We start from the raw sequence: 57298 nt of genomic DNA, 5'->3' as shown, positions 1-57298 counted from the left end.
CCGCGTGCCCGTGACCACGGCGTACAACCAGTGGACCCAGTTCGAATCCTTCCCGGCGTTCATGGACGGCGTCGAGAAGATCGACCAGGTCACGCCGACGAGGACGCACTGGACCACGAAGATCGGCGGGGTCGTCCGCGAGTTCGACGCGGAGATCACCGAGCAGCACCCCGACGAGCGCGTCGCGTGGACCACGGTCGACGGACCGCCGCAGGGTGGCGTGGTCACCTTCCACCGGCTCGACAACGAAACGACTCGGGTGCACCTCCAGATGGAGTACGACCCCGAGACCATCACCGAGAAGGCCGGTGCGGCGCTGGGCGTCGTCGGCCACCGGGTCGAAGGCGACCTGAAGCGGTTCAAGGAGTTCATCGAGAACCGCGGCGTCGAGACAGGCGCTTGGCGTGGCGATGTCACGCCGCCGCCCCAGGTCTGATCGCGGTGCGCGTTGACGCCCGACCAGCACTCGGCGTTCGAGGAACTCGGACGCACCTCACGTGACTCGTCGCGCTATTACGCGTTGCGGGACCGGTTGGTGCGCGAGTACCTCCCGCTTGCCCGGCACATCGCCCGCCGCTTCAGCGAACGCGGCGAGCCGATGGAAGACCTCGCCCAGGTGGCGGCCGTAGGGCTGATCAACGCCATCGACCGGTTCGACGTGGGCCGGCAGACGGACTTCCTGTCGTTTGCCGTGCCCACGATCACCGGCGAGGTCCGGCGGCACTTCCGCGACCAGTGCTGGGCCGTGCGGGTGCCGCGCAGGTTGAAAGAGCTGTGTGACTCCATCGACGGCGCGACCGCCGAGCTGTCGCACAAGACCGGGCGATCTCCCACTCCCTCCGAGATCGCCCGGCACCTGGGGGTGGGCCTGCAGGAGGTGTACGAAGGCCTGCGGGTGGAGAAGAACGTGGCGTTCGCATCCCTCGACTCCCTGGAGAGTTCGACGGTCGACGACCCCGCCCTGGAAGGTGTCGAGATCCACGAGGCCCTTCAGCCGATGCTGAAGGGCCTCCCTCGGCGTGAGCGGACCATCGTGGTGCTGCGGTTCTTCGGCCGGCTGACCCAGACGGAGATCGCGCGCCGCGTCGGGATCTCCCAGATGCACGTCTCGCGGTTGTTGACCAAGTCGCTGGAGCAGTTGCGACACGATCTGCTGGCGGAAGACTGAAATGAGCGAGCGGGAATGTCCGGTTTTCGTGATACTGGCCGCATGAACCGGTTGCGGTGGCCCCAGAAGCTGGCGATCAGCACTGGCGCCCTGCTCGTGCTCTGGGGGCTCGCGGGGTTTCTCGTGACCGGTTTCTCGTCCTTCGCCGGTGAGTCCGACACCTGGGTGCTCGGGTTGCGCGTCAACCCGTTGCAGAACACGCTGCACCTGGTGTTCGGTGCCGCGTTGTTGCTCGCGGTCCCGCGCTTGAAGGCGTTGAGCGGCGTCGGCCTGCTGACCGCGGTGGCCTTCCTGGTGATCTTCGGACTGGGCCTGGCCCGGTACGACGATCAGGTCGTCAACTTCCTGAACGTGAACCCCGGGAGCAACGCGCTGCACCTGTTCACCGGGTTCGCCGCACTGGCGGCGGCCCAGGGTGCCGCCTGGTGCCGCCAGTGCGACAAAGCCGCGCTCAGGACCGTGTGAGCAGCTTCCGCACCGCCCGTTCCGGGTCGCCGTTGCCGATGACCTCACCGCGTTCGAACGCTTCCGTCAGGCGAGGGTCCACGTAGGACTTCCGCGCGACGGACGGCGTGTTGCCCAGGTCTTCCGCCACCTCCTTCATCACCGCGCTGATCGCTCGTTTCGAGGGCTTGCCGCGTTCGGCGAGGGCGTGGGCGAACGCCTGGGCGGCGCGGACCGTGGCGTGCCAGGTTCGCAGGTCCTTCGCGCTGAACTGGTCGCCCACCAGCTCGCGGAACCGTTCGTTGATGTCGTCGGCGGTGAGGTCTTCGTAGAGCCGGCAGTCCGGCGTCCGGTTCTTGATCAGCGTCCTGACGGCTCGTGCGAGTTTCGCGTCGGTGATCTCCTCGTCGACCTCGACGCCGTGCTTGGCGGGGAAGCGGAACCTGACCCGGTCGCCGCGCACGCTGAGGTGTTCGCAGAGCAGCGTGGCGACGCCGTGGGTGCCGTTGTCCTCGGCGTACTCCTCGTGGCCGACGCGGAAGACGCCCAGGTCGAGCATGCGCAGGGCGATGGCGAGCATGCGCTTGCGGCCGCGTGACCTCATGTCCGCCTCGATCCGCGCGCGGAACTTCCCCAGCCGCGGGGCGAGCTCGAGCACGCGGTCGAACTTCTCCGCGTCCCGGTTGGTGCGCCACTGCTCGTGGTAGAGGTACTGGCGTCGGCCGGCCTCGTCGTACCCGACCGCCTGGATGTGCCCGTTGGGGTGCGGGGAGATCCAGACTTCGCGCCACGCAGGTGGTATGACCAGGGCTTTCACCCGTTCGACGTCTTTGGCCGTGAGGGCCCGGCCGTCGGCGTCCAGGTACCGGAAGCCCTTGCCGTGCCTCACCCGCGTCCAGCCGGGCGAGGTCGTGGAACTGCGGCGGAGTCTCATCTGGCCACCTCGTGGTTGATCAGCACGAAAGGCGGGTACCCGCTCGCCGATGAATGACTACACGGTCGGTGTGGAACAGGAGTTCCTCCTCGTTGACCCCGAGTCGCGGCGGCCGGTAGCGCTGGCGCCCCGAGTCCGGGAGCTCTCCCACGCCCCTGGTGACCTCGACGTCCAGGGCGAGCTGACCCCGTTCCAGATCGAGATAGCCACCGGCGTCACCTCTTCCTTCGAGGAACTGTCCGAGCAGGTCCGGCGCGGCCGGCAGGTGCTCGTCGAGGCCGCGGATTCCGCCGGGTGCCGGCTCGTGGCGACGGGCATGCCACCGATCGGCGAGGCAGGCCCTCCCCCCGGATCGGATGACCCCAGATATCACCAGATCGAGTACTCCCACCGCAGACTCGTGATCGGGCAGGGTGCCTGCGGGCTGCACGTGCACGTGGGTGTTTCGTCGAAAGCGGAAGCCTTGCTGGCGTCCAACAAACTGCGCGCGTGGCTGCCGACGTTGCTCGCGATCAGCGCGAACTCCCCGATCTACGGCGGAGAGGACACCGGTTACGCGAGCTGGCGGTCGATGGTGTGGTCGCGCTGGCCGGTGAGCGGACCGCCGCCGTCGTGGGACGGCCCAGAGCACTACGACCGGACCGTCGAGTCGATCATCGCGACGCAGGCGTTGCTGGACAGGGCGATGGTGTACTGGGACGTACGACCGTCGGCCGATCATCCGACGGTTGAGGTGCGTGTCGCGGACATTCCGCAACTGGCAACGGAAGTCGCGGTTCTCGCCGAGCTGATCCGAGCCCTCGTCGTGACGGAACCCTCCGAACAGCGGGTGGACGATTCCGTGCTGCGAGCGGCATATTGGCGGGCGTCGCGCGACGGGGTCGACGGACTGGCCGCCGATCCACACACCGGAAAACTCTCCCCCGCGTTCGACCGGGCAATGACGTTGGTCGAGCACGTCGAGGTCGCCCTGCGCGATCGCGGCACTCTGTCTACTGTGGAGCAGCACATGGACTGGTTGCGCCACAACGGCTGTGGCGCCGCTCGGCAACGACGCTGCCCGGACCCCGAGTCCCTTGTGGACATGCTGATCGCCCGAACGCGTGAGGAAACCTGACTGATGCGCCTCCCTGCACCCCGCGGCCACATGAGCGCCGCTCTGGTCGCCGCACTCCGTCTGCCACCGCAGCCGCGACCGGCGCTGCTCGCCAGTGGAGGCACCAGGGACGCGTGGCTGGACGACGACCTGCAGCTGTCGTTGTGGATCTGCTACGAACTCCGGACGCGCGGCTTCGAGGACGCCGACGCGGCCTGGGAGGACAACTCGTTCCTGGCCCAGTTCCACCTGGCCCTGGAAGCACGCTGGGAGGCGGACCTGCGGTCGCTGACCGAGTCGACGCACCCCGCCACGCTGTCCGACGAGGGCCGCGCCGAACTGCGCAAGCACCACGCCTTCTGGCAGCCGCGCCGCGAGATGCGCTCAGTGCTGCGCGACATCCACGGCGACGCTTACGGCGCCCGGTCCGAACGCACCCACTCGGTGCTGTTCACCGTGACGTTGCGCGACCTGGACTGCTCCAGCGTCGACGAGATGCCCGCCCCCACCCTGGCCCTGGCGAACGCGCTGTCGTTGTTCGGCATGCACCAGCGCCTGGTGGGAGCCCTGGTCGGCTTCCTGACCGCCGTGGACACCATCGGCGGCGACCCGTTCGCGCAGCTGCTGCCGGTCCAATGCCCACCAGACGACATCCGCCTGGGTTTCACCGTGTGCCACGAACTCCACGCCCGCCTCACCCACCACGTCCACGCGGCGATCGCACAGGGCCGCACCTCGCTGAGGGGCCGCTGGCTCGTCTCGCAGGGCGGACGGGTTAACGTGGGGTGCTGAAGCTTTGAAGGGAGACAGCGTGCCTGACCCCACCGCTCTGGCATCCGTGGTCGTAGACCGGATCGCACCCGACGTCGTCGTGCTGCACGTGTCCGGCGAGCTGGACACGACCTCCAGCAGCGAGCTGACCACGCCGCTGGACAGCCACGTGGTGCCGGAGAACCGTGCTGTCGTCGTCGACCTCGCCGGCGTGAAGTTCCTGGGCTCCGCCGGGCTGGAGGCCCTCGTGCTCGGGCAGCAGCGTGCTTCGAAGTCCGAGGTCGAGTTCGTCGTGGTCGCTTCTACTCGGGCTGCGTTGCGGCCGATCGAGGCGACCGGGCTGGACTCGGTGTTCACGATTCTGGGTTCGGTGGACGAGGCGGTGCGGCGCTACTCGTCCTGACCAGCTGGAACCACTCGCCGTCGTGGTCCGGTCGCGAAACCGGGGTGGCGCTCAGTTCCCAGCCATCAGGCCAGGTCCAGCGCGAAGTGTCCTTGTTCCGCTCGACCCACACGTCGTCACAGGTGACTTCGCCGTTGAACGTCACATCACTGAACCAGGTCATCTCGGCGAACGACGCACCTGCGAACGACGCGCTCGCACCGAAGGACGTGCCCGTGAACATCGCGGGCAACCCGCTGAACGAGGCGTCTCGGAACGACACCTCGCCACCGAACGACGTTTCACCGAACGCGGCGCCTGATTCGAACGACGACATGCCGAAGTCAGCGCGGTCCTCGAACGAAGCTCCGTAGAACGAGGCGAGGCCGGTGAAACCCGCGCTGACGGTGGTGTCGCCGCGGAACGACGTCCCGTTGAACTTGCCCGCGCCAAGCCGGCACTTGTACATGAAGAAGTTGATGAGAACCGCGCCGGTGAGATCGATGTCGTGTTCGCCCCAGTACTCGGGATCTCCCTGCTCCAGGTGAGCGATCAGGATTCGCTGCGCGGTGAGTCGTACGTCCAGCTCCAGCCGTGCCTCGACGAGCGCGGCGACCGCGCTCGGGCCGTCGGGTTGACGAATGCCCGCGCGACGCTGTGGACTGCGCACGAGAGGCCGGAACACGCCGTTCGCCAGACCTTCGGCCTTCTCTGACGGCTGGGTGTAAGGCATGCGCAAGTAGGCGCACAGAACGTTGACGATGGTCCGCCGCGTCTCCGGTTCCTGCTGCCCGAGGCGTTCCAACGCGTACAGGCCACCCAGCCGAACCGGGACCTTCGCGTCACCGAGCTGCTGCACCGCTTTCGAGTAGAGCTCGGTGATCCGGCGAGCCTCGGCGTCCGCGTTGACGTCAGCTTGAGCCTCCTCCTGGGTGCGTTGCCGCCGCGCCGCCAGGTAGAGCGTGAACAGGCCACCGCCGCCCAGCGCGATGCCGGACGCCACCTTCACCACGTCGAGCTGCGCCGCCGTCCGCTTCTCCGGATCGGTCCACGTCTGCCGGTTCACCCACAGCCACAACGCCACCAGCACCGCGCCCGTGAGCAGCAGGATCGCCGCCGAGACCAACGGCATGGTCCAGGGCGACATCGGCTTCTTGGCCTTCATGCCCTACAGGTCGCACGGCACGCCGAGATTGCTACCAGGACAGTGTTACCAAGGCAGGGGGCCGTCGGCGTCGAAATACCCACCGGTCGGCCCGTCCGGACCGATCTGCGCCATCCGCACGATGATCTCCGCACCCTGCTCCACGGTCTGCCGCCCGCTCCCCCGGTTCAGATCAGTAGCCGTGAACCCAGGCTCGACCGCGTTGATCCGCATCCCAGGAAACGCCTTCGCGTACTGCAGGGTGACCATGTTGACCGCTGCCTTCGACACCGGATAGGCAACCCCGGGATACCCGCTACCAGCCGCGGCAGTGGCCAACGACGCCAGGCGGCTGCTGACGTTCACCACAACCGGCGCAGCCGACCGCTCCAACAGCGGCAGAAAAGCGTGCAGAACGCGGACCATCCCGAACAGGTTGACCTCGAACGTCTCCCGCATCAGGTCTGCGGTGACCTCACCGGCCCCGACCACGCCCTGGTCAGTCCACTCCGGAGCGATGCCGGCGTTGTTGACCAGCACGTCCAACGACCCGACGGCCTCAGCCGCCGCGGCCACCGACGAGTCGGACGTGACGTCGAGCTGGACGGGCCGCGCGCCGATCGAAGCCGCGGCCGCCTCTCCGAGCGAGAGGTCGCGGCTGCCCAGCCACACGGTGTGGCCGGCGAGCACGAGCCGGCGGGCGGTCTCCAGGCCGAGGCCCTTGTTCGCGCCGGTGATCAGCACAGAAGCCATGCGTCCACGCTACGACCTGGAGCGCGCTTCAGTGCAAAGCATTAATCCTGGCCGATGTCCTCGTACCAGAGTTCGGGGTGCTCCGAGATGAACGACGTCATCAGCTGGACCAGCGCGGGATCGTCCACGACCGTGATGCCCACGCCGTGTTCGGCGAGCCAGTCGTGGCCGCCGTGGAACGTCGTCGCCTCGCCGATCAGCACGTTCGAGATGCCGAACTGCCGGACCAGGCCGCTGCAGTACCAGCACGGCGACAGGGTCGTGACCATCGTGGTGCCGCGGTAGCTGCGCTGGCGGCCGGCGTTGCGGAAGGCCGAGGTCTCCGCGTGCATGGAGGCGTCGCCGTCCTGCACGCGGCGGTTGTGGCCCCGGCCCAGCAGACGGCCGTCGCCGTCGAAGAGTGCCGCGCCGATGGGGATCCCGCCCTCGGCGAGTCCCATCCGCGCCTCTTCGACGGCGACGGCCAGCATGTCTGAAGCAGAGGTCATGTTGCTCAAACTACTTCGTCTTGAACAACTTCACCGTCATCGACGTGCCGGACTGCCGGACGACCTTCAGCCCGACACCGACAGAAGGCAGCTTCACGCCCGCGTTGGGCTGTTCCGCGTACCAGTACTGCTTGGTGTCGTCGAACGTCGGCTGGGCCGCCGCGCCGCGGACGTAGGAAGCCTTGCCGTTGACGTGCAACGTGAAGGAGTCCGACTTCTGCAGCGAGAACGGCGCGTCGTAGCCGCCGACGGTCGCCGACCAGCGCTGGCCCTCGATGTTGTAGAGGGGTGCGGGGTTGGCGTCGATCGGCAGGATCAGGCCCTCACCGGGGTGTTCGCTGACGTTGTTGTCGAGGAACGAGGTGTTCCACAGCGACACGAGCAAGCCGTCCTGGTACGGGAAGTGCTCCACGTAGTCGGGCTTGTCCGGGAAGCTGTAGCGGTACGGGCCGGTCTTGTTGTACTTGCCGTAGGACTCGTAGGTCCGGTTCGACGCGATGTAGAACTGGTCGAACGCCTTCGTTTCCTTGCCCTCGGTCGTGCGGAACCCACGCGTGGTCCACACGCCGGCGGTCTCGCCGCCGTCCGTCAGCACCGGTACGCCATCGGCGGTCACGGTGATCGAGTCGGCGAAGAAGCCTTGCAGCGCAAGGGCACCGTCGGTGCGGTAGGCGAGACGCAGCTTGGTGTTCTTGCCGGCGTAGGCGTCCAGCGGAACGGTCAGGTCGACCCACTGGCCACCGGACGACGCGCTCAGAGCGGGCGCGTTGGCCGAGTCGCGCTGGAAGGGTGCGCCGTTCGCCACGCCGTCGAGCTGGGTCCAGCTGCCGTCCTCATTGGACGCTTCGACGTAGAGGTAGTCGTAGTCGACCTCGATGTCGTAGCGGGCCTTCAACGACAGCGACGCCGACGTCTTGCCGCGCAGGTCCAGCGGGACCGTCATGGAGTTGTCGAGGTCGTTGCCCTTCTCGCTCCACCACATCTTGCTGCCGGCGAAGGGGGTGCCGTAGTCGAACGACTTGGAGATGTCCGGCAGCACCACGACGAGGCCCTGGGCCTTCGCCGAGTTGTACTCGTGCGGGCCGAGTTCGAAGACGCGTTCCTGGCCGGCGACCGCGATCTCGTAGTCGAGCCAGCCGAGCTGCAGCTTGTCCCACGCGGAGAACTCGTTGGCGCGCTCGCCCGGCGCCTCGCCGGGCGCGTTCACCCGGTTCTGGGCCATGATCGACCACCAGTTGACGCCGTTCGTGCCGCCCGCGGTGTCGTAGTGGTCCGGCAGACCGAGGTCGTGACCGAACTCGTGCGCGAACACGCTGACGCCGCCGTTCTCGGGCTGCACGGTGTAGTCGCCGACCCAGATGCCGGTGTCACCGATCTGCGCGCCACCGAGCTTGTTGGTGCCGGGGCCGGTCGAGTAGTTCTTGAACGCGTACCCGCGGTGGCTCCAGAGCGCGTCCTCGCCCTGCAACGGGTCGCCGTCGGCCTGGTCACCACCGGCGTGCACGATCTGGAAGTGGTCGATGTAGCCGTCGGCCTCGTTGAAGTCGCCGTCGGCGTCGTAGTCGTAGCGGTCCCACTGGTCGTACTCGGCCAGCGCCGCCTTGATCTGCGCGGTGGTCTTGCCCGCGGCCTTCTGGTCCGCGACCCACTGCGTGACCGCGTCCTTGATCAGCTCACGCGAGTTGTTGCAGATGTTGTCGCCGCACGGGTAACCGTTGCTGCGGCCGTAGCGGGCCTCGTTGTACTGGACCTTGACCCAGTCCGTGACGAGGCCGTTGACCGTGTAGCGCCCGGAGGACTGCTTGTCGTAGAAGTTCGCGACGGAGTTGGCGTCCTTCTTGCGGGAGAAGTACAGGTCCTGGAAGTACTGCCGGCTGAAGTCCGGGTGCCAGATCGTCGTGTTGTCGACCGCGCGGTTGGGCTCGGGGATCTGGTTGTGCACCGGCCCGTCGAACCGCTGCGGGCCCGGCGTGTTCGGGTTCGTGTCGCGGTCCGGGTAGTCGGGGTGCCGCTCGTTGCCGAACTCCGCGAGGATCACGAAGATCTTGTCGGTCTTCTCGCGCTTGAGCTCGACGTACTGGTCCTTGTTCTGCTTCTTGCCGACCTTCGCGACGGTGCTGGTGCCGCGCTTCTCGGTCGTCGCCTCGCCGGTGAGCACCTCGGCCAACGCCTGCTGCTTCAACGCACGGCGCTTGATCTCCAGCTCGTGGGGCTGCTCGTCGGACTGCTGCTTCACCTGCGGATCCGGCTGCTGGGCCGGCACCGCGACAGCGGGCGTGACCAGCCCCGCCGTGATGAGCGCGAGCGCCGCTGCTCCCGCCAATGCTCTTCGCACGTTCGTTCCCCTCTCGGAATACCGAGCGGACGCTACGTAGCTGACCCGCGGATCGACACGTCCGAAAGTCGGTTGTCGGCGCAAGTGGTTGACCGATTGCCCGGAACGTCGGGAAAGTGGTGGATTCCTTTCCCCGACGCGTCGGGAGGTCGACAGTGTCGTCGATGCAAATCGGAGTGAGCAGGCCGCCGCTGGACGTGGCCGACCTGCCAGAACCCGAGGACGTCTTCAAAGTTCGCAGGCTGGGCCCGCTGCAGGTGGTCCAGTTCGTCATCGGCCCGAGCCTGATCGCGCTCGGCATCTCGATCGGCAGCGGCGAGTGGCTGCTCGGCCCGCAGGCGGTCGGCAAGTTCGGTTTCGTCGGCATCGGCTGGGTGATCACCGTGTCGGCGTTGCTGCAGACGTTCTACAACGTGGAGATCGCCCGCTACGTCGTGGCGACGGGCGAGTCCCCGGTCGTCGGCTGGGGCCGCGTGCCACCCGGCTGGAAGTTCTGGGTCCCGGTCTCGCTGGCGGTCTTCTACTTCGCGTTCATCTTCGGCGGCTGGGCGGCGGGTGCCGGGCAGGGACTGTTCGCGTTGATCGCGGGCCGCGGCTACCGGCCGGACGAGATCGAGTACGTGCGGCTGCTCGCGATCGGCCTGCTCGTCGTGGTCTTCCTGATCACCGCGGGCGCCCGCAAGGTGTCCCGTGCCCTGGAACTGACGAACTGGGTGCTCGTCGGCTCGCTGCTGCTGGTCCTGATCGTCGTGACGGTCGCGATCGTGCCGTTCTCCGTGTGGTCGGAGGGAATTCGCGGTCTCGTGACCCCGGCCGCGCCACCCGCGGGCATCACGGCGACGCAACTGGGCGGCCTCGCCGGGTTCACCGCGCTGGCGTCCGGGCTGAACTGGTACGCGATGAGCCACTACCGCGACAAGGGTTACGGCATGGGGCACCGCGTCGGGTTCATCGCGGGCATGCGCGGCGGCAAGCAGGAACTGCGCCCGGTCGGCGTGACCTTTGTGGACACTCCGGCGAACGCGTCGCTGTGGAAGCGCTGGTACCGGCTGCTGCTGATCGACCAGTGGGCGGTGTTCTTCGTGGGCGCGATGCTCGGCATGCTGCTGCCCACCGTGCTGATGGCGCACATCGTCGCGGTGACCGGCCAGCAGCCGACCTCCGCCAACGTGCCGACGTTCTCGGCCGAGCAGCTGGGGTTGTTGTACGGCCAGGGCATGTTCTACCTGATGCTGGTGGTGGGTGTGCTGGTGCTGTTCTCGACGCAGCTCGGCATCTTCGAGGCGTTGGTGCGCAACTTCACCGACGCCGCGCACGCTGTCTCACCCCGGCTGCGCAAGCGGATCGAGGACGACCCGCGCCGCTTCTACTACCCGTTCATGCTGCTGGTGCTGGTGATCATCGCCGGCGCGCTGCACCTGGCGCTGCCCGTGGAACTCGTGCAGATCTCGGCGAACATGTCGAACCTGGGCGCGCTGATGTTCCCGTTCGCGTTGATGTACCTGAACTCCCGGCTGCCGCGACCGGCCCGGCCGTCTTGGTGGCACTACGTGATTCTGTCGTTGAACGTGGTGTTCTTCGGGTTCTTCTTCGTGAACTTCGTCTACGAGTTCTTCACGGGAGGTCCGCTGGTGCGGTTCTGACCCACACCTCGGCGGACGCGATGTCGTAGCCGTCGGCGGTGACGCTGTTGAAGCCGTCCGCCAGGAACAGATCCATCACCGGTTGGCTGACGACGAGATCAGTGCCGTTGTTGGCGAGCCCGAGGTCGTCCACCCCGGGCTCGCCGTTCACCTTGAGCCACACCAGGTCCGGCAGCACGCCGTCCGGGTTGAAGATGTGGTGCTGATCGCCCGCCGTCACGAGCGCCTCATCCAGTGCGAAGCCGGTGAAGCCGGCCTCGTTCATGCGGCCGGCGGTGTCACGCAGCACGAGGTACACCGGGTGCGTGGTGACGATGCAGTCACCGAGCCAGTCGGCCACCTCGTAGTGCACCCGCGTGACGACGTTCGTCGCGCGATCGATCTTGAACTCATCGCCCCAGCCACCCGCGACCTCGGGCTCGATCAGGTAAAACGTCATGCCGCACCCTAGAACGCGGCGAACCCGGGCGCGCAGGTGCGGTTCTGACGGTTCTGACGTCAGCGGCGGCTGAAGTCCTCGATGTCCCCGAGCGCGTCCTCGGCGGTTCCGCCGAGCTCGGGGTCGTCGAGCAGCTCCCGCAGGCGTGGGACGACCTCGGGCAGCACCTCGCCGTCGAGCCGGCCGACGTGGCCCAGGCAGGTGACGGCGAGCTGACGCAGTTCGGGGTGGCGCGTGTGGTCGAGCAGAAGCCGTTGCAGCTGCTCGCGGTCCGGCTCGTGGTGGACCAGGCCGAGCATGGCCTGCGACGCCGCGATGCCTCCCGCGGGCAGCTCCTCGTGCCAGCGCACGACGCATTCCGCGACGACCACTTCGGACGAGCGTTCGATCGACTCGGCGAGGTCCCCGGTCACGACGGCCCAACCGCCACCCTCCGCGCGGACGATCACTTCGTCGTTCACCACGCCCACGAGCGGATCACCGCCCCACTCGAACACCACGCCGCCCAGCGCCGAGGTCTCGGTGACGTACCGGTAGCCGTCCAGCGCCTCCCGGACCCGCTCCAGGAACGTCATTTCGGCGGCAGCGCTTCCACGAACTCGCGGCACCGCGCGATCCAGTCGTCCAGCGCCGTGTCCTCCGACACGGCCTCGCCGTCGACGACCACCCAGCCGTTCATCGGCCGGCCGGTGAAGTCGAAGACGCGGGCGCCCGGCTGGGACAGCGCGTCGGCCTGCGCCTCGGGGCCCACCCGCGCGATCAGATCCTCGCCCAGCACTCCTACCAGCATGTTTCCCCGCCACATGAACACCAGGCTGCCGAACATCTTCTTCGTGGCCAGGTCCGGGAGGTCGCCCAGCGACTCGCCCAGACGATGCGCCAAGCCCTCGTCGTACGCCATGCGCTGAATACTGTCTCAGCGAGTTGACAGCCGCCTCTCAGTTTCATGTGGCTTCATGGACATACAGGACATAGGGAGGCCATCTTGTTCGGCTTGGTCGGCTGGGTGCTCGGTTGGCTCTTGACGCTGTTCATCCTCGTGATGATCGGCCGGATGATCGTGGACTGGGCGGTCACGTTCCAGGCGCGCGGTGACTGGGTGTGGAAGGTGCGCCGGGTGACCCACGGCATCACCGAGCCGGTGCTGGCGCCGGTGCGCAAGGTGCTGCCGCCGCTGCGGTTCGGCGGGTTCGGGCTGGACCTGGCGTTCACGGTCGTGTTCATCGCGGCGCTGATCCTCAGGTCGATCGTGTGGTGAGGACACCCGGGTTGAGCAGGCCCTGAGGGTCCAGCGCGGCCTTGGCGCCGGACAGCGCCGCGCCGAAGACGTCCGTACGCTGGCGCGTGTACCAGGGCATGTGGTCGCGGCCGACGGCGTGGTGGTGGGTGATGGTGCCGCCCGAGGAGATCAACGCCTCGGACACCGCGGCCTTGATCTCGTCCCACTGCGCGGTGAGACTGCCCCACCGGCCGGGCGCGTAGATGCCGTAGTAGGGCGCGGGGCCGTCCGGGTAGACGTGGGTGAAGCGGCACGTGACGACGCCGATGCCGCACACCTCCCGCAACGCCTTGGTCGCCGCCTCCACAACGGACGCGTGCAACTCGGCGAACCGGTCCCAGGTGCACGCCGTCTCGAACGTCTCGGTGATCATCCCGTGCCGGGCCATCGCGTCACGCTGGTAAGGCATGCGCAGGAACGACTTCCGCCACTGCTGCGCCGCACCCTCCACGACCTCGCCCGCGCCGCAGAACTCCAACGCCCGCGCGAGCTTCCCGTCGACCGGGTGATCGGCGGACTCGAACGCCAGCACCAGCACCGCCTGCGCCGAGCCGGCGTTGAGGAACGCCTCCGCCGGGTCCAGCAAACGGCAGTTCGCCGGATACAACCCCGACTGCGCGATCAACCGGGTCGCCTCAACGGCCCGTTCCCACGACGCGAACCGCACCGAGGCCCCAGCGCGATGAACCGGCGGCGCCTGCAACCTCATCCACGCCTCGGTGATCACGCCCAAAGTGCCTTCAGAACCCAGGAAAAGCCGATCCGGCGACGGCCCCGCCCCGGAGCCCGGCAACCTGCGCGACTCGGAAATCCCTTGTGGCGTAACGACCCTGAGCGACTCGGTCAGGTCGTCGATGTGCGTGTAGAGCGTGGCGTAGTGGCCGCCGGCACGGGTCGCGAGCCAACCTCCGAGCGTCGAGAACTCGAACGACTGCGGGAAATGCCGCAACGTCAGGTCGTGCTGCTTCAACTGAGCTTCCAGCGACGGCCCCAGCACGCCGGCCTGGATGCGCGCGGCACGACCGACCGGGTCGACCTCCAGCACCTGGTCCAGCGCCGAGAGGTCCAGCGTCACCACCCGCTCGAGGTCACGCGGCTCCACCCCGCCCACGACAGAAGTGCCGCCGCCGAACGGAATCACCGCGACGTCGTGCGATCCGCACCAGTCCAGCACGTCGACCACGTCCTGCTCGGTGCGCGGCCGGGCAACGGCATCCGGCAACGGCCCGACGTCCCCGGCGAGGTTGCGCGTGACATCGCGGTAGGCCTGACCGCGGGCGTGCCCGAGCCGGTCGATCAGGTCGGTCGAGTAGAGCTCGCCAGGCGGCTGGACGCGGGACTCCGGCACCTCCAGCGAGGCGGGGTCCGGCGGCGAGTGGAACGTCAGGTCCGCGTCCGGCAGCACCGCCCGGACCCGGTCGACCAGCGCACGGCGTTCATCAGGGGTGACGGCGTCCTCGACGTTGCCCCAGCCCCACCACGACCTCGTTGTCATGACGAGCAACCATAAGCGAAACGCCGACGTTCCGGTATGCCTCTCGGTAACGTCGCGCGCATGAAGCCATGGGGGATGGCGGCCTTGCAGGTGGCCGGCCTGGCAGCGGGCGTGATCGCGCGGGCAACAACGCCGACGACTACGTCCGAGCCGCGTTCGAAGAGCCGCGACAGCGGGACGTCACGTGCTACCGCGCCGACTTCAACCGCCACGGCGTGATGAACGACGGCCCGAAACGCGTCGACTGCCCCGAACACGCCATCCCGGTCACACCGCCGCCCCCGCCGACGAACCCGTTCACGCAGGCGCCGGGCATCACGCCCGACTTCGAGGTGCAGTTGAGGAACGCCACCATGTGGTGGGGGAACGCCGAACCTCGGCGGGCGGGCACCGTGGAGTGCACGCCCCAACACGCGCTGGACTACGCGCGACCGAACTGATCTCCCTTGGTGGCGTCGAGGAACGCCTCCCAGCCCGACGGCGACACCGGGATGTGCGGCGCGGTGGGAGCCTTGCTGTCCCGGACACCCACTCCCGCACCGATCTCCACGCAGTTGCTGCCGTCCGGGCTGTAGCTGCTCTTCCGCCACACGGTGGCCTCCTCAGGAGACGATGTCGGTGATCAACCTCCTCGATTGTTCCTCATCCAACGCCGCCCCATCCAGCGACTTGAGGATCTCCGTGTGGAGGTCCACGGACCCCTTGTCCTCCATGAAGAGACATGAGTTCATCGTCTCGACGTAGACGACCGGCGACAGCTTGTTGAACTTCAACAAGCTGAACTCGCCCATGGTTCCGGCATGCGCACCAATTCGCGTCGGCACGACTCGGACGGAGATGTAGGGCCGCACCAACATTCGCAACATGTGGTGCAGCTGATCCCTCCAGACGTCCATACCGCCAACAGGCAGCCACAACGCCTGTTCATGCACGTAAAAGACGAACGTTCGCCGCCGCTCCAGAATCTGCTGCCGGGCGACTCGCGCCTCCACTCGTAGCTCGACGTCCTCGGGCTTGATCTTCGGCCACACCCTGAGCAACGCCCGCATGTAGTCGGGAGTCTGCAAAAGGCCAGGTATCAGTGTCAGGTGCCAGCTGGTGAGCTCGGCACAGGCGTCCTCGTGCTCGAAGAGTGTGCGCAGCTGAATCGGGATGAGGCCGTCGTACAGCTGCCACCAACCCTTCTCTCTCGACACCTTCAACAGCGCCATGAGGTGGTCGAACTCCTCCTCCGACACCCGACACAGTCCCAGCAGCCGGGCGAAGTCGATCTCGTCGACCCCGCCCTTCCCCGTCAACAGGTCCGAGAGCTTCTGCGGATCCCATCCCAACAGTTCCGCAATGGCGCGGTGCGACATACCGGTCGCGTCGACAACAGCGCGAACACCCGCACCGAACTCGCGGCCGCGCACAGTGGAAGTTCTAGCTGGCATGCGCACGAACGTAAGCCGCATTCCGCCGTGACCAACACAGTTTTGGCCCAGTTCCAACCGAAAAGGCGGTCGTTGGACGGCCTCCACCACTTTCGTAGGGCCCGTGTGTGCGCAACGGCCGTGCGGTAGAACGTTGCTCATGCACAACGAGGTCCAGCGCAGTACCGTGCACGGCCACGTATTCCAGGCGAACGAGCTGCACCTGCACGGCGACGAGGTGGCCCACCCACCGCTGACCTCGTGGCAGGACCGCCCGGACCTCACCGCGGACCTCGAAGACCTCCTCCACGTGCAGCGCGACGCGGCGGAAGCGCTCCCCTACCGCCTCCTGGGTGTGAAGCAGCCCGAACTCACCAAGGTCTACGTGCAGCAAAGCGTGCGAGCGGACAAGCCGGAACCCGAACGCAAGCCCGGCGAACGCAAGCAGGAACCGGTGGAACGGGTCGTCCCGATCGAGGAAGCGCTCGCCACCGGCAAGCACCTGCTGATCACCGGCGAGCCGGGGGCCGGCAAGTCGACGCTCGGTCAGATGTACGTGCGGCTCCTGGCGACCGAGTGGCTCGACCCGAGCAGCAACCCACCGCTGCCGGAACCGGTGATGCCGCTGCGGATCCCGGCGAAAGCGCTGGCGGAAGAACTGACGTGGAGCGAGCTTCTGGCCGGCGCCGTGCGTGACCGCAGGCTGAACGCCCCGCTCAAGCCGGAGATGTTCGCGAGACGCGCGCTCGGCGCCAGGTGGCTGGTGTTCGTCGACGGCCTCGACGAGATCGCCGAACCCGAACGCCGCGAACGCGTCATCGACGCGATCGCCTCCCGCATCCGGCGCGGCACCGACCACCGGCTGGTGATCACCACTCGGCCGCTGCCGCCGGACGAGCTGCGCAAGGTGCACGGGCCGCAGGTCGACCTCTACACGATCCAGCCGTTCGGGCCGGTCGAACTGCAGGCGTTCGCGTCGGGCTGGTTCCGCGCCCAGGACCCAACCCGCGCCATCGCCCGCACCGAGGAGTTCGTCCGCCAGGTCCACGACGGCAGGCTGCGGGAGCTGGTCAGCAACCCGTTGCTCGCCACCATCGCGGCCATCGCGAACACCCTGGAACCCCAGCGCAAGCTGCCGCACAACCGGGTCGACCTGTACGAGCGGTTCATGAGCTACCTGCTGGAGGACACGGCCAGCGGTCGCGACACCCTCGCAGATCTCCGCCACTCGGTGCCCAACAACCCAGCACGGCTGAACCAGTTCGAGAAGCTGCACGCCAACCGCCGCTCTCTCATCGAACACATGGCACACCAACGCCTGGAGTCGGAACGGCCGCTGCTGGACATCGCCGTGGAATGGTCCGAGTGCCAGCGAGGCGACGTGCTGACCGTCCTGGCGGGCACCGGGTTGTTCGTGCAGGTCGCGGAAGGGCTGCGGTTCCTGCACCACTCGTTCGCCGAGTTCCTGGCGGCACGGCATCGGGCCGCCGAGATCCCCGCGGACTTCCCCGACCTCGACGACTGGGTGCGCCAGGGCACGTTGCCCGCCCTCGAGACCTCGGTGCTGTTCACGTTCGCGTTGTGGGGAAGGGAATCCGGCAACGATCTCGACCTCGTGTTCCGGAGGCTGATCAGCGGCGGTCTCGACCACGCGCTGCTGGCGGGCAAACTGCTCGCCGAAGAGGTCGTGCTGGACGAAGACCTCGCCAAACACGTGGTGAGCCGATTGGTGTCGCTCGTGCTGAGCGTCGGCACCTACGACGACCCGTGGGAACCAGCGCTCAAGATCGGCCGGGTGCTGGCAGGGCTGGCGGGCGAGCCCACCGGTCAGTTGGCCGAGTCGCTGCACGCGTTGCGCGACAAGCCCCAGCTGCCTCCGGCGACGCGGATCTGCTGTGCGGTCGCACTCGGGCACCTCGGATTCCAGGACGAGTCCGCTCAGTGGCTGCAGGACTTCGCCGACCTCCACGACCCGTTGGCTCTGCGGGCGATCGCCAACGGACTCGCGGAGATCCTGCCGAACGGCGCAGAACTCGCGGAGAACATCCTGCTCCGGGCGGAGCAGGAGAGCTACGTGATCGTCATGGCCGCGGTGCAGATCCTGTTGAAAGAGCTGGAACGCCGGCAGCCGGCCGCCCGTCTGCTGCGCGGACTGGTCGCGCGGATGCGAGCGGACACCTCGATCTCACCGAACAGCCCGCACGTGCCCCAACTGCACGGCAACCCCGACGAGAACCCGCCCAGCTGGGGCGTGCTCGCGGAACAGGCGGCGCGCGCGGGTTGCGCGGAGGAAGCCGTGTGGGCCGCCGGCCGGGTCCTGGCCCTGCCGCACGCGGACGTCGACGACTTCACGAAGGCCGTCGAGGCGCTGATCGTCTGTGGTGGGGAAGATGCCGTGGTCACGGTGGTCGACCGAGTGAAATCCGGCTCGCTGGACCAGGTGCTGGTGGTCGGCAAAGCGCTGAAGGCCGTGAACGGCGAACTCGCCACCAAGCTCACGCGGCTCGTCGCGACGAACCCGGCGGTCGACGACGTCGACTTCGTCGAGGCGTGCCAGGCGCTCGCGGCCACAGACCCCTCGCTGGTGGCCGAACTCGTGGCGAAGCGCGCCACGCTGGACTCCAGAAACATCGTCCTGATCGCCGGCGAACTGGCCGAGGCAGGTGTTCGTGTCGATCACCTCGTCCAGCTAGCGCTGGCGCGAATGACGGCCGGCAGCTGGACGTTCGGCCGCACCGCTCGCCAGGTGCTGACTCTCGGCGCGTTCGACGAGGAGGTGTACGCCGCAGCCGTGGCCGGACCGTCCTCGTACTGGGCGGAGGCGGCACCGCTGATGAACCGCGACCGGACTGTCGAGCTGCTCGAACGCATGGTCAGCACTCCCGTGGACGTGGAGATGCTGGCGAAATGCCTCGATCAGATGGTCTCCAAGGAAGTGCCGGACGTGGCCGAACGCCTGTTGGAGGTCGTGCTCGGACTCGTGGACCAGAGCGACACCGCCGCCGCACGGGAACTCGTGCCGGTCCTGCACCGCATCGGGCGCACGGAAGAAGCGATCGAGCTCGCGAAGCGGGCCTTCCTGCGGTCCCTCGGCGGCCTCTACGTCGAGGAGTGCGCGGAAACCCTGCTCAAGGTGGGCGGCATCGGGGTCGGGACGTTCATCGCGGAACACGTGCTGGCGGCGAAGGTCAGCGTGTGGCGGCAGATGCAGGTCGCGAATCATCTCGCCGAACAAGGACTGCTCCAGCAAGCGACCGCACTGTGGTGCAATGTCCTGCGCCGACACGGGGACATGGTGGCGAAGGGCGTCGAGGCCGCGACCAAACTGGTGAGGTGCCTGCACGGCTGGCAAGCGATCGACACCGTGCGCAAGGCTCTGGCAGAGGACCGGCTCACCGTGACCGCCAGGGCCAACCTCAAGGCGTTGGAAGCCTGGCTCGTCGCGATCGAGGCTGGCTGATCACCCCGCACCGAAGCACACAAAGCCAACGGCCGCAGCGTAAGCAGCGTCGTCAGTCGCAGCCCGTTGCACCGCCGCCAGGGCCTCAGCCGGAGCCATCCCCGCCGCAAGCTTCTGGTGCAGCTCCACCATCACCGGCGCCGTCCCATCGGTAGGCACCGGCACCACGGGCGCGATCAACGTACGAGTCCCCAGCCCGAGCAGCGCCGCCGTGAAGCCCATCAACTCGTCGCCGGGCCGGACCGCGGACTGGCCCGTGTCGCACGCCGACAGCACCACGACGGTCGGTGGCGTGTGCAGGCGTTCGATGTCGTAGACGGTCAGCGGACCGTCGGCCAGCTCGAGAGCCGAGAACAGCGGGTTGTCGACGCGGAACGAGCCGTGGGCGGCGATGTGGGCCAGTGCGGCACCGTCCATTGCGGACGCCACGGCGCTCACGGTTGCTTCCGCGTCAACGAGAACGCGGCCGGGCACGTGTGCGCTGATGGCCTTGATCTCGGCGGGGGCGGCGGCCATGCGCGGTCCGGCGGCCAGCACCGACTCGCCGGAGGCGTCGGCGACGGAACACGCGCGCAGCCAGACGGAAGCAGAGGGCGCGACGGTCACCTGGCGGTTCAGCACCGCCCACGGCAGGCCGTTCAAAGCGCCCGTCGGCACCACCACGAGCGGGCGGCCGTCGATGCGTGCGGCCAGCGGGTCCAGCAGGCGTCGAGCCAGCAGCGACGCGGCGTGTGCGGCGGAGGAGCGGGCCACGGCGAGGTTCGGCAGCTGCGGCGGCAAAGTCACGAGCCGGTGCAGGGCGAAGCGGAGCAGGCGGATCTCGCGGACCACGCCTTCCACGGCGCCCAGGGAATGCAGCGAGGCGCGGCCGCCGGCCAGTACGACGGCCATCAGCTCGCCGTCGTACTCGACGAACTCGATGAGCGCCGCGGTGCCCAGCGCGGCGGCCAGGGACGCGACCGGCGGTGGCTTGAACACCGCCACCTCGCCGGACGTCTGCCGGGTGAGGTCGCGGACGCGTTGTTCGGCGCGGACCAGTTGGACGCGCAGGGCACCCGCCGGTTTTCCGGCCAGCACAGCGGATTCGACGTCGGCGGACATCGCGCGCAACGACGCCAGCGCGTCCTCCAGGCGAGGGTCGTCCGGCGGCGAGACGGACTTCATCCGCAACGCGCCCGCCCGCCAGCTCTCGGTCCACGACAGCACGCGCGCCGCGTTCCCCGAGGCGACGGCCAGTCGCAGACCCTCCAGGGCCAGGGCCTGGCCCTGCACGCCGGTCGACGCCCGCAGCTCGGCCGCCCCCAGCGACACCCGGTACTCGTCCAGCAGCCCGATACCGCGACGAAGAGCGGAAGAAGTCCCGCGCACATCGCCGGAAAGCTTGCGCCGCAACGCTTCCGCGTACCAGCCGCGCACCCGCAGGCCAGCCGGGCCGCGCAGCCGCGAAGCAGCGGCGGCGGACAGCTCGGCAACCGCACGAGCACGATGGCCGAGGTCGGCGGCGACCAGACCGGCGTCGATCCGGGCTTCCAGAGCGGGCAGCCGCCAGTCCATCGCGTCCAACTCGGAAGCCACCCGAGACAACGCCAGCCGCAACGGGCGGGTGCGGTCACCGCGCAGGACAGCGGCGTGCAGCTCGAGGTATCGGGCGCCGGCCGCCCACAGCAGGCGTTGCTCGCGGCGGAACCGGCGGCGCGCCTCGGCGGCAAAGGAATTGGCCGCGTCGGGATCGTCGTCCAGCAGGGCGATCCGCGCGCGGAAGTACAGGGCCTCCGAGACGCCCAGCGGGTTCTTCAGCGCCTTCAGCTCGATGATCGCCCGGTCGGCCGCCGCGCGGGCCTCGTCCAGCAGCGGCACCGAGACGAGCAGCTCCAAGCGGTTCACCAGCAGCACCGGGCGCATCACGTCGAGGCGCCGGTGCACCTCTTCAGCCTTGTCGAACAGGGTCAGCGCGGCCGGCACGTCACCGGAGCGGGTCGCCATGATCCCCGCGTTCCAGTGCACGTCGGCGACGCCGAGCTCCTGGCCGAGCTCCCCCAGCAACGTGGCGGCGAGCGCGAAGTCCGCCGACGCCTCACGCATGTTGCCCACGTACGCGCGCACGAGGCCCCGGTTGTTCAACGCCCGTGCCTCCACGAGCTTGTCACCGACGCGGCGGGCACCGGCGATGGCGGCGGTGTAGTCGCGCTCGGCGTCGTCATGACGCGTCAGGTAGTGGAAGACGACGCCGCGCTGCATCAACGCGGCCACCGCGTCGGCGCCGGAGAGTTCCGGCATCGCGTCGTCGAGCGCCTTCAACGCCTGCTTGTGCTTACCGGTGTAGACGAGCACCCACGCCAGACTCATTTGCGCCAATGCGGACAACCGGGGGAGCGTTGCGTCGCCCGCGATCTTGATCGAGCGACGCAGATGCCGAGCCGCACCGGGGAAGTCGTGCATCTCGCGCAACGCGAGGCCGATCGCACGCTCGGCGATCGACCATTCCGCGCGGTCTTCCGTCGTGCGGAGCACCTCGCGGGCCATCTCCACGGCCGCGCGCGGGTTGCGCTGGCGGGCCTCCAGCGCGTCCTCCGCAGAAAAGTCGGTCACAGCACCACTTTATCCGCTGTGGTAGCTTGATCAAGCTCGGTCGGGGTGCCCGTCAACGCTGCTTTAGTGAGGCCGTGGTGTCGAAAACGCCAGAAAGCGCGGAGCTTTACCAAAGAGCTTTTCTGCAGCTCATCGCCGACGACAAGAACATCAGCTTCCACGCCGAACGCGGGCGTGAATTCCTTTATCGACCCGGTCAGCTGCTCGTCGGTACCGACGATCAACAACGTGTGGTCGAAAAGCTTCGTGAAAACAACATCATCGCCCGGCCCGGCGAAGGTTTCGCCGGATTGGCGCGATTGACGTTGCCGAACAACGCCGAGGACATTCCCCGGATTGTCCGCCTGTTGCGCGACCAGCGGAACTGGCCGAACGAGCGCGTGCCGCTCGTGCAGCCGCACCACGTGATCGTCGGCCACGGCGGCCTCATCATGGGCAACCCCGGCGACCGGCCGTACCCCGCCGAACCGATCTCCGCGCCCAAGTCCGACGACCGCCTCAGGGACGTCAGGGTCGGCATCATCGACACCGGCATCTCCTCCGGCGCCGACAGCGACCACTCCGACTGGTTCGCCGAGCGCTACGCCAAGGAGGCGGACGACGTCGACCCCGCCTACAGCAGCGGCGACCAGTTCGCGTTGCAGGGCGGGCACGGCACGTTCGTCGCGGGCGTGATCCAGAACGCGGCGCCCGGCGTCTCGTTCGACCCGGAGGTCGCGCTCGACCAGAACGGGTTCGGCGACGAGGAACGGCTCGTGCGCAAGATCGCGGAGCTGGGCAAGAAGAAGATCAACGTGCTCAACCTGTCGCTGGGCTGCTTCACCGAGGACGACGTCGCGTCCGAACCGCTGCGGCGCGCGATCGAGGGCCTGCCCGCGGACGTCGTCGTGGTCGCCTCGGCCGGCAACCAGGGCACGCAACGGCCGAGCTGGCCCGCCGCGCTGTGCGGGGTCACCGCCGTCGCCGCCGCCCAGCAGGAGCGCGACGGTTCGATCGGGCCCGCGTTCTACTCGAACTGGGGCCACTGGGTGGACGCCTGCGCGATCGGCAACCGCGCCTCGACCTACCTCAAGGGCGAGTGGCACCTGCCGGGCGAGGCCGCCGCTACGCCGTTCGCGCTGTGGGCGTACTGGTACGGCACGTCCTTCGCTGCTCCCCTGGTCACCGGCCGGATCGCCGCCACCATGGCCGCGGAGGGCATCACCGCAGCTCAGGCACGTGACAAACTGTTGACCGGGCCGGACTTCCATCCCGGCTACGGAGTTTTCGTCAAATAGTTGTATCTGGGAGGCAACCTCGGCCTCCGCCAGTTGTGACCGCAAGGAGTCGACGTGACCTCTGCATCCCCGATCGCCGCGCTCGTGAGCGCGGCGGCCGAGGGCGACCAGTCGGCGTGGAACGAGATCGTGGACCGTTACACGCCCCTGGTGGTGTCGGTGATCTACAAGCACCGGCTGCGCCCAGCGGATGCGGCCGACGTGAACCAGACGCTGTGGCTGCGGCTCGTGGAGCAGATCGGACGGCTGCGCGAGCCGGAGGCACTGCCCGGCTGGATCATGACGACCACCCGCAACGAATGTCTGCGCGTGCTGCGCGTGCAGCAGCGGACGCACCTCTACGACCCGTTGTCCGAGTCCGACGCGCTGGAGTCGGAGCAGACGGACGCGGACGTGGAGTCGGACCTGCTGGCGGTGGAGCGGCGGCAGGCGTTGCGGGACGGGTTCGCCGAGCTCACCGACCAGTGCAAGCGATTGCTGACGAAGCTGATGACCGATCCGCCGCCGAGCTACCAGGTCGTGAGCGAAGAGCTCGCGATGCCGGTCGGCAGCATCGGCCCGACGCGGATCCGCTGCCTGGAGAAGTTGCGCAAGACCACGGCGCTCTCGACGTTCCTGGGATCGCCGCTGATGAAGTCACAGCAGAGAGGAGGTGTGCTGGGTGCGGCACGACTGGGACAGTGACGAGGTACTGCTCGACGCCTTGCGCGATGCGTTGAGCACACCTTCCGAGGACGTACCGCCGGAGTTCGTCGAGGCCGCGAAGGCCGCGTTCACCTGGCGGAACATCGATGAAGAGCTGCTGCTGATCACGTCGTACGACTCCGTGCTGGACGACACGCTGTTCGCCAGGGCCCGGTCGACGTCCACGGCGCGACAGCTCGTGTTCGACGCGGACGGCGTGTCGTTGCAGGTGGAGGCGTCGGCGGCCGGGATCACCGGGCAGCTGATGCCGGCGTCCGGATCCGTCACGCTGGTGACGCCGGCCGGCGACCACGAGACAGCGGCGGTCGACGAACTGGGGATGTTCGTGATGGGGGTCGCGCCACGCGGACCGGTGAAGTTCCGGTTCTCCGGTGGTTGCACCGATTGGTTTATCCTCTGACTCACATTCGAGTGATGATGGAATTCATTCGTTCGGCCCACGCCTGCGGCCAGTAGGGTTGTCGACGCTCAGAATTCGCATCGCGCGAGAGGTGTGTGCCGCTGTGGTCGATCGAGTCAGCTGGGTCCCGGAAGGTGTGAACGTCGACGTTCCGAGTTCCGCTCGGATCTACGACTACCTGCTCGGCGGTGGACACAACTTCGAAGCGGACCGCGCGACGGCGGAAGCGCTGATCAAGGTTCTGCCGGTGCGCGGCATGGCGCGGCTCAACCGCGCCTATCTGCGCCGGGCCGTTCTGGAACTGGCGGACCTCGGCATACGGCAGTTCCTGGACCTCGGTTCCGGCATCCCGACGGTCGGCAACGTGCACGAGGTGGCGCACGAGGTCGCTCCTGAATCGAAGGTCGTGTACGTCGACTTCGAGCCCGTCGCGATCACGCACGCCGAGCTGATGCTGGCCGACGAGCCGAACGTGACCGCGTTGCTGGGCGATCTGCGCGAACCGGAGAAGGTCGTGGCTCAGGCCCGGGAGCTGCTGGACTTCTCGCAGCCGATCGGGCTTCTCGTCGTCGGCGTCCTGCAGTTCATCCCGGATTCCGACGACCCCTGGGGCGTGTTGTCGCGGTACGTGGAATCACTGTCTTCCGGTTCGTACCTGGCGCTGTCGCACTTCACCGCGGACAGCATGCCGGCGGAGATGGCCGCGGGTAAGGAGATCTTCGCCAAGACCGCGGAGCCGATCACACCGCGCACGAAGGCCCAGGTGACGGACATGCTGGCGGGCTTGGAGATCGTGGAGCCCGGCATCGTCTTCACGCCGCAGTGGCGGCCGGAGACGCCGGAGGACGTCGGCGCGGACCCGACGAAGGCGAACATCTACGCCGCGGTCGGCCGCAAGCCCTGATGCCTCCCCCGTCGCTGGCACAGCGCTGGGCGGCTGTTCTCATCGAGAGCGCGTATTCGCCGATGTCACGGCGAAAGCTGACGCAGCACCTCGAGGAGCACGCCGCCCGGCTGCGTGCTGGGCAGGCGGCGCTGGCCGTCGGCGAATGGCTGGTGCGCAAGCGTTTCACCGGCCCGGACTCGTTGCGCCGCACGCTGGAGGTGCTCGCACCGGAACTGCCTTCCGACGTGCTCGGCGCGCTCGCGGCCGGGTACGTGCGGGCGACGCGCGACCAGCTGTTCGCCGAGCAGGAGAAGGTCAAGAACGCGCTGCTGAAGGCCGTCGAGGACGCACAACGCGACCTGCACGACAGCGAGACCCGGTTCGCCCAGGTCTTCGCGACGACCGCGGTGGGCATCGCGATCTTCGACCTGCACGGTTCGGTGGTGGAGGCGAACGAGTCGCTGGCCACGATCCTCGGCCACGAGGAGATGCCCAAGGAGCTCTTCACCGAAGCGGACGCGATCGCGCTGTCGGCGGCCTTCGAACGGATGATCGCGTCCTCTGTGGACACTGACCGACGCGAGTGGGAACTCACCCGCAGCAACGGCGACACGGTGTGGGCCAACGTGGTGCTGTCGGTGCTGCGCGGGTCGGACGGGCTGCCGAAGTTCCACGTCGCGCTGATCGAGGACGTGACCGAGCAGAGGATGCTGCAGGAGTGGTTGCGGCACCAGTCGTTGACAGACCTGCTGACCGGACTGCCGAACCGCGCCTCGTTCACCGACAAGCTGGAGTCGGCGCTCGCGACCGGCGAGCCGCACACGCTGGGGTACCTGGACGTCGACAGCCTGACGATCGTCAACGACGGCCTCGGTTACGCGGCGGGCGACGCGGTGCTGGTGGAGGTCGCACGACGGTTGCGGGCCGTGCTACCGGACGCCGTGGTGGCACGGGTCGGCGGCGACGAGTTCGTCGTGCTGATCCACGGATCGCCGGACGTCGCCGCGCTGGCCGCGATGATCGACGAGGAGCTGTCCGAGCCGGTGTACCTGGAGGGCGCGGGGGTCGCGGTGTCGACGTCGATCGGTTTCGTGCACACCACCGGGTCCGGCGTCGATCCGACGACGGTGCTGCGGCGGGCGCATTCGACGTTGCGGCGGGCTGAGGCCGGCGGCAAGAGACAGTGGGCGATCTACGACCACGAGGCCGACTTCGCCGATCGGACTCGGTTCGCGCGGATCGCGGCGATGCCCGGCGCCTTCGAGAACGGCGAGATCTCCGTGCAGTACTCGCCGGTGTCGTGGGTTTCGGGGTCCCTGGCCTTCGTCGAGGCCTCGCTGCGGTGGGGTGCGACCCAGCACGACGAGGTCGTCACCTACGCCGACGCTCTCGGCCTGGCCGCGCGCGTGGGGCAGATGGTGCTGCACGATGTCTGTTCGCGCGGGGAACCGGCGCTGATCAGGCTTTCCCGCGACCAGTCACGGGATCCGGACCTGGCGGCGCACGTGCGCTCGACCATGCGGGCCTGCGCGTTCCCGGCTTCTTCGCTGTTCCTGGCGCTGGACGTGCGGTCGATGCCGGACGGCGAGGAGAACCTCGAGGTGCTGCACGACATGGGCGTGCACGTTCTGCTGCACGAGTTCGGCGGCGGGTTCGGCGGGCTGTCCACTGTGGACCGCAGTCCGGTGTGGGGTGTGCGGCTGGCTCGGCCGCCGTCAGAACGGCTGGCGCGGCAAGGGCTTGCGTTGATGGTGCCGCTGCTGCGGTCGGCGGGCGTGCACGTGATCGGCGGGCCCGGCGATCCGGACGAACTTCGGGCGCTCGGCGTGGACCTGGTGGTGTCCTGAGCGCTGGTGTCGTGAGTGGTTGTGGCCGTCAGGGAGACCACAACCACTCACGGATCACTTAGGCAGCGTCCTCGTACGTCGTCGCCTGGACGGTCACGGCCGTGCGGAAGTTCGCCTCGACCTCGGCCTTCTCCTTGGCGCTCGGGTTCGGGTTCTTGCACGACGTGCCGGCGCTGGCGCCGGACATCAGGTCGGTGCAGAGACCGGTCCTGCGGTCGGGCAGACCGAGCAGGTGCCCGAACTCGTGGGCCGAGATGCGGACGGTGTCATGCCCTTCGTTGACCGCCTGGGTGCCCATGACCCAACGGCCACGGCCGAGGCTGGACACGTAGGCACGAGGCCACTGGTTGTCCACGCTCACGGTGACGTTCGCGGTGCCGGTCACCTTGCGCAGCTGCACGTTCACCACGCTGCTGTTCCACACCTGCGCACCCTTGTCGATGGCCGCCTGGAACTGACCGGTGTTGCTCGAGTTGTAGGTGACGATGCGGGGCGCAGCTTCCGCGGTGCCGATGAGGCCGACCGACATGGCGGCAGCACTGACGACCACAGCAATTGTTTTGCGCAGGGACACAGGAATCTCCTCGCAATGCAGGGTAATTGCTCCCCGACTGTATCGCTGCAGCGTTGGGGCACAAGAAGAGTCAAGTGTGAACCGGCGCTGACACGGTCCAGAGACTTCGTAGGGGATCCGGTGCCACGACCGAGCGACATGCCGTGCGGCGAGCGGAAATGCGCCCTACTACTGATGTTCCGGGTCTTCCCGCACCCCCGAACAGATCGCCGCCAGATGGCGGAATAACTCTTGACCCCCTTCTGGAAGTGATGATCCAGAAGGGGGTCAGGAGTGAAGAAGCGACTAAGCGAACGAAGGTTGGCGCAGCGCGTGCTCGACCAACGCGATCAGAATCTGCTTCGTCGACTGCCGGTTGCGGGCGTCGCACGGGATTATCGGCACCGACGAAGGGATCGTCAGCGCGTCCCGCACCTCCTCCGCGCGGTGGTGCATCAGGCCGTCGAAGCAGTTCACCGCGATCACGTAAGGCAGATCGCGGTCCTCGAAGAAGTCGATGGGTGCGAAGGCCTCGTCGATCCGGCGGGTGTCGACCATGACGACGGCACCGATCGCGCCGCGCACCAGGTCGTCCCACATGAACCAGAACCGGTGCTGTCCGGGCGTGCCGAACAGGTACAGGATCAGGTCCTTGTCGAGCGACACCCGGCCGAAGTCCATGGCCACCGTGGTGGTGACCTTGTCAGGAACCGCGGACAGGTCGTCGACTCCGACCGATGCCTGGGTCATCACGGCCTCGGTGGTCAGCGGGGTGATCTCGGAAACCGAGCCGACGAACGTCGTTTTGCCGACGCCGAACCCGCCCGCGACGACGATCTTCGCCGACATCGCGGTCAGATCGACCCCAGGTGACCCCGGACGACCCGGAGCACCGTTGCTCATGGGAACTTCTCTCTACTCAGGCTCGCATGGAAACGTGCAGCTGGGCACGGATCTCCGGCGTGAGCTGGAGACCGACCCGCTCCACCAGGCGGGTCATCGCGTAACCGATGAGCCCGATGTCGCAGTTGGGTGCGGCGAGCACGGCCAGGCACGACCCGTCGCTGATGGACATCAGGAAAAGATAGCCGCGCTCCATCTCGACGACAGTCTGCTTCACCTCACCCGCTTCGAAGCAGCGCGCCGCGCCGAGGTTCAGTGAAACCAGGCCGGAAGACACTGCGGCGAGTTGCTCCGCACGGTCGTGCGGCAGGCGGTCAGAAGAAGCGAGCAACAGGCCGTCCGCGGAGACGACGATCGCGTGCGCGACACCGGCGACCCTGCTGACGAAGTCCTCGACCAGCCAGCTGAAGTTGTCCAGTTCCTCAGTCGCGGTGGTCACTGGCGTTCCCTTTCTGCGATCACGGGGATGCCTCCGACGGCGGAGTCGAAGAGCGACTCGCGGCCCATCTGGACGCCCTTCTGGTAGGTGGCGAACCGCTGACGCAACCGGTCGGCCGATCGGCCGGGGATGCTCGCGGAGGCCAGCTGAGGTGCCGGGGACGACGGCTTTGGCAGCGAACCGGGCACCAGGCGTGCCTTCGGAACGCGCTTGGGCAGACCGTTCTCCGTCGTCTGCGCGGTTTCACCGGTGCCGAGCGCGCCGGCAGCGCGCCAGCCCTCGTCCGCCGTTCCCCAGTCGGACTCGGCGAAGTCGGCGACCGCGCGGGGCACCGCCGTTGGTGCCTCGATCTTCACAGTTTCCGCTGAACGCTGCCGCTTCGGCAGGCCGTTCACCGTGGTGCTGTCCGCTTCTTCCACTGCCCGTTCCGGCTCCGCTGACGGAACGTCCATTGTGGATCGTGCGGCCGGTACCTCCGCCGCCGGGGTCTTGAACCACCGCGACAGCTCGTCGTGGGAGATCTCCAGGTCGTCGTCGGAGATCGCCGGGAAGATCTCGGTGGCCGGGTCGGTCGGGCGCTCGATCGGCGGCTCGTAGGAGTAACCGTCCTCCGAGGCCTTCTCGTCCGCCTCGATCCGCGCGGTGAACAGGCCGTCCGCGGACGTCTGCTCGATGCGGTGCCGGCCGGAGTTGTCGTCCGTGGTCGCGGGCGCCGACGTGTGGACCGGGTGCTCCGGCGTCCACTTCGGCACACCGGACAGGCCCTCGCCGGTGGACTCGGTAGCGGTGGGAGGCGCGACGGGCAGCGGCAGCGCGGGCACAGCGCCCTTGTGCAGCAACGAGACCGGCAGGATCACCTGCGCGGTGACACCGCCCTCGATGTCGTCGTTGTTCGCCAGCGTCACGCGGATCTCGTGGCGCTTCGCCAGCTGGCCGACCACGTACAGGCCCATCTCGCGGGCCACCGAGACGTCGACCTCCGGCGGCTCGGCGAGCTTCGCGTTGGACTCGACGATGTCGTCCTCCTGCATGCCGACACCGCGGTCGTGGATGCGGATCGCGATCTCGCCCTTGCGGGTCTCGATCGTGCGCACGGTGACCTTGGTCGTCGGCTTGGAGAACGCCGTCGCGTTGTCGAGCAGCTCGGCGACGAGGTGCGCGAGGTCGTTGACCACGCGGCCCTGCACCATCAGGTCCGGCGTCGGCGCGATCTGGACGCGCGCGTACTTCTCGACCTCGGACACCGCGGCGCCGAGCACCTCGGCGACCGCGACCGGCCGGGTGACGCGGCGGTTGACCGTCGTGCCGGAGAGCACCAGCAGGTTCTCGCTGTTGCGGCGCATCTGCGTGGCGAGGTGGTCGAGCTCGAACAACGACGCGAGGTGGTCGGGGTCCTGCTCGTCCTGCTCCAGCCGGTCGATGACGCTGATCTGCCGTTCCACCAACGCCTGCGAGCGCCGCGACAGGTTGATGAACATGTCGTTGACGTTCGCGCGCAGGGCGACCTGCTCGACGGCGAGGCGGACGGCTTCGCGCTGCACGAGGTCGAACGCCCGCGCGACCTGGCCGACCTCCTCGGTCGTGTTGATCGGCACCGGGACGATCGCCTCCTCGGCGGCACGTTCCGGCTCGCGGTGCGAACGAATGCGGCGAATCGCGTCAGGCAGCTGGTTGCGCGCCACGTCGAGGGCGCTGCGGCGCAGGATGCGCAGCGGGCGCAGCATCGACTGCGCGACCATCGCCATCAGACCGAACGCGATCAGCAGCGAGATCGCGACCAGTGCCGCGTCACGCCAGGCGTCCGAACGGGCCTGACCCGCGAGGCGCGTGGTCGTCGCGTTGGCCTGGCTCTCCAGCTCGGTCGCGACCTCGCGGATCAGGTTCGCGGTGTCCTGACCGATCTTGAGGACCTCGGCGTCCGTGATGGACACCGGCTTGCGTTCGGCGTCCTGCGCGAGCGCGAGCTTCACCAGCCGGTTGCGGCCGTCCACGGACGCACCGGACACGATGTCCTGGAACTTCTGCCGGTTCGCCGGCGAGGCCACGTCGTTGAACTCGTTGAACGCCGCGTCCAACCGCGACTGCGCGGCCCGCAGCTCGTCCGCGGCACCGGGCGCGAAACCCTTGCGCAGCGCGGTGGACGTGAGGAGCGAGTTCTGCTGGCCGAGCTCTTCCTGCGCGACGTAGAGCGCCTGCGCGGCGGTGGCCAGCGGAACGATCTCGGGTTCGCTCAGGCTGGAGATCGCGGCGCGGTGCACCTGGCTGAGCGAAGCGATGATCTGGTTGTACGCACCGACCACGGCGATGTCCGGGTACTTGGTGCTCAGCAACGTGACGCGCAGGGCCGCCAGTCCGTCCATCGACTGCAGCGACTTGGTGAACGCCTCGTTGAGGGGCGCGCTCAAGGCCGTGGTCGTCGCGCCCGCGTCTCGGTACTTGCCGAGTTCGTTGTCCGTGAGGCCGGTGCGGGCGGCGTGTTCGGGACACGCGTTCTGCCTGCCTGCAGCCACACACTGAACCGCCCAGTCGCGCTCTACCTGGAGCGCGTTCTCCACCTTCGCCGCCTGGTGGCTCACCGCAAGTTCGCGCTGGACGGTGTCGAAGAGTTCGACGTCGTCGAGCTGGGTGTTCAGGCGCAGGCCCGCGAGAGTCGCGGTGCTCAGCGCCGGAACTAACAACACCACCGCGAGCTTGCTCCGCAGCCGCCAGTTGCGTAGGCGGAACCGGTCGATGCCTCGCTGGTCCTCACGACCGCGCACCGTCAACACTCCCCGCCCCGTTTAATAGCTGCAAACCTGGTGGATCTTGGAGTAAAACGCGCTGTTCTCATACCGCCGTTCGGACGACAAAACAGCTGGTTCGAGAATCAACAACTTTGACCAGCGCGGCTAAACGGCCGCTAAGCGATAATTCATCTGGTGGAAACGACGAGCGCGGGCAACCGCGATCACGGCGCGATCACAGTTGCCCGCGCTGTTCGTCAACTACCGGAGGGCTGGATGAGCATCGGCTTGACGTCGAGCTCCTTGTCCAGCATCCCGTACCGCTGCATCAGCTGGACGACGCGCTGCAGCCGCGTCGGGTCCAGCGTGGTCGGGAAGGCGCCGAAGTGGACAAGACCTGCGGTTTCCTTGTCGACCTTGGCGTACTCGACGAGCAGCGGCTCGACGGTGGGACGGTCTGCGGCGTCGGCCTGACCCTTGGCCATCGCGCGCTGGAAGGCGGCCACCGTCTTGGGGTTGTTCTTGGCGAACTCACCGCTGGTCGCGTAGCCCGCGATCGGGATGTTGTCGGTCGGGCCGGACGCGGCGTCCAGCACCTTGATCTGACCGGCGACCCGCTGCGCGCGGGTGATGAACGGCTCGACCATGAAGGCGGCGTCGACGGTCTTGTTCTGGACCGCCGCCTGCATGTCCGGGAACGGCATCTCCTTGAACTTGACCGAGTTGACGTCCACGTTCGCGGCCTCGAGCGTCGCCTTCGCGGTCAGCTCGGCGATGTTCTTGAACGTGTTGATCGCGATGGTCTTGCCCGCCAGGTCCGCCGGGCCCTTGATGGCGGAGTCACCCGACGCCAAGATCAGGAACATGTCGGGTTTCGCCTGGTAGCCATCGGCGATGAGCTTGATGCCGTCGACCGCCTTGGCCGCGTCCTTCGACTGGGCGGCGAAGAACGAGACCCAGTTGCCGAACGTGAAGTCCAACTCCTTGGCGATCAGGCCGGGGATCGCCTGGGCACCACCCTGGATCACCTTGAGATCAACCTCGAGACCCTCGGCCTTGAAGTAGCCCTTCCTGATCGCCACGTGGACGGAAGCCACGTCGAGGATCGGCAGAACCCCCAGGGTGATCTTGGCCTTCTCGACCTGGCCGTTGCCGTTCGCGTCGGCGGCGGGCGGGGTCTCTTTGCCGCCGAGCAGGCCACAACTCGCCACGGTGGCGAGCAGCGTGGCAAGGGCGATGCCACGGACGGCGATGCGGCGGACTCTTCGAGTCATCGGGAGCACTCTCCTGTCGGAGCGGTGTCGTCGTTGCGGGGAGATCGCGACGGTCAACCACTCAGAGTAGTGATGCTGCTCCAAAAGACCCCAGTTGACCGACACGAGCAGGTTCCAGTCCACTACCTGCGGTGAGCATCTAAGCACAGCAGGTCTAGGGCTAGGAGAACCCAGTTGAAGAGCGCCGTAACGGTCGTCGGAGCGGGGCCGGCCGGTCTGACCTTGGCAAACTTGATCCAGCAGTCAGGTATCGACTGCGTCGTGCTGGAAAAAGCTAGTCGCACCCATGTGGAAACACGACCACGGGCAGGAGTCCTGGAGCATCGCTCTGTAACCATGTTGGAGTCACTCGGTCTGGCAGATCGTTTGCTGATGGAAGCAGACCGTCACGGAACGTGTGAATTCCGCGTGAGCGGCCAGGCGTTCCAGGTGGCGTACAGCGACCTCTATGGAGACCGCCAGCACTACGTGTACCCGCAGCAGGAAGTCGTCAAGGACCTCATCGGGGCATTCCTGGACGCCGGGGGTGACATCCGGTTCTCGGTCAGCGACGTGGAGTTGCGGGATCTGACGTCTTCTACGCCATCTGTGGCCTTCACCAGCGCCGATGGGGTTCGCGAGACGGTCAGGTGCGACTTCGTCGCCGGGTGCGACGGGTTCCACGGCGTGTGCCGGCCGACCATTCCCGAGGGGGTGCTGACCGAATTCTCGCACCAGCACGGAATTGAGTGGCTCGCCATTCTCGCGGAGGCCCCTCCGTCGACTAAAGCCATCATTTACGCGCTGCACGAGGACGGCTTCGCCGGCCACATGTTGCGATCACCTTCCATTTCTCGCTTCTACCTCCAGGTGCCGGTCGGAACCAATTCGTCAGATTGGTCCGACGAACAGGTCTGGGAGGCACTGCACAAGCGCTTCGCACTGCACGACTCCACGTGGTCCCTGACCGAGGGGAAGATCATCGAAAAGCGCGTGCTCGACATGCGCAGCCACGTGGTGGAGCCGATGTCCTACGGCCGGCTGTACCTGCTGGGTGACGCAGCCCACATCATCACGCCGGTCGGCGCCAAGGGCATGAACCTCGCGATGAACGACGCCGCAACGTTCGGACGTGCGCTGACGGACTTCTACGCGACCGGATCCGAGACCGGCCTCAAGACCTACTCGGACGACTGCCTGCGCCGAGTCTGGCGGGCGCAGGAATTCTCGCAGTGGATGGTGAACATGATCCACACCGACGTGAGCTCGCCGTTCTTCGGACGGTTGGCCCAGGCCCGGCTGGAGCACCTGGCCGAGTCGCCGGCTTACCGCGCGACCTTCGCGGAGAACTACGTCGGCCCCTGAGGGCAAATATCTCCCCCTGTGGGGTGAGTCCCCCGCTCCCCTAACGAGTGAAGCGGACCCCCTAGGGATCTCATTTCGTCACGATCTGGGGCCAACTCCCGATGCAGGGGGATGTCGTTCATCCATACGGTTCAACACGACATCCCCCGATCCACCTACAGGAGCTTGAGTTCCATGGGCACCCAGACCACGACGCTGCACGACTTCACCCTCAACCTGCTCAGCGACCTCGACGCCCGTGAGGCGTTCCAGGTCGACCCCGAGGGCTGCCTCGAGGCCGCTGGTCTGGGCGACATCTCCGTCACCGACGTCCACGAGATCCTGCCGCTGGTGCTCGACACCGCGTCCGTCGCGAACGTCGACGCGGTCGACAAGGTCCTGGTCGAGGCGGGCGACATCACCGCCGTCGACAGCCTCAAGCTGATCACGGGCAACGTGCACGAGGTCACCGGCATCGCCGACGTGGCCGGCCTGACGAACATCGCCGCGCCCTCCGCCATCACCGCGCTGGTCACCGACTTCGGCGGCGTCGGCGACGTGTCGAACACCCTCGACGCCACCGTTCTGAAGGGCACCGAGGCCGTCTCGAACGTCTCGGACATCGCCCACGACAACTCCGTCGTCACCGAGGTCACCGACGTGGCGGGCGTGCACGACGTCGCCGACGTGCTGGTGAAGGACATCGACACCGACGTCCTGGTGAAGGACGTCGTGGACACCGATGTGCTGGTCAAGGACGTCATCGGCTCGGTCGACGTGGACGTCAAGGACGTCGTGGACGTGAGCGACAACGTGGTCCAGGACGTCGCTCAGGTCGGCGACGTGCACCAGGACCTCGGCCAGGTCATCGGTGATGTCCACGTCGGCGACATCGACGTGCTCGACGGCGGCGTCGGCAACGGCAACAACGTGGACATCCACTTCTGAGTTTTCGAACGTTCCTGGCGGTTCACGGGGGAACGGTTGGCGGGTGCCCTGAGCTCTGCCCCCGAGCGCGGGTGCCCGCCTCCCTCTTTGCCAGGCCCTGAAAGGCTTTTGCACGCCTTTCCCGCCGTGCCAGGCCCTCTGGTCCCTCCCGCGGGGCCAGGCACGTAGAACGCAGTTGAGCCCCGGACCGCGACGGCGGTCCGGGGCTCGACTGCGCCCTGATCTTTTTCCCAGTTCTTCCCAGATTTCCCAGTCAGAGCTGGATTTCGGTCACGGTCTGTCAGGAAGAGACGGTCTCGCTGAGCGACTCGCGCTCGGCGGCGGCCCACTTGTCGACGTCCAGCGTGGGCTTTCCGCCGACGTTCAGCAGCCGCGCCACCTTGGACCTCAGCGTCACGAAGGCGTCGTCGGTCCGCGTCGTCACCTGGTCGCGCTCGGCGGGCAACGGCACCTCCAGATCGGCCACCAGGCGCGCAGGAGAGCCGCTCAGGACGAGGATCCGGTCTCCCAGGTACACCGACTCGTCGATGTCGTGGGTGACCACCAGAACGGTCGTGTCGTGCTCGCGACGCACGCGCAGCAACAGGTCCTCCAGCTCGAACCGCGTCTGCGCGTCCACCGAGGCGAACGGCTCGTCCATCAACAGCAACGCGGGCCGGTACGCCAGAGCGCGCGCGATCGCCACACGTTGTTGCATGCCACCGGAAAGCTGTGCCGGCCGCTTGCGAGCGGCCGCACCGAGACCGACCCATTCCAGCGCCTCGGCGGCGCGCGCACGACGTTCGGCGCGCGGCAGGGACTGGAGCGGGAACTCGACGTTGCCCTGCACCGAAAGCCAGGGGAACAGCGAGCGGGAGTAGTCCTGGAACACCACCGCGAGGTGGGACCCGTTGAGGGACACGTCGCCGCGCGATGGCACGACGAGCCCGGAGATCGTGCGCAGCAGTGTCGACTTGCCACACCCCGACGGACCCACCACGCACACCAGCTCGCCGGCGCGCACGGTGAATGTGAGGCCACCGATGGCCTCATAGTCGCCGTAGGTGTGGCCTAGATCGGCCACCTCAAGCATGTTGCTCATCCCGACTCCTCGGTTGCCACGCCAACGCTCTGCGTTCCACCGCCAGAAGTGCGGTGTTGAGTCCGTAGCCGAGGACGCCCAACAGGACGATCCCCGCCCACATGCGCGTGTAGTCGAACTCGCGCTGTGCCTGCATGAGTTGTGAGCCGATGCCGTTGTCCGTTCCCACGAGCTCGGAGATGACCATCAGCACCAGCGAAAGCGACAGAGAGACCCGCAGGCCGGCGAAGATCTTGGGCGAGGCCGCCGGCAGCACCACTCCGAGAACCCACTGCCAGCGCGGGATCCGGAAGACAGCTGAAGTGTCCACTTTGGTCACGTCGACGGAACGGGCGCCGTCCACGCTGTTGAGCAGCACCGGCCAGATCACGCCGAAGACGATCGTCGCGAGCTGCATCGAGGTGCCTGCCTTGAACAGCAACAGGAACACCGGCACCAGCGCGGGCGGCGGGATCGAACGCAGGAAGACCAGCAGTGGTCCCGCGTACTCCATCGCCCGGTCGGAGCGGCCCAGCAGCAAGCCGAGAGCCACACCGATCACCGACGCGATCGCCCAGCCCAGCAGCAACCGCCCGATCGACGGCACCACGTGCTCGGTGAAGTTCTGCGGCTCGAGGACCCACCACTCCCACGCGGCCGAAACGATCTCGGACGGCGGTGGGAAGAACGGGTCGTCGGCCACCCAGCCGAGCAACTGCCAAACGGCAACGAGACCGGCGAACACGGTCCACCGTTGAAAGAACTTGGTCACCAGGCCACCCAACGCCGACGGACGCGCTCGAGGCCGTTGTTCAGCAGGACGCCGATCGCGCCCGCGACCACGGTGCCGACCAGCACCTGGTCCATCCGGCCAGGCCCGCTGCGGGCCTCCATGATGAAGTACCCCAGGCCCACCTGGCTGCCCGCCATCAGCTCCACGCTCACCATCACGATCAGAGCTGTCGTCGCCGCGAGCCGGATTCCGGTGAGGACGAACGGCAACGCGCTCGGCAGTGCCACCCGGAACAGCACACCCAGCTTGCGGGTGCCGAAAACCCTTGCGGTGTCGACGAGCAACGGATCCAGTTCGTCGAGCGCGTAAATGGTGTTGAACAGGATCGGCCACAGTGCCGCGTAGACGGCGAGCGTGATCTTGGTTTCCGGGCCGAAGCCCAGCATCACCAGCGCGAGCGGAATCAGTGCCACAGAAGGGATCGGGCGCAGGAACTCGATGATCGCGCGGGTCGCGTGGCGCACGGCCGGGACGCTGCCCAGCACGAGTCCACTCGGCACCGCGATGGCGACCGCGATCACGATGGCGATCAGCACCGCCAGGACCGTTGCCACGACATGGGTCATGAACTCCGGCGAGGTCAGTTGCGTGACCAACTCACCGAAAACGACGGACGGTGGTGGGAGCGCGTGTGCAGGGATGAACGGAGAGCGTCCTAAGAGCTCCCAGAGCACGAGGAACCCGGCGATGCCGAGGAGTCCCCTTGTGAACGCACGCACTCGGTCACCCTAGAGAGTGGATCTCTCCTTCACAATGCGTGCTTGCTCAACTCCGGGTTGTTTCCCGCCGGCGCGGCGCTTCAGCAGACCTCGACGCGCTCCACTTCGCCGAAGCTCTTCACCCATTCGGAGTCCGTCAGCCGTGCGCCGTCTTTTTCACACATCTTCTTGATGATCTGGCCGCTGTCGAGTTCGTACGGCAGCAGCTCCGGATCCTGGCCCCCGCTGCGCACGAGGAAGTCGTGGAACTGCGGCCGGTACACCGCCCGCATCGAGTTGCCGTGCCCGACGACGTACACGAGCCGGTCCGCGGGACGTCCGGTGGTGTAAAGCCGCTGCACTTCGAAGATGTTGTCGCGCACGACGGCCACGCGGTCGTCGTCGGAGAACGAGACACGAGCGCCGTACCGCAACGCGCTGTCGAGCTTGGCGCGCAGCACGGGCGTTCCGCTGGGCACGCGCTGCCACACCTCGACGACCGACTCCGGTGAGCGCTCGATGGCGAGCCAGCGGCCGTCACCGCTGTAGGTGATGCCGCGGACGTAGACCGGTTGGAGCAACGGTGGCGCGGCACGTTCGAAAGTTCCGCCGATGCGCCAGAACTCGATCGTCGTAAGACCCGCGGCCGCGTCCCAGGCGGCGGTCGCGAGCTCGCGGCCGTCCTGGCTCAGCGCGACGGTCTCGGCGTCGCGCACCGGGATCGGCAGCTCGCGCGGCTGGCGGGGGTCGCTGAGGTCGAGCAGCACCCCGCGCTCGGACTCGTCCGGCGTCGGCAGGCCGACCTCGACCGCCCCGCCGATCTTGCCGACGACCCGCGAGCCGTCCGCGCTGATGTCGAGGGCCTGGAACCGGTCGGGCAGCGGTGCGAGGTAGGTGATGTCGTTCGCGTCGTTGACGGCCCACAGGTGCTGCCGGCCGGTGGCGTCCTTCGTGACGGCACGGCGTTCGGCGAGCTTGACGACCCGGTGGCGGTCGGGGAACTTCTTGCCGGGCACCGCGCGGTCCTCGTCGAGGCCCCACATCCGGTCGGTGCCGTCCTCGTCGGTCACCGCGGCCAGCTCACCGCGCGGTCCGACCAGCACGTCGGCGTCGTCCTTGGGCGTGCCGGTGAACGGGATGCCGCGGGTGATCGCGTTCGCCAGCCGCAGCACCTTCTCCGCCTCGGCCGACGGGTTGACCTTGTAGCCGACCAGCGCGTACTTGTCCGCGTACGGCCGGCGTTGTTCCATCAACGCCTCGGACTCGGAGATCGCCTTGCCGCCGAGCTCGCGGTCGTGTGCTTCGGTGAGCTTGCGCTCGTTGGCCAGCGCGTAGACGACCGTGCCGGGCACCAGTGCGAGCAACACGGCCATCACCGCGATCAACGCCGTCGAGCGCCGGGTCTCGCGTTTGACGCTCTTGTCGACGAACCTGCGCTCCTGCGCGGTCAAGAAGTCGCCGAGGTCCTTGGCCTTGCGCAGCCGGGCACCCCGGTAGAGCGCCAGCGGGTCGCGGTCGCTCGCCTCCCACAGCTCGATCGCGGTGACGAGCTGCTGGTGCGTGCGGAGGTTCTCGCCCTCCTCGTCGATCCACTCGGCGAGCTGCGGCCAGCGCAGCACCGCGTCGTGGGTGAGCTCGATGCCGTCCTCGGTGAGCGTCACGAGCCTGGCCTTGGCGAGCAGGTCCCGCAGTGGCGGGTCGACGTCCAGCCTGCGACTCCGGCGTTGCGCGTTTCCGTTGCGCTGCACGGAAACCAGCCGGAGGAAGACTCTCCTGACCGCTCTTCGGTCGTCGTCGGGGAGAGTGCGGAAGAAGGTCTCCGCGGCCCGCGCGACGACGTGCTCGATGCCGCCGGACTCCTCGAAGCCCGCCAGCGACAGCGTCATGCCGCGCTTGCGCCGCCACGTCTCGACGAGCGCCTGCTGCACCAACGGCAACGCGTGCTGGTTCGCGGCGTCGGCGACCAGCCGGGCGATCACCGCGGTCTCGACGGTGGCGCCGATCTTGGCGGCGGGCTCGGTGATCGCGCGACGCAGCTGGTCCGCGCTCATCGGCTCGATGGTGATCTCGTTGCCGCCCAAGGTCTTCTCAACACACCGGTCGCGGTGATCCGCGCGGACCGCGAGCACCACGTGGGGGCAGCGCGTGACGGCGGTGACGAAGTCGTCCTGGTCCAGCGCCTTCTCGAAGTCGTCGACGAGCAGCACCAGACCGGGCCGGTGCTGCCGGATGCGCAGCCGCAGGTGGTCGGAATCCCGCCGGAACTCCTCGGCGAGCTGCTCCGCGGTCGTGTCCTCGAAAACCTCGGCGAGGACGCGCGCCAGGTCCTCGAGGGCGTTGTGCGCCGGCGTGATCACCACGGCGTCGTCGAGGGCGGGCAGGAGGCCGGCCTGGAGCAGCGACGTGCGCCCCGATCCGGAGGGCCCGACGACAACGGTGAGCGGCTTCGCCTTGACCGACTCGACGACCTGCTCGACAAGACACTCACGCCCGAAGAACCGCTTCGAGTCGTGCTCGGTGAACGGCTCGCCACCGGGATACGGCGCGTTCGGATGCAACGGCAACGTGTGTTCAGCAGCCAGCTCACGCCACCGCTTCGTCCACGGCACGGCATCGCCTTCACACGCCCGGACGAACGCCAGCGTCAGGGCCAGCGACGGCAACTTCCGGCCACCGGCCGCGTCGGACAACGCCGTAGGCGAGTAGTTGGCCCGCCTGGCCAGCTCGCGGTAGCTCGGTTTGCCCGCCTGATCGCGCAGTCTCCGCAGGTCACCGGCGAACCGCAGCAACGCGGTGTCCTCCGGACCGAGCGGTCGTTCCCCTCGTGGCATGCCGCCTCCTTGCCGGATTGTCCACCAGAGGTTCGCCCGCCGTCTAACACCCCGCTAATCGGTCACCATCCGGATGCCTGCTTCGTGATCGTTCCACCTATCCGGACGTGCGGCTCAGTCGCGGCAGGGCGGCATGAACGCGATGTCCCCGAAATACCGCACCCACTCCTCCCTGCTCATCCGCGGAATCGCCTGCTCACAGATCCGCACCGCCGGATCACGCGGGTCCACGTCCCACAACCGCACCGCCTGATCCGCCCCACCCGTGACGACCTCGTCCCCCTTGGGCGTGAGCCCCACCGCCGCCACCGGCCCCGAATGCCCGCGCAGCAACGCCTGCTCCACCGGTTCGCCCTGGTCAGAGAGCTGCCACAGGCGTACCAGGCCGTCGTTGGTGGCGACCGCGACGCTGTCGGCGCCGAGCCAGGCCGAGGTGATCTCGCCGCCGCCGGACGGGATCTCGGCGCGCAGGACCGGGTCGCGCGGGTCGGTGGCGTCCCAGAGGTGCACGGCGTTGTCCGTGGTGGTCATGAGCAGGTCGTTGCCCGCGAACTGGGCGCCGCCGGCGAACTGCTTGGTCAGCGACAGCAGCTTGGCGGCGCGCGGGTCGGTCACGTCGACGAGGTGGACGGCGCGGCCGGTGGTGACGGCGGCGAGGATCTGGCCGTCGGCGCGGAACGTCATGCCCGCCAAGGGACCCAGGCCCAGCTGGGTGCTGACCAGGAGTCGTGGGCGTTCGCGGCGGAGGTCGGTCCAGAAGCTCAGGGCGCCGTCGTGGTCGGTGGTGACGAGGGTGGTGCCCTGCCAGGCGATCGCCGAGGCGCGCACCGGGAGCACGGCCAGTTCGCGGGGTTTGCCGAGGGACACGTCGACGACGCGGACTGCGCCGTCCGCGCCCGCGGAGGCGACCAGGCCGCCGGTCGAGTCCATCGCGAGGGCGGTGACGGCGCCGACGTGCCTGGCGGCCTCGTGGGAGGTGCGCGGGGACGGCAGGTCGGCGAGGTCGGTCAGCACGACCGTGCCGTCGCGGTGGCCGGTGGCGACCTGTCGCTGGGTCGGGCCCACCACCAGCGCGGTCACCTCGGACTGGGCTTCGCGCAGCACCTGCGACGGCACGTCCTCCTGGCGCAAACCGTTGCGCGCCTGGGACAACGGCACGAGCTGGTAGGCGGCCAGCGCGACCTGCTGGGCCAGGGCGGGGTTCGTGGCACGCAACGACGCCGCCTCGCCGACCGCCTTCAGCACGGCTGCGGCGGCGCGTTGTTCGTCGGCGGTTTTACGGGCCTGCAAGGCGAAAACGGTCGTGCTGGCGGCGACGACGATCAGGGCCGCGAGCGCGGCGAGCAGCTGGCGCTGGCGGCGGGTGCGTCTTCGGGCGCTCACCGAGGCCTCTTCCTCGGCGGCCAGGCTCGCCGCGAGGAACGCACGCTCCTTGGCGTTCAAGGACAAGCCTTCAGGAACGTTCGCCAGCCGCCGTCCCCGGAACAGCGCGCCCGCGTCCCGGTCGAGCGACTCCCAGGTCTGCGTGGCGTCGGTGAGTTCGCGCTGTGCCTTGATGTTCTCGCGCTCCTCCTCGACCCAGCCCTGGAACTCCGGCCAGCTGCGGATCAACGCCTCGTGCGCGAGCTCGACACCGTCCCGGTCGATCACCACCAGCCGTGCCGCGGCCAGCGCGCACAACACTTCCTCGTCGGCTTCCAGCTCGTCCTTGCGCGCGCGGCGTTTGGTGTCGTCGGTAGTCACGAGCCGCAGCAGGATCCGTTTCGCGTGCGCCTGTTGCCGGGCGGTGAAACCGTCGAAGAGTTCTTGAGCGGTACGGGCGACGGCGTGTTCGAGACCGCCGACCTCCTCGTAACCGGCGATGGTCAACGTCATGCCGCGGCGGTGCTGCCACGTCTCCGCGAGCGCGTGCGACAGCAACGGCAACACGGCGGCCTGCCCCACCGCGTCCGCCATCAGCCTGGCCAGCAAGGCCGTCTCGACCTTGGCGCCCACGACCGCGGCGGGTTCGGTGATGGCGAGGCGCAGCTCGTCCGGCGACATCGCGCCGACCATGACCTGGCTGCCGGCGAGCGCCTCGACGAGCTCCGGGTGTTGCGCGCAGTGCCCGTAGTAGTCGGCCCGCACACCGATGACGACCTTCGCGCACCTCGTGAGCGCCGCGATCAGCCACATACGAAGCTCTTCGTTGCGGCACAACGTGAACAGCTCCTCGAACTGGTCCACGACCACGAGGTGCCCGTGCCTTCTGGCGAGCTCTTCCGGGTCTTTCAACTCATCGGCGAGCTCGACCGCGTCCTGACCGGTGAGCCTGGCGAGCGCGACCGCGCACTCCTCCACCGGGTTCGCGCCGGGCGTGAACAACAGGACGGGCTCGCGGGTGCGGGCGATCAACCCTGCCCGCAGCAACGACGACTTCCCCACCCCGGACGGCCCGAACACGCCGGTGAAACGGTTCTTCGTGGTCAGCAGCTCTGCCGTCAACCGCTCGCGCCCGAAGAACTTCGGCGCGTCACCGGGCTGGAACATCGCCAGTCCCACATAAGGACTGTCACCGGCCGCGTGCGGTTCGGACCCGGCGACCTCCCGCCACCGCCGCGCCCATTCCTCCGGATCGGCGTCACAAGCCTTGGCATAGGCCTTGGTCACCGCGAGACTCGGCAACTTCCGCCCACCGGCGGCCTCCGACAACGCCGCGGCCGAGTAGTGCGCCCGCCGGCTCAGCTCCCGGTAGGTCGGGCTGCCCGCACGCTCCCGCAGCCGGCGCAGATCCGCCGCGAACCGCAGGACACCGCTCTCGCCCTCCTCGAGAGGGCGTTCCCGTCTCGGCATCCCGTCATTGTTCAGAGAACTTTGTTCAGCGGCCAACGCCTGACCGTGAACAACCCGTTCGCCCTAACGTCGGTGCACACGCGTCTTCACACGGGGAAGACCCGGTGCTCGCGCCCCGAACCGGCGCCGGTGTGGCCGTGGGTGGCCGACCCCCAGATGGCCACCCACGGCTCAGCACCCCAGCACCTCAGTCCCTCAGCGTGCCTCAGCAGACGGGCACGCGTTTGATGTCCGGGAAGTACTTCGCCCAGTCCTCGTCGGACAGTTCGACCTCGCGGTCACGGCACAGTCCCCGGACCACTTTCTCGAAGTCGGTGCGCAACGACCAGATGGACGGCACCCCGTCGACGACAGCGAACGCGTCCTCACGCTCCCGGTAGCGCAGCGCCGAGATGGCGCCGCGGAACCCGCCGAACGACCCGGCCCGGACATCGGTGCCGGTCACGCCGACGGGCCAGACCTCGACCGACGCGTCGGTCTGCACGGCGATCATCCTGTCGTCGCGGCCGAACACGACGGTGGCGTAGGGCGAGCTCATCGGCAGCTTCCACCACTCGGAGGGCTGGTGGCCGTCCGTGATGCTCCAGACGACGAGTTCTCGCGAGTACTGCACCGCCAGTGCACCCCCGGTGCGGCCGACCACGAGCTGCAGCGGGTTTCCCGGAAGCGGGATCGACGCGCGCTGCCGCGGCCTCTCCCCGTCGACCACCCAGATCTCGGCGGCCGAGGTGTTCGTGCTGTTGTCGTCGCGCAGCAGCACCACCTCGCGACCGGAAGGAGACACGGCGGCGGAACTCACGTTCTCCCCCGGCACCGCGATCTCCCGCGGCTGTGCCGGGTCACGCAGGTCCCACACCTTCGTGCGGCGCTGCGGATGATCCCCGTCGATCATGAAAACACCGACGGCCGTGGTCCCGTCCGCGCTCACGTACAGGTTCGTCGGCGCCCCAGCGAAAACCCCGAGCTTCTTCGGCTTCGAGGGATCGGTGGTGTCCCAGATCTGCACCTCGCCGGCCGCCTCGACGGTGAACGCACGCCGGTCGTCATCGCTGAGCAGCGCGCTGATCACCCGGTCGCCGATCGAGATCACCGGGTCGTCCTGGTCCTGCCCGCGGAACCGGAGAGCGGCCGAGGTGACCCCGGAGGCGAAGACGTCGAGGTAGAACTCGCCGCGCGTCGAGAGCGACAACCGGCCGACGTTGGGCCACGACAGCATCTGCTGACCGGCGGTGTACGAGTTCCACCTGGCGGCGTCCGCGTTCAGCACCGCGTCCTGCGTCGCCAGTGTCGGTGTCACCGCGTAGGCCGCGAGGGCGAGCCGGGCTGCCTGGCTCGGGTCGGTCGGCAGCAGCCGCATGACCTCCGTGGCGGCACGTCCGGCCAACGCGTCGTTGCGCTGCTGCGTGGCCTCCTGCGCCTTGGCCGCCGCGAACACCACGGTGCCGCCGAGCAACAGCACCAGCACCGACAGCACGCTCACGACGACTCGGGTGCGGCGGACGCGGCGGCGGCCGTCGGCCTGGCTCGCGGTGAGGAAGACGCGTTCGGGTTCGGTGAGCGAATCCGGGCTCAACTCGCTCGCCTGAGCCAGCCGGGCACCCTTGTAGAGGAGGTCGCGGTCGCCTCCCCACTCGGCGGCGGCCTCGGTGAGCTGGTGGTGGACGCGCAGGGCTTCGCGGTCCTCTGCGATCCAGTCGCGCAGGCGTGGCCAGGAGCGGATCAACGCCTCGTGCGTCAGTTCGGCGTGCTGCTCGGTGAGGGTGACCAGCCGGGCGGTGGCCAGGCGTTCGACGACTTCGGCGTCGAGGCCCTCGCGGTTGGCGCGGCGCTTGGTGTCCTCGGTGCCTTCGCCCAGCGCGATCAGGCGCAGGAAGGTCCGCTGAGCCGTCTGTCGCTGTTCGGGACTGAGTTGCTCGTAGACGGCTTCGGCGGTGCGGGCGATGGCGTGTTCGACGCCGCCTGCCTCCTCGTACCCGACCAGCGACAGGGTCATTCCCCGGCGGCGGCGCCAGGTCTCGACCAGCGCGTGCTGCACGAGCGGGAGTGCGGCAGCCTGCCCTGCCACGTCCGCGACCAGGCGGGTGACCAGGGCGGTCTCGACCGTGGCGCCGACGTGCTGGGCGGGTTCGACGATGGCGCGGCGGAGTTCGTCGGTGGTCATCGGGCCGACCAGGAGCTGGCTGCCTTCGAGGGCTTCGACGAGCTCGGGGTGACGGCCGATGTGACCGTAGAAGTCGGCTCGCACGCCGATGACCACGCGCGGGGCGCTGACCAGGGCCTGGACGAACCAGTCACGTTGTTCAGGGCCGCAGAGGGTGAAGACCTCCTCGAACTGGTCGATGACCAGGACCAGGTCGTGCTGCCGGGCGAGCAGCCCCAGCGCGGCGGGGTCGGCGAGCTCGGAGCGGAACGCCACCGCGGACTCCCCGGTCGCCTGGGCGAGCCGGACCGCGCACTCGTCGAGCGGGTGGACGCCCGGCGTGAAGATCAGGGCGTTGGTCAGGCTCGGGAGCAGGCCGGCGCGCAGCAGGGACGACTTGCCAGAACCGCTCGCGCCGAAGACACCGACGAACGGGCGCGCACTGGTGAGTTCGACGAGCTTCGCGGTGAGCTTCTCGCGGCCGAAGAACCGGTCGGCGTCTTCCTTCTGGAACGCCTTGAGGCCGACGTACGGCGCTTCACCGGTCGGGTCCGGCGGGGCGGCGATCGCGCGCCAGCGCTGTTCCCACTCCTGCTCGTCACCGTCGCAGGCCTTGACGTAGGCCAGCGTGACGGCGAGCGACGGAAGTTTCTTGCCCCCGGCGGCGTCGGACAGCGTGGCCGCCGAGTAATGCGCGCGTGAAGCGAGCGCCCGGTAGGACGGTTTGCCCGCCTTGTCCCTCAGCTTGCGGAGGTCGGCGGCGAAACCGCCGAGTTCGCTGTCTTTGCTGTCCAACGGACGTTCGGTGCGTGGCATGTCGGTCTCCCCCTGTGACCGATTGTCTACACCGTGTTGTTCAAAACGCATGATCGACCCCTTACAACGTCATCGCCGTAGCGTTCTCGTTGCAAGGTGAATGGGGGTTCACCGCAGGTCGCCCCTCCGGTTCGGGGGCCGGAGGGGCGAGCGGGTTCAGATTCTGATCAGAGACCGACGAGCTTGTAAAGGCCGCCGACTTCCTGGCGGTTCAGGACCCGCATCGAGCCGGGACGCTGGTTGCCGAGCGACACGTCACCGACCGCGACGCGCACCAGCGACTGCACCGGGTAGCCGACGTGCTCGAGCAGGCGGCGCACGATGTGCTTGCGGCCCTCGTGCAGCACGACCTCGACGAGCGCCTTGCCGGGAACGGCGCTGATGAGCTTGAAGGAGTCGACCTTGACCGGGCCGTCGTCGAGCTCGATGCCGGCCTTCAGCTTCTTGTTGAGACCCTTCTCGACCGGGCCGGGCACCTCGGCGAGGTAGGTCTTCTTGACGTTGTAGCTCGGGTGCATCAACCGATGCGCGAGCTCGCCGTCGTTCGTGAGCAGCAGCAGGCCCTCGGTCTCGGCGTCGAGACGCCCGACGTGGAACAGCCGCTCCGCGCGGTTGCGCACCAGGTCGCCCACGCACGGGCGGCCCAGGTCGTCCTCCATCGTGGAGAGCATGCCGAACGGCTTGTTCAGCGCGATGGTGACGACGTCCTCGCGGATCTGCACCCGCACTCCGTCGACGTGCACCACGGCGGTCTCGGGGTCGATCCGGCGGCCCTGCTCGCGCACGACCTTGCCGTCGACCGACACGCGCCCCTGCTCGATCAGCTCCTCGGAAGCACGGCGCGAGGCGACCCCGGCCTGTGCGAGCACCTTCTGCAGGCGCACGCCTTCGTTCTCAGACATCGTCGATCGCATCCACTTCGGGCAGCAGCGGCGCGATTGCAGGCAGGTCGGCGAGCGACGACAGCCCCAACCGCTCCAGGAACAGTTCGGTCGTGCGGTACAGGATCCCACCCGTGTCGCTGTCCGTGCCCGTCTCCTCGATGAGCCCCCGCGCGACCAGGGTCCGGATCACACCGTCCACGTTGACGCCACGGACCGCCGCGATCCGCGCCCTCGTCACGGGCTGTCGGTAGGCGATCACCGCGAGCGTCTCCAGGGCCGCGCGGGTGAGTTTCGCGCGCTGACCGTCGAGCAGCAGCTTCTCCACGAACGGGGCGTACCGGTCCCGCGTGTAGAACCGCCAGCCGTCCCCCGCCCTGCGCAGGTCAATCCCACTGCCGGACTCGGTGTACCGGGTGGAGAGTCTACGGAGTGCTTCCTTGATTCGCTTAACCGGCTGCTCAAGGGCACTGCTGAGCTGGTCTTCCGCGATCGGGCTGTCGACCACGAGCAGCACGGACTCGATCGCCGCGTCGAATTCCTGGTCGCTCGTGAGGTCCGGGAGGCCGCTGTCCTCGATGGCTTCCTCGGGGGCGGCGGCGAGGAGCTGTGCCTCGAGGGCGGCGGCGTCGACGGCGTCCGCGGCCGGGGCCTCAGGCTCGGCTTCGGGCACCGCGGCAGGTTCGGGCTCAGCCGGGGCCAGCTCAGCTTCCGGCTCTGCGTCGTCAGCGAGTGGCTCGGCGGGCTCGGCTTCCGGCTCGGCGGCGGCGAGGGGGTCGGCGGCGTCAGGCTCGGGCTCGGCAGCGTCAGCCTCGGTCGGCTCCACCGCACCCGCTTCGTCCGCCGCGTCCGCCCCAGCCCCGTCGAATGCGGGCCCCGGGTTCCGCACCTCCGCCGCGTCCGGCCCCACCAGTGGCTCGCTCATCAGCCGTAGTCCTCATCCTCGTGGCCGGCGTGCACCTGCGCCTGCGCTTCCTCCAACGTCCCGCCGACCCACGTCACCTGCAGCGGCCCGAGCGGGTCCTCCTGCTCGAAGGCCAGCGACTTCTCCCGGTACAGCTCCAGCAGCGCCAGGAAGCGCGCCACGACCTCCATCGTCTCGGTGCAGTCGGCGACGATCTCCGTGAACGTCGCCGTGCCGCGTTCGACCAGGAAGGTCCGCAGCTGGTCCGCCGTCTCGCGGATCGACACGCGGTGCTGGTGGATGTGCGCGACCGAGAGCGTGCGCTTCTCCTTCGGCCGGAACGCGGCCGCGGCGATCAGGGCGAACTTCTGCGGCGTCACCCCGAGCATCACCTCGGGCAGCAGGCCCTCGAAGCGCGGCTCCAGCGACACCGACCGCGGATACCGGCGGAACGCGCCCTGTTCCAGCTCGGCGAACAGGGCCGCGACCTGCTTGTAGGCCCGGTACTGCAACAGCCGTGCGAACAGCAGGTCGCGCGCTTCCAGCAGCGCCAGGTCGTCCTCGTCCTCGACGTCACCGGTGGGCAGCAGCCGGGCGGCCTTCAGGTCCAGCAGGGTCGCCGCGATCACCAGGAACTCGGTGGTCTCGTCGAGGTCCCACGCCTCGCCCATGCCGCGCAGGTGCGCGATGAAGTCGTCGGTGACCGTGTGCAGCGCCACCTCGGTGACGTCGAGGGTGTGCTGCGAGATCAGCTGCAGCAGCAGGTCGAAGGGGCCCTCGAAGTTCGTGAGCCTGACCTTGAACTTGCCGTCGTCCGGAGCAGCGACTTCAGCGGCAACCTCAGCAGCGACTTCAGCAGCGACTTCAGGGGGAAGTTCCTCGGTCACTGCTCGCGCAACCTGCGTACCAGCAGCGATGCGTCACCGTGCGTCTCGAGGTCGTCCAGCACGATCGCGATCGCCTCACGCACCACACGCCCGCGGTCCACGCCCAGCCCGTGCGAGCCGCGCAACGACAGCCGCGCCTGCTCCAGAGCCATCAGCTCCTCGTCGGACACGTACACCGTGATCTTCGTGGTGTGCTTCGTGCGCCCGGACCCGCGCCGCTGAACGGGCGGATCAACGGCCTCGGGAGCAGCGTCAGGAACAGGAGCAGCAGCGGTCAGCCGGAAAAGCTCCGCCGCCCCCGGCAGTGAAGGGCGACGGTTCACCGGGCGATCACCTCGCGAGCCAGCCCGCGGTAGGCGTTGGCGCCGGCCGATCGCGGCGCCCAGCGGGTGATCGGCTCGCCCGCCACGGTGGTCTCCGGGAAACGCACCGTGCGGTTGATGACCGAGTCGAACACGATCTCGCCGAACGCCTCCACGACGCGTGCCATGACCTCACGCGAGTGCAGCGTGCGCGGGTCGTACATCGTGGCGAGGATGCCGGTGATGTTGAGCTTGGGGTTCAAGCGTTCCTTGACCTTCTCGATGGTGTCGATGAGCAGCGCGACCCCGCGCAGCGAGAAGAACTCGCACTCCAGCGGGATCAGCACTCCGTCCGCGGCCGCGAGGGCGTTCACCGTGAGCAGGCCGAGCGAGGGCTGGCAGTCGACCAGCACGTAGTCGTAGTGGTCGATCACGGGACGAAGGGTGCGCACGAGCGTGTGCTCGCGACCCACTTCGGACACCAGCTGGATCTCGGCCGCCGACAGGTCGATGTTGCTGGGCAGCAGGTCCATGTCGTCGACCATGGTCTTGCGGATGACGTCGGGAACGGAGGTGTCGTTCTCCATGATGACGTTGTAGATCGTGGTTTCCAGCTGGTGCGGGTGCACGCCGAGGCCCACCGAGAGCGCGCCCTGCGGGTCGAAGTCGACGAGCAGCACCCGCCGGCCGTATTCGGCCAGCGCCGCGCCCAGGTTGATGGTCGTCGTCGTCTTGCCGACGCCGCCCTTCTGGTTGCACACCGCGAGGATCTTCGCCGGGCCGTGGTGCAGCAGCGGCGGCGGATCCGGGATGTGGCGGCGCGGGCGGCCGGTCGGACCGATGCCGTCGACCTGCTCGTGAGCGACATCGTCCACCGGCGCGGCGTGCGGGGCCAGGTTCAGATCGGCACGGGGCGCGAAAGCGTGCTCCGGTGTCGACATGGCTGGCGTTCCCTCACTGGTCGTAGTCGTCTCTCCGGGCGCAGCCTAGGCCGCACCCGTGCGAGCGGCAACGCGCCTCGCCGGTGTTGTCAAGAGTCAGTTAGACCGGAACATCCATTCGTGTGCGACGGTCCGCGGCGGACAGCACGACGTCCAACAGGCCCGGGAAGAGAACATCCAGGTCGTCTCGACGCAGTGACACCCAGCGTTGGTTGCCGCGGCAGCGTGTTCGGGTGATGCCAGCTTCGCGCAACACGCGCAGGTGCTGGGAAAGGGTCGACTTCGCTACGTCAACCTCGAAAGCCCCGCACAGCCTCTCCCCGCTCAACTGGATCTGGCGCACAACGGCGAGCCTTGTCGGGTCGCTCAGCGCGTGCAGCACAGCGGCTAGATCAATGGCCTGTGGGGACGGCTCGTCCAAGTTCGGCACCTGACCACCGTACCCGTGGAAGCCTCATGTTCCAGTGGCTCGAGGGTGAGCAGTTGCGTAGACCTCCCTCAAAGTCGTAACGGTTACCAGTGTGTACACCTGAGTGGTCGTAACCGATGCGTGCCCGAGGAGTTCTTGCACCACCCGAACGTCAGCACCCCCTTCCAACAGATGGGTGGCGAACGAATGCCGCAACGTGTGCGGAGACACCACGGCGGTGATTCCCGCGTCCTCCGCTGCGGTCTTCAGAACGGTCCACGCGCTCTGCCGGGAAAGCCGTCCACCACGTGCATTCAAGAACAATGCAGGCGTCCCACGGCCCTTGGCCGCCAACGCAGGGCGCGCACGCACCAGGTACGCGTCCACCGCGGCCAACGCCGGCCGTCCCACCGGGACAAGCCGTTGTTTCCCACCCTTTCCATCCAGCAACACAGTGCGCTCACCTGCGTCGATGTCATCGATGTCCAGCCCGACGACCTCGGAGATGCGCGCGCCCGTCGAGTACAGCAACTCCAGCAACGCCTTGTCCCGCAGGTTCACGACGGTGTCGAGCAACGTCAGAACATCATTGACGGGCAATGCTTTCGGCAGCCTCTTCGGCGGCGACGGCGGGTGCACGGCACGTGCGGCGTCATGCGGCACCACGCCTTCGCGATGCGCGAACCGATGCAATCCCCGCACAGCGACCAACGTCCGTGCAGCTGACGACGCCGCGAGCCCGCTTTCTCGCAACACAGCCAGGAACTCGCTCACGTGCAACTCGGTCACCGCACCGAGATCCGTCACCCCGATGGACTCGAGATGTTCGGAGTACCTGCGCAGATCACGGGTGTAGGAGTCGAGAGTGTTGCGGGCCGTGCCGCGTTCCACGGCGAGGTGGTCGAGATAGCTCGCCACCAGTTCTGGGATCACGCCAGCCCTTCCAGCACAATCTCTCCATCGCGCGCGTTGACGCCCTTCGCCAGCGCGAGATCTTCCATCACAGCACGCTCAAAACCCTTGTCAGCCAACGCGATGACGTACGGCAAAGTCACGTTCGTCAGTGCGTACGTCGAAGTGTTCGGTACCGCACCAGGCATGTTCGCGACGCAGTAGAACACGGAGTCGTGCACTCGGTACGTCGGATCATCGTGCGTGGTGGGTCGTGTGTTTTCGAAACATCCACCTTGGTCAACGGCGATGTCAACCAGCACGCTTCCGGACCGCATCCGGGACACCAGATCGTTGCTGACGAGCTTCGGCGCCTTCGCTCCCGGCACCAGCACCGCGCCGATCACCAGATCCGCCCAGCGACAGGCCTTCTCGACCTCGTAGGCGTTCGACGCGATCGTCTGCAGGTGCCCGCGGTAAGTGAAGTCGATCTGCCGCAACCGGTTGACGTTGTTGTCCAGCACGATCACCTCGGCCTGCATGCCGACGGCCATCGTCGCCGCGTTCATCCCCGCCACGCCCGCGCCGATCACCGCGACCTTGCCCGCCGCGACTCCGGGCGCACCACCCAGCAGCACACCTCGTCCGCCTTGCGCGCGTTCCAAGCAGTGCGCGCCGACCTGAGCCGCCATCCGCCCGGCGATCTCGCTCATCGGCGCCAGCAACGGCAGCGACCCGTCCGGCAGCTGCACGGTCTCGTACGCGATGGCGGTGATGCCCGAGGAGGCGATCGCCTTGGTGCACTCCGGGCTGGCCGCCAGGTGCAGGTACGTGAAGAGCACCTGATCGCGGCGCATCCGGTGGTACTCGGGCTCGATCGGCTCCTTGACCTTCAGCACCAGGTCCGCGAGACCCCACACCTCGTCGGCCGTCGCGGCGATGCGCGCACCCGCCGACGTGTACTCGTGGTCGGGGAACGACGAGCCGGCCCCGGCGTCGTGCTCGATGACGACCTCGTGCCCGCGGCGCACCAGCTCGACCACACCCGCGGGCGTGATCGCCACGCGGTACTCGTGGTTCTTGATCTCCTTTGGGACACCGACCAGCATCGTCGCAGCGTATTCCCGATATCGATCTCCTGCATCGGATAACGTGCTGAGCCGTGTCAGAAGCATTCGGGCCAGAACAGCAGCGCATCGGCAACCAGCAGCGCGAAGAGGCGATCACCGCGCTCAACGACCATTTCGCGCTCGCTCGGCTCGACATCTCCGAATACCAGGAGCGGGTGAACCGCGCGTCCGTCGCGCAGACCTACGTCGAGCTGGCAGAGCTGTTCCGCGACCTCCCGCAGCCGCACCCGCCGTTCCTCGCGCCGCCCTCGGTGCCGTTCGCCGCCGTGCCCCCGCCGCCACCGGGCTTCGCGCCGCAGCCCACGCAGGCGTACTACCCGCCGCCCACCGGCCCGCAGCCGCAGTACGCCCCTCCGCCTCCCGGCTTCCAGCCGCCGCCTCCTGGCATGGGCTACGGGAACCCCGCCGCCCCGTACGGCTTCGACCCGATCACCGGCGTGCCGATGTCGGACAAGTCGAAGATCGCCGCGGGCGTGCTGCAGCTGTTCCTGGGCAACCTGGGCATCGGCCGCTTCTACACCGGCCACGTCGGCATCGCCGTCGCCCAGCTGCTGACCTGCGGTGGCTGCGGCATCTGGTCGTTGATCGACGGGATCCTCATCCTGGTCAACGGCGGCACGGACGCCGAAGGCCGCAAGCTCCGCGACTAAATACCGGCCAGGTTTCGGCCAACGCCCCACACAGCGGTAACGACGAGAACGGCGACACCGACCGACTTCGGCACGGATCGCCGTTCGCCAGTCCAACGATCTTTCGTCCAACGCCCGAACAGCCACACGGCCAGAGGCACGCCCAACGCGAGCAGCACAGCGTTGTAGTGGAACGCGCCAACCACATCGCCGTGCAGCAGCGCGTGCACCATGCGCGTGGCACCGCAGCCAGGGCAGTCGAGCCCGGTGAGCCAGTTGAACGGGCACTTCGGCAGCAGGTTGCCCGGCTTGTTCGGGTCGACGAACAGCAGCAGCACCGCACCGGCGCCACCCAGCGCGAGAACGGCAAAGGGTGCCTTCAGTCGTGCGAAGGCACCCTTCAACGTCTGCATCAGCCCAACTTACTTCTTGCGCGCGGCGAACCGGGTCGGCTTGTCGCGAAACGGTGCGTCGGCCGGACGCGGCTCAGCGCGGCCCTCCAGCACCTCACGCGCCGCGATGAGTCCGGCGACCGCGGAGGAGTTCACGATCTCGCCCGAGAACACCATCCGCACGGCCTCGTCGAGCGGGAAGCGGTGGATCTCCAGATCCGCCTCCTCCTCGCCCTGCACCTCACGCTCCACTTCGGACAGGTCCCGCGCCAGGAACACGCGCACGACCTCGTCGGTGAAACCGGGTGACGCGGCCTCGTCGACCAGAGTGTCCCAGCGCGCCGCGTCGAGCCCGACCTCCTCGGCCAGCTCCCGGCGCGCGCCGACGACCGGCTCCTCGTCGTCGTGGTCGAGCAGCCCGGCCGGCAGCTCCCAGAGGTGCCTGCCGAGCGCGTGCCGGTACTGGTGGATCAGCACGACCTCGCCCACGTCGTCGACGGCCACGACCGCGACCGCGCCCATGTGCTCGACGATCTCGCGCTTGGCCGTGCCGCCACCGGGCATCTCGACGTCGTCGATCCGCAGCGCGACAACCCGTCCGACGTGCACGTCCTCACTGGAGACCGTGCGGAAGTCGTGCCGGGACGTCACTTCGACGCCCCTGCAGTCAAAGGGAGGCGATCAGCGACCCGGTAGTCGATCGCGGCCTTCACGAACGCCGCGAACAGCGGATGCGGCTTCGTGGGACGCGACTTGAGCTCCGGATGCGCCTGCGTGCCCGCGTAGAACGGGTGCACGTCCGACGGCAGCTCGACGAACTCGACCAGGCGGCCGTCCGGCGACAGGCCGGAGAACACCAGACCGGCCTCGGTGAGCTTGCCCCGGTACGCGTTGTTGACCTCGTAGCGGTGGCGGTGCCGCTCGGACACCTCGGTCGCGCCGTACGCCTGAGCGACGACCGACCCCGGCGTGAGCTTCGCGATGTACGCGCCCAGGCGCATCGTGCCGCCCATGTCGCGCTGACCGGCCACGACGTCTTGCTGGTCGGCCATCGTGGAGATGACCGGCGTGCCGCCCTCTTCGAACTCGCTGGAGTTCGCGTCCTCGATGCCCGCGAGGTTGCGCGCGGCCTCGATCACCATGCACTGCAGGCCGAGGCACAGGCCGAGCGTCGGCACACCCCGCGTGCGGCTGTACTTCAGCGCGCCGAGCTTGCCCTCGATGCCGCGCACGCCGAACCCGCCGGGGATCAGCACCCCGTCCATACCCGACAACGCCCGTGCGGCGCCCTCCGGCGTCTGGCACTCGTCCGACGGCACCCACTTGATCTCGACCTTGGCGTGGTGCGCGAAACCGCCCGCACGCAGCGCCTCGGTGACCGACAGGTAGGCGTCCGGCAGGTCGACGTACTTGCCGACCAGCGCGATCTTCACCGTCTCCGACGGGTTGTGCACGCGGTCCAGCAGATCGCCCCACACCGTCCAGTCGACGTCGCGGAACGGCAGGTCGAGGCGGCGCACCACGTACGCGTCGAGACCCTCGGCGTGCAGGACCTTCGGGATGTCGTAGATCGACGGCGCGTCCACGGCCGCGACGACGGCGTCGGTGTCGACGTCGCACATCAGGCCGATCTTGCGCTTGAGCGCGTCCGGGATCTCCCGGTCCGCGCGGCACACGATCGCGTCCGGCTGGATGCCGATGTTGCGCAGCGCCGCGACGGAGTGCTGCGTCGGCTTGGTCTTCAGCTCGCCGCTCGGCGCCAGGTACGGCACCAGGCTGACGTGCAGGAAGAAGACGTTGTCGCGGCCGACGTCGTGGCGGACCTGGCGGCACGCCTCGAGGAACGGCAGCGACTCGATGTCACCGACGGTGCCGCCGACCTCGGTGATGACCACGTCCGGGGTGACGCCGTCGGCGTCCGGCTCGGCCATCGCCCTGATGCGGCGCTTGATCTCGTCGGTGATGTGCGGGATGACCTGGACCGTGTCGCCCAGGTACTCACCACGCCGCTCCTTGGCGATGACCTCGGAGTACACCTGGCCGGTGGTGACGTTCGCGTCGCCGCTCAGGTCCCGCGCGAGGAACCGCTCGTAGTGGCCGATGTCGAGGTCCGTCTCGGCACCGTCGTCGGTCACGAAGACCTCGCCGTGCTGGAACGGGTTCATCGTGCCGGGGTCCACGTTCAGGTACGGGTCGAGCTTCTGCATCGTTACCCGCAGGCCGCGCGAGGTGAGCAACTGGCCGAGGCTGGAGGCGGTGAGCCCCTTGCCCAAGGAGGACGCGACGCCCCCCGTGACGAAGACGTGCTTGGTCGTACGTGCCTGCTGCACCAACGGGGCTCCCGTGAAAATCGTGGGGGCCGAATCCCCCTATCCACGGGCCATAACGCTAACACGCCGACGGTCACTCAGCGCACCACGACCCGGCAGATCACATCACCCGATCGGCGCAGTGAGGGGTTTCCCCGATCCGCGCCCGGCACGGCCCGGCATCAGGAATGGTTGTCACGTGACCTTCGACGTGGCAGGTGAGGCCGTCAGAGCCGTGCACGACCGGTCCGCGGCGTGGCGTTTCATCGAGGGATTCGCCGCCGGGTGGGCGGAGCCGATCGAGGCGCAGGACGGCTGGAACCGGGCCGATCTCGCGGCCACCGAGGACCAGCTCGGCGTACAGCTGCCGGAGTCGCTGAAGGAGGCGCTGTCGTTGTTCGGCAAGCGCCCCGACCTCACCAGCAACCAGGACCGCCTGCTCACCCCGTCGGAACTGCGCCTCGACGGCGACGTCCTGGTGTTCCGCGACGAGAACCAGTGGGTCGCCGCCTGGGGAACGACGTTCGCCGGGGACGACCCCGAGGTCCTGATCAAGCTCGACCTGCTGAACAAGGCGGAGGAGCACTGGGACCGGTGGCTGCCCAGGTTCTCGCTCGCCTGCGTGGAGATGGTGCTGTCGGAGGCGTTGTTCCGCGACGGGGCCGAGACAGCGGACAGGGAGACGTCCGAGGCGGACATCTCCCTGCTCGAAGACAACTTCGCACTGTTGCCGCTGCGCAGTCCCGGTACCCGCTGGTTCGTCGCCGACGACGTGATCGTGCGCGAGGACGACAGCCAGTGGCTGTGGGCCCGCGCCCGCACGCCGGAAGCGTTGGAACTGCTGGTCAAGCAGCTTCCCGGCGACTGGACGACGGACTACTAGTTGTGATGTCCAGGGACGTTGTCCTGGTTTGGGTGTGTGACGGCTTGTCGTGAAGACAGGTGAAGGCCCCTGGATGTGAAGTGGAGCTGTCTAGGAACCGCTTCACATGTCCGGAGGCCTTCGTGTCCCACCCTAACGCGGCGCTGACGCCACGCGCCCGGCTACGCCTGGCGCGTCTGATTCTGGAAGAGAACTGGCCGGTGGCCGCGGCCGCGAAGATGTTCATGGTCGCGGAGCGGACCGCACGTAAATGGGCGGCGCGCTACCGCGACGAGGGCGAGGCGGGGATGTTCGACCGCAGCTCACGACCACATCTCAGCCCGACCCGCACACCCGAGCCGGTCGTGCGGCAGATCGCGGTCCTGCGGTGGCGGCACCGGCTCGGCCCAGTTCAGATCGCCGGCCGACTCGGCCTGCCCGCCTCCACAGTGCACGCCGTGCTCGTGCGCTGCCGGATCAA

The 57298-nt window shown here is 68.1% G+C and carries 55 protein-coding genes (1 of these 55 cut by a window edge); 20 read left to right on the top strand and 35 right to left on the bottom strand.

The features are described 5' to 3' along the window. The 3 genes in view from ACWGE0_RS24430 to ACWGE0_RS24420 are tightly spaced (at most 42 nt apart) and all read left to right on the top strand, a layout consistent with a single transcriptional unit that may run on beyond the window. A protein-coding gene (locus ACWGE0_RS24430) for an SRPBCC family protein (protein WP_452263216.1) crosses the window boundary here: on the top strand, positions 1–436 show its 3' portion. It extends 29 nt beyond the left edge of the window; only the last 436 of its 465 coding nucleotides appear in the window; its start codon lies beyond the left edge, outside the window; the stop codon is at positions 434–436. Positions 437–448: 12 nt separating this feature from the next. Next, positions 449–1168 carry a SigB/SigF/SigG family RNA polymerase sigma factor gene (locus ACWGE0_RS24425; RefSeq protein ID WP_452263215.1) on the top strand — a complete coding sequence of 240 codons (720 nt, stop codon included), beginning with the start codon at positions 449–451 and terminating at the stop codon, positions 1166–1168. Positions 1169–1210: 42 nt separating this feature from the next. Next, positions 1211–1633, top strand: a complete 423-nt coding sequence (locus ACWGE0_RS24420; protein WP_452263214.1) for a DUF4383 domain-containing protein — start codon at positions 1211–1213, stop codon at positions 1631–1633. Here ACWGE0_RS24420 and ACWGE0_RS24415 read toward each other — a convergent pair. Further along, on the bottom strand, positions 1620–2546 hold the full coding sequence (locus ACWGE0_RS24415; RefSeq protein ID WP_452263213.1) for a DNA topoisomerase IB: 927 nt from the start codon (positions 2544–2546) through the stop codon (positions 1620–1622). The two genes, ACWGE0_RS24420 and ACWGE0_RS24415, sit on opposite strands and share 14 nt — an antisense overlap. A gap of 49 nt (positions 2547–2595) precedes the next feature. Here ACWGE0_RS24415 and ACWGE0_RS24410 point away from each other — a divergent pair, with 49 nt between their 5' ends. The 3 genes from ACWGE0_RS24410 to ACWGE0_RS24400 are packed head-to-tail and all read left to right on the top strand — an operon-like array spanning position 2596 to position 4816. Next, the gene (locus ACWGE0_RS24410) at positions 2596–3663 is read left to right on the top strand and encodes a carboxylate-amine ligase (RefSeq protein WP_452263212.1); all 1068 of its coding nucleotides are present in this window, start codon (positions 2596–2598) and stop codon (positions 3661–3663) included. 30 nt (positions 3664–3693) lie between these two features. Next, positions 3694–4434, top strand: a complete 741-nt coding sequence (locus ACWGE0_RS24405) for an iron-containing redox enzyme family protein (protein WP_452263211.1) — start codon at positions 3694–3696, stop codon at positions 4432–4434. 19 nt (positions 4435–4453) lie between these two features. Further along, positions 4454–4816, top strand: a complete 363-nt coding sequence (locus tag ACWGE0_RS24400) for an STAS domain-containing protein (RefSeq protein WP_452263210.1) — start codon at positions 4454–4456, stop codon at positions 4814–4816. On the opposite strand, the gene ACWGE0_RS24395 is transcribed toward ACWGE0_RS24400, so the two are convergent. From ACWGE0_RS24395 to ACWGE0_RS24380, 4 genes are read right to left on the bottom strand one after another with little or no spacing between them, the layout of a single operon-like run. Further along, positions 4767–5960 carry a pentapeptide repeat-containing protein gene (locus tag ACWGE0_RS24395; RefSeq protein ID WP_452263209.1) on the bottom strand — a complete coding sequence of 398 codons (1194 nt, stop codon included), beginning with the start codon at positions 5958–5960 and terminating at the stop codon, positions 4767–4769. The genes ACWGE0_RS24400 and ACWGE0_RS24395 overlap by 50 nt on opposite strands. A 45-nt stretch (positions 5961–6005) precedes the next feature. Next, a complete protein-coding gene (locus ACWGE0_RS24390; RefSeq protein WP_452263208.1) occupies positions 6006–6692 on the bottom strand; it encodes an SDR family NAD(P)-dependent oxidoreductase in 687 nt (228 codons plus the stop codon). A gap of 41 nt (positions 6693–6733) precedes the next feature. Then, positions 6734–7180 carry a nucleoside deaminase gene (locus tag ACWGE0_RS24385; RefSeq protein ID WP_452263207.1) on the bottom strand — a complete coding sequence of 149 codons (447 nt, stop codon included), beginning with the start codon at positions 7178–7180 and terminating at the stop codon, positions 6734–6736. Between the two features lie 10 nt (positions 7181–7190). Then, positions 7191–9515: an immune inhibitor A domain-containing protein gene (locus ACWGE0_RS24380; RefSeq protein WP_452263206.1), complete on the bottom strand. Its 2325-nt coding sequence runs from the start codon at positions 9513–9515 to the stop codon at positions 7191–7193. 164 nt (positions 9516–9679) lie between these two features. On the opposite strand from ACWGE0_RS24380, the gene ACWGE0_RS24375 reads away from it, so the two are divergent. Next, a complete protein-coding gene (locus tag ACWGE0_RS24375) occupies positions 9680–11158 on the top strand; it encodes an Nramp family divalent metal transporter (protein ID WP_452263205.1) in 1479 nt (492 codons plus the stop codon). Here the strand turns inward: ACWGE0_RS24375 and ACWGE0_RS24370 are convergent. The 3 genes from ACWGE0_RS24370 to ACWGE0_RS24360 are packed head-to-tail and all read right to left on the bottom strand — an operon-like array spanning position 11130 to position 12498. After that, positions 11130–11597 carry a hypothetical protein gene (locus ACWGE0_RS24370; RefSeq protein WP_452263204.1) on the bottom strand — a complete coding sequence of 156 codons (468 nt, stop codon included), beginning with the start codon at positions 11595–11597 and terminating at the stop codon, positions 11130–11132. The genes ACWGE0_RS24375 and ACWGE0_RS24370 overlap by 29 nt on opposite strands. A gap of 59 nt (positions 11598–11656) precedes the next feature. Next, positions 11657–12172: a hypothetical protein gene (locus ACWGE0_RS24365; protein ID WP_452263203.1), complete on the bottom strand. Its 516-nt coding sequence runs from the start codon at positions 12170–12172 to the stop codon at positions 11657–11659. Beyond that, a complete protein-coding gene (locus tag ACWGE0_RS24360) occupies positions 12169–12498 on the bottom strand; it encodes a TfoX/Sxy family protein (protein ID WP_452263202.1) in 330 nt (109 codons plus the stop codon). The genes ACWGE0_RS24365 and ACWGE0_RS24360 overlap by 4 nt, the downstream gene beginning before the upstream one ends. Before the next feature lie 84 nt (positions 12499–12582). Between ACWGE0_RS24360 and ACWGE0_RS24355 the strand changes: the two genes are divergently transcribed. Next, entirely contained in the window at positions 12583–12855 is a 273-nt protein-coding gene (locus ACWGE0_RS24355) for a YggT family protein (RefSeq protein ID WP_452263201.1), read from the top strand. Here the strand turns inward: ACWGE0_RS24355 and ACWGE0_RS24350 are convergent. Next, a complete protein-coding gene (locus tag ACWGE0_RS24350) occupies positions 12836–14371 on the bottom strand; it encodes an FAD-binding oxidoreductase (protein WP_452263200.1) in 1536 nt (511 codons plus the stop codon). The two genes, ACWGE0_RS24355 and ACWGE0_RS24350, sit on opposite strands and share 20 nt — an antisense overlap. Before the next feature lie 68 nt (positions 14372–14439). On the opposite strand from ACWGE0_RS24350, the gene ACWGE0_RS24345 reads away from it, so the two are divergent. Continuing rightward, positions 14440–14811, top strand: a complete 372-nt coding sequence (locus tag ACWGE0_RS24345) for a hypothetical protein (RefSeq protein WP_452263199.1) — start codon at positions 14440–14442, stop codon at positions 14809–14811. On the opposite strand, the gene ACWGE0_RS24340 is transcribed toward ACWGE0_RS24345, so the two are convergent. Beyond that, positions 14793–14963, bottom strand: coding sequence for a DUF397 domain-containing protein (locus tag ACWGE0_RS24340; protein ID WP_452263198.1), 171 nt, complete (start codon positions 14961–14963; stop codon positions 14793–14795). The genes ACWGE0_RS24345 and ACWGE0_RS24340 overlap by 19 nt on opposite strands. A 10-nt stretch (positions 14964–14973) precedes the next feature. Next, entirely contained in the window at positions 14974–15783 is an 810-nt protein-coding gene (locus tag ACWGE0_RS24335) for a helix-turn-helix domain-containing protein (RefSeq protein WP_452263197.1), read from the bottom strand. Positions 15784–15943: 160 nt separating this feature from the next. Here ACWGE0_RS24335 and ACWGE0_RS24330 point away from each other — a divergent pair, with 160 nt between their 5' ends. Further along, positions 15944–19243: an NACHT domain-containing protein gene (locus ACWGE0_RS24330; protein WP_452263196.1), complete on the top strand. Its 3300-nt coding sequence runs from the start codon at positions 15944–15946 to the stop codon at positions 19241–19243. Here ACWGE0_RS24330 and ACWGE0_RS24325 read toward each other — a convergent pair whose 3' ends face one another. After that, positions 19244–21832, bottom strand: coding sequence for a CHAT domain-containing protein (locus ACWGE0_RS24325; RefSeq protein WP_452263195.1), 2589 nt, complete (start codon positions 21830–21832; stop codon positions 19244–19246). Continuing rightward, a complete protein-coding gene (locus ACWGE0_RS24320) occupies positions 21829–22233 on the bottom strand; it encodes a hypothetical protein (protein ID WP_452263194.1) in 405 nt (134 codons plus the stop codon). The genes ACWGE0_RS24325 and ACWGE0_RS24320 overlap by 4 nt, the downstream gene beginning before the upstream one ends. Here ACWGE0_RS24320 and ACWGE0_RS24315 point away from each other — a divergent pair. The 5 genes from ACWGE0_RS24315 (at position 22213) to ACWGE0_RS24295 (ending at position 26947) form a co-directional block, all read left to right on the top strand. Beyond that, the gene (locus tag ACWGE0_RS24315; protein ID WP_452263193.1) at positions 22213–23109 is read left to right on the top strand and encodes a S8 family peptidase; all 897 of its coding nucleotides are present in this window, start codon (positions 22213–22215) and stop codon (positions 23107–23109) included. The two genes, ACWGE0_RS24320 and ACWGE0_RS24315, sit on opposite strands and share 21 nt — an antisense overlap. 54 nt (positions 23110–23163) lie before the next feature. Next, a complete protein-coding gene (locus ACWGE0_RS24310) occupies positions 23164–23793 on the top strand; it encodes an RNA polymerase sigma factor (RefSeq protein ID WP_452263192.1) in 630 nt (209 codons plus the stop codon). Next, positions 23771–24214 carry a hypothetical protein gene (locus ACWGE0_RS24305; protein WP_452263191.1) on the top strand — a complete coding sequence of 148 codons (444 nt, stop codon included), beginning with the start codon at positions 23771–23773 and terminating at the stop codon, positions 24212–24214. The genes ACWGE0_RS24310 and ACWGE0_RS24305 overlap by 23 nt, the downstream gene beginning before the upstream one ends. A 103-nt stretch (positions 24215–24317) precedes the next feature. Further along, a complete protein-coding gene (locus ACWGE0_RS24300) occupies positions 24318–25118 on the top strand; it encodes an SAM-dependent methyltransferase (protein ID WP_452263190.1) in 801 nt (266 codons plus the stop codon). Beyond that, positions 25118–26947, top strand: coding sequence for a diguanylate cyclase domain-containing protein (locus ACWGE0_RS24295; RefSeq protein WP_452263189.1), 1830 nt, complete (start codon positions 25118–25120; stop codon positions 26945–26947). The genes ACWGE0_RS24300 and ACWGE0_RS24295 overlap by 1 nt, the downstream gene beginning before the upstream one ends. A gap of 58 nt (positions 26948–27005) precedes the next feature. Here the strand turns inward: ACWGE0_RS24295 and ACWGE0_RS24290 are convergent, their stop codons facing one another. From ACWGE0_RS24290 to ACWGE0_RS24270, 5 genes are all read right to left on the bottom strand, one after another. Further along, positions 27006–27521: a snapalysin family zinc-dependent metalloprotease gene (locus tag ACWGE0_RS24290; RefSeq protein WP_452263188.1), complete on the bottom strand. Its 516-nt coding sequence runs from the start codon at positions 27519–27521 to the stop codon at positions 27006–27008. Between the two features lie 285 nt (positions 27522–27806). Next, positions 27807–28403 carry a GTP-binding protein gene (locus ACWGE0_RS24285; RefSeq protein ID WP_166052561.1) on the bottom strand — a complete coding sequence of 199 codons (597 nt, stop codon included), beginning with the start codon at positions 28401–28403 and terminating at the stop codon, positions 27807–27809. 16 nt (positions 28404–28419) lie between these two features. Beyond that, positions 28420–28842 (bottom strand): roadblock/LC7 domain-containing protein, encoded by a 423-nt coding sequence (locus tag ACWGE0_RS24280; protein WP_030468876.1) that lies wholly within the window; start codon positions 28840–28842, stop codon positions 28420–28422. Next, positions 28839–31601: a sensor histidine kinase gene (locus tag ACWGE0_RS24275; protein WP_452263187.1), complete on the bottom strand. Its 2763-nt coding sequence runs from the start codon at positions 31599–31601 to the stop codon at positions 28839–28841. The genes ACWGE0_RS24280 and ACWGE0_RS24275 overlap by 4 nt, the downstream gene beginning before the upstream one ends. Before the next feature lie 221 nt (positions 31602–31822). After that, positions 31823–32839 carry an ABC transporter substrate-binding protein gene (locus ACWGE0_RS24270; RefSeq protein WP_452263186.1) on the bottom strand — a complete coding sequence of 339 codons (1017 nt, stop codon included), beginning with the start codon at positions 32837–32839 and terminating at the stop codon, positions 31823–31825. A 174-nt stretch (positions 32840–33013) separates the two neighbouring features. Between ACWGE0_RS24270 and ACWGE0_RS24265 the strand changes: the two genes are divergently transcribed. Both ACWGE0_RS24265 and ACWGE0_RS24260 read left to right on the top strand, forming a co-directional pair. Continuing rightward, positions 33014–34183: a 4-hydroxybenzoate 3-monooxygenase gene (locus ACWGE0_RS24265; RefSeq protein WP_452263185.1), complete on the top strand. Its 1170-nt coding sequence runs from the start codon at positions 33014–33016 to the stop codon at positions 34181–34183. A 174-nt stretch (positions 34184–34357) separates the two neighbouring features. Further along, the gene (locus ACWGE0_RS24260) at positions 34358–35110 is read left to right on the top strand and encodes an IniB N-terminal domain-containing protein (RefSeq protein ID WP_452263184.1); all 753 of its coding nucleotides are present in this window, start codon (positions 34358–34360) and stop codon (positions 35108–35110) included. A 280-nt stretch (positions 35111–35390) separates the two neighbouring features. On the opposite strand, the gene ACWGE0_RS24255 is transcribed toward ACWGE0_RS24260, so the two are convergent. From ACWGE0_RS24255 to ald, 14 genes are all read right to left on the bottom strand, one after another. Then, positions 35391–36191: an ABC transporter ATP-binding protein gene (locus ACWGE0_RS24255; protein WP_452263183.1), complete on the bottom strand. Its 801-nt coding sequence runs from the start codon at positions 36189–36191 to the stop codon at positions 35391–35393. Continuing rightward, positions 36175–36942 carry an ABC transporter permease gene (locus ACWGE0_RS24250; RefSeq protein WP_452263182.1) on the bottom strand — a complete coding sequence of 256 codons (768 nt, stop codon included), beginning with the start codon at positions 36940–36942 and terminating at the stop codon, positions 36175–36177. The genes ACWGE0_RS24255 and ACWGE0_RS24250 overlap by 17 nt, the downstream gene beginning before the upstream one ends. Further along, on the bottom strand, positions 36939–37682 hold the full coding sequence (locus ACWGE0_RS24245; RefSeq protein WP_452263181.1) for an ABC transporter permease: 744 nt from the start codon (positions 37680–37682) through the stop codon (positions 36939–36941). Before ACWGE0_RS24245 ends, ACWGE0_RS24250 begins: the two co-directional genes overlap by 4 nt. Positions 37683–37762: 80 nt before the next feature. Further along, positions 37763–40492: an nSTAND1 domain-containing NTPase gene (locus tag ACWGE0_RS24240; RefSeq protein WP_452263180.1), complete on the bottom strand. Its 2730-nt coding sequence runs from the start codon at positions 40490–40492 to the stop codon at positions 37763–37765. A 114-nt stretch (positions 40493–40606) separates the two neighbouring features. Then, complete coding sequence (locus tag ACWGE0_RS24235; RefSeq protein ID WP_452263179.1) at positions 40607–43324, bottom strand: nSTAND1 domain-containing NTPase; 2718 nt, start codon at positions 43322–43324, stop codon at positions 40607–40609. Between the two features lie 205 nt (positions 43325–43529). Next, a complete protein-coding gene (locus ACWGE0_RS24230) occupies positions 43530–46280 on the bottom strand; it encodes an nSTAND1 domain-containing NTPase (protein WP_452263178.1) in 2751 nt (916 codons plus the stop codon). Between the two features lie 167 nt (positions 46281–46447). After that, entirely contained in the window at positions 46448–47182 is a 735-nt protein-coding gene (locus ACWGE0_RS24225) for a pseudouridine synthase (protein WP_319969310.1), read from the bottom strand. Further along, positions 47175–48086: an SMC-Scp complex subunit ScpB gene (scpB, locus tag ACWGE0_RS24220; RefSeq protein ID WP_452263177.1), complete on the bottom strand. Its 912-nt coding sequence runs from the start codon at positions 48084–48086 to the stop codon at positions 47175–47177. Before scpB ends, ACWGE0_RS24225 begins: the two co-directional genes overlap by 8 nt. Further along, entirely contained in the window at positions 48086–48952 is an 867-nt protein-coding gene (locus ACWGE0_RS24215) for a segregation and condensation protein A (protein ID WP_452263176.1), read from the bottom strand. The genes scpB and ACWGE0_RS24215 overlap by 1 nt, the downstream gene beginning before the upstream one ends. After that, complete coding sequence (locus tag ACWGE0_RS24210; RefSeq protein WP_452263175.1) at positions 48949–49275, bottom strand: hypothetical protein; 327 nt, start codon at positions 49273–49275, stop codon at positions 48949–48951. The genes ACWGE0_RS24215 and ACWGE0_RS24210 overlap by 4 nt, the downstream gene beginning before the upstream one ends. Next, the gene (locus tag ACWGE0_RS24205; protein WP_452263174.1) at positions 49272–50195 is read right to left on the bottom strand and encodes a ParA family protein; all 924 of its coding nucleotides are present in this window, start codon (positions 50193–50195) and stop codon (positions 49272–49274) included. The genes ACWGE0_RS24210 and ACWGE0_RS24205 overlap by 4 nt, the downstream gene beginning before the upstream one ends. A gap of 100 nt (positions 50196–50295) precedes the next feature. Then, positions 50296–50625 carry an ArsR/SmtB family transcription factor gene (locus ACWGE0_RS24200; RefSeq protein WP_452263173.1) on the bottom strand — a complete coding sequence of 110 codons (330 nt, stop codon included), beginning with the start codon at positions 50623–50625 and terminating at the stop codon, positions 50296–50298. A gap of 24 nt (positions 50626–50649) precedes the next feature. Next, positions 50650–51525 (bottom strand): site-specific tyrosine recombinase XerD, encoded by an 876-nt coding sequence (xerD, locus tag ACWGE0_RS24195; protein ID WP_452263286.1) that lies wholly within the window; start codon positions 51523–51525, stop codon positions 50650–50652. Positions 51526–51533: 8 nt separating this feature from the next. Then, positions 51534–52604, bottom strand: coding sequence for an alanine dehydrogenase (ald, locus tag ACWGE0_RS24190; RefSeq protein ID WP_452263172.1), 1071 nt, complete (start codon positions 52602–52604; stop codon positions 51534–51536). 53 nt (positions 52605–52657) lie between these two features. Here ald and ACWGE0_RS24185 point away from each other — a divergent pair, with 53 nt between their 5' ends. Further along, positions 52658–53275 (top strand): NINE protein, encoded by a 618-nt coding sequence (locus tag ACWGE0_RS24185; RefSeq protein WP_452263171.1) that lies wholly within the window; start codon positions 52658–52660, stop codon positions 53273–53275. On the opposite strand, the gene ACWGE0_RS24180 is transcribed toward ACWGE0_RS24185, so the two are convergent. Genes ACWGE0_RS24180 through ACWGE0_RS24170 form a run of 3 tightly spaced genes read right to left on the bottom strand, consistent with a single transcriptional unit; the run spans position 53272 to position 55976 of the window. Continuing rightward, positions 53272–53667, bottom strand: coding sequence for a DUF2752 domain-containing protein (locus ACWGE0_RS24180; RefSeq protein WP_452263170.1), 396 nt, complete (start codon positions 53665–53667; stop codon positions 53272–53274). The genes ACWGE0_RS24185 and ACWGE0_RS24180 overlap by 4 nt on opposite strands. 9 nt (positions 53668–53676) lie before the next feature. Beyond that, a complete protein-coding gene (locus tag ACWGE0_RS24175) occupies positions 53677–54297 on the bottom strand; it encodes an NUDIX domain-containing protein (RefSeq protein ID WP_452263169.1) in 621 nt (206 codons plus the stop codon). Continuing rightward, the gene (locus ACWGE0_RS24170) at positions 54294–55976 is read right to left on the bottom strand and encodes a CTP synthase (protein WP_452263168.1); all 1683 of its coding nucleotides are present in this window, start codon (positions 55974–55976) and stop codon (positions 54294–54296) included. Before ACWGE0_RS24170 ends, ACWGE0_RS24175 begins: the two co-directional genes overlap by 4 nt. A gap of 178 nt (positions 55977–56154) precedes the next feature. Between ACWGE0_RS24170 and ACWGE0_RS24165 the strand changes: the two genes are divergently transcribed. Both ACWGE0_RS24165 and ACWGE0_RS24160 read left to right on the top strand, forming a co-directional pair. Beyond that, complete coding sequence (locus tag ACWGE0_RS24165; protein WP_452263167.1) at positions 56155–56838, top strand: hypothetical protein; 684 nt, start codon at positions 56155–56157, stop codon at positions 56836–56838. Between the two features lie 122 nt (positions 56839–56960). Next, positions 56961–57298 (top strand): leucine zipper domain-containing protein (locus ACWGE0_RS24160; protein ID WP_452263166.1); only part of this gene is annotated, 338 nt, incomplete at its 3' end.

The organism is Lentzea sp. NPDC054927 (genome assembly GCF_053610285.1).
The sequence above is the reverse complement of the archived record's forward strand: the minus strand, read 5'-3'. Positions and strand labels throughout refer to the sequence as shown.

Coding starts and splice junctions, on each gene's coding strand:
- ACWGE0_RS24205 (WP_452263174.1), bottom strand. CDS start 50,195: ATGTCGACACCGGAGCACGCTTTCGCGCCCCGTGCCGATCTGAACCTG.
- ACWGE0_RS24415 (WP_452263213.1), bottom strand. CDS start 2,546: ATGAGACTCCGCCGCAGTTCCACGACCTCGCCCGGCTGGACGCGGGTG.
- ACWGE0_RS24365 (WP_452263203.1), bottom strand. CDS start 12,172: ATGACGTTCCTGGAGCGGGTCCGGGAGGCGCTGGACGGCTACCGGTAC.
- ACWGE0_RS24295 (WP_452263189.1), top strand. CDS start 25,118: ATGCCTCCCCCGTCGCTGGCACAGCGCTGGGCGGCTGTTCTCATCGAG.
- ACWGE0_RS24385 (WP_452263207.1), bottom strand. CDS start 7,180: ATGACCTCTGCTTCAGACATGCTGGCCGTCGCCGTCGAAGAGGCGCGG.
- ACWGE0_RS24370 (WP_452263204.1), bottom strand. CDS start 11,597: ATGACGTTTTACCTGATCGAGCCCGAGGTCGCGGGTGGCTGGGGCGAT.
- ACWGE0_RS24180 (WP_452263170.1), bottom strand. CDS start 53,667: ATGCAGACGTTGAAGGGTGCCTTCGCACGACTGAAGGCACCCTTTGCC.
- ACWGE0_RS24405 (WP_452263211.1), top strand. CDS start 3,694: ATGAGCGCCGCTCTGGTCGCCGCACTCCGTCTGCCACCGCAGCCGCGA.
- ACWGE0_RS24345 (WP_452263199.1), top strand. CDS start 14,440: ATGGGGGATGGCGGCCTTGCAGGTGGCCGGCCTGGCAGCGGGCGTGAT.
- ACWGE0_RS24270 (WP_452263186.1), bottom strand. CDS start 32,839: ATGACTCGAAGAGTCCGCCGCATCGCCGTCCGTGGCATCGCCCTTGCC.
- ACWGE0_RS24225 (WP_319969310.1), bottom strand. CDS start 47,182: ATGTCTGAGAACGAAGGCGTGCGCCTGCAGAAGGTGCTCGCACAGGCC.
- ACWGE0_RS24360 (WP_452263202.1), bottom strand. CDS start 12,498: ATGGCGTACGACGAGGGCTTGGCGCATCGTCTGGGCGAGTCGCTGGGC.
- ACWGE0_RS24230 (WP_452263178.1), bottom strand. CDS start 46,280: ATGCCACGCACCGAACGTCCGTTGGACAGCAAAGACAGCGAACTCGGC.
- ACWGE0_RS24235 (WP_452263179.1), bottom strand. CDS start 43,324: ATGCCGAGACGGGAACGCCCTCTCGAGGAGGGCGAGAGCGGTGTCCTG.
- ACWGE0_RS24260 (WP_452263184.1), top strand. CDS start 34,358: ATGGGCACCCAGACCACGACGCTGCACGACTTCACCCTCAACCTGCTC.
- ACWGE0_RS24255 (WP_452263183.1), bottom strand. CDS start 36,191: ATGAGCAACATGCTTGAGGTGGCCGATCTAGGCCACACCTACGGCGAC.
- ACWGE0_RS24420 (WP_452263214.1), top strand. CDS start 1,211: ATGAACCGGTTGCGGTGGCCCCAGAAGCTGGCGATCAGCACTGGCGCC.
- ACWGE0_RS24240 (WP_452263180.1), bottom strand. CDS start 40,492: ATGCCACGAGGGGAACGACCGCTCGGTCCGGAGGACACCGCGTTGCTG.
- ACWGE0_RS24330 (WP_452263196.1), top strand. CDS start 15,944: ATGCACAACGAGGTCCAGCGCAGTACCGTGCACGGCCACGTATTCCAG.
- ald (WP_452263172.1), bottom strand. CDS start 52,604: ATGCTGGTCGGTGTCCCAAAGGAGATCAAGAACCACGAGTACCGCGTG.
- scpB (WP_452263177.1), bottom strand. CDS start 48,086: ATGAGCGAGCCACTGGTGGGGCCGGACGCGGCGGAGGTGCGGAACCCG.
- ACWGE0_RS24410 (WP_452263212.1), top strand. CDS start 2,596: ATGAATGACTACACGGTCGGTGTGGAACAGGAGTTCCTCCTCGTTGAC.
- ACWGE0_RS24390 (WP_452263208.1), bottom strand. CDS start 6,692: ATGGCTTCTGTGCTGATCACCGGCGCGAACAAGGGCCTCGGCCTGGAG.
- ACWGE0_RS24395 (WP_452263209.1), bottom strand. CDS start 5,960: ATGAAGGCCAAGAAGCCGATGTCGCCCTGGACCATGCCGTTGGTCTCG.
- ACWGE0_RS24350 (WP_452263200.1), bottom strand. CDS start 14,371: ATGACAACGAGGTCGTGGTGGGGCTGGGGCAACGTCGAGGACGCCGTC.
- ACWGE0_RS24375 (WP_452263205.1), top strand. CDS start 9,680: ATGCAAATCGGAGTGAGCAGGCCGCCGCTGGACGTGGCCGACCTGCCA.
- ACWGE0_RS24285 (WP_166052561.1), bottom strand. CDS start 28,403: ATGAGCAACGGTGCTCCGGGTCGTCCGGGGTCACCTGGGGTCGATCTG.